The organism is Coleofasciculus sp. D1-CHI-01, assembly GCF_040218875.1.
Taxonomy (GTDB): Bacteria; Cyanobacteriota; Cyanobacteriia; order Cyanobacteriales; family Coleofasciculaceae; genus Coleofasciculus.
Genome location: NZ_JAVJQP010000134.1, coordinates 1 through 57,671 on the forward strand (window position 1 = coordinate 1; position 57,671 = coordinate 57,671).

The 57,671-nt window shown below is 46.3% G+C and carries 44 protein-coding genes and 1 pseudogene (1 of these 45 running past the window's edge); 18 read left to right on the forward strand and 27 right to left on the reverse strand.

The window, feature by feature from the left end; translation table 11 throughout:
* On the forward strand, window positions 1-261 hold a 261-nt coding region (locus tag RIB93_RS23825; RefSeq protein WP_446376310.1), incomplete at its 5' end, for a metallopeptidase TldD-related protein.
* Between the two features lie 162 nt (window positions 262-423).
* Here RIB93_RS23825 and pirA read toward each other — a convergent pair.
* From pirA to RIB93_RS23840, 3 genes are all read right to left on the reverse strand, one after another.
* Window positions 424-585 (reverse strand): arginine synthesis PII-interacting regulator PirA, encoded by a 162-nt coding sequence (gene pirA, locus RIB93_RS23830; RefSeq protein WP_006099655.1) that lies wholly within the window; start codon window positions 583-585, stop codon window positions 424-426.
* Between the two features lie 147 nt (window positions 586-732).
* The gene (locus RIB93_RS23835; RefSeq protein ID WP_446376312.1) at window positions 733-1,326 is read right to left on the reverse strand and encodes a cysteine hydrolase family protein; all 594 of its coding nucleotides are present in this window, start codon (window positions 1,324-1,326) and stop codon (window positions 733-735) included.
* 172 nt (window positions 1,327-1,498) lie between these two features.
* Window positions 1,499-2,299 carry a lipoyl protein ligase domain-containing protein gene (locus tag RIB93_RS23840; protein ID WP_446376314.1) on the reverse strand — a complete coding sequence of 267 codons (801 nt, stop codon included), beginning with the start codon at window positions 2,297-2,299 and terminating at the stop codon, window positions 1,499-1,501.
* A gap of 397 nt (window positions 2,300-2,696) precedes the next feature.
* Here RIB93_RS23840 and RIB93_RS23845 point away from each other — a divergent pair, with 397 nt between their 5' ends.
* From RIB93_RS23845 to RIB93_RS23885, 9 genes are all read left to right on the forward strand, one after another.
* Complete coding sequence (locus RIB93_RS23845) at window positions 2,697-3,896, forward strand: response regulator (RefSeq protein WP_446376316.1); 1,200 nt, start codon at window positions 2,697-2,699, stop codon at window positions 3,894-3,896.
* Between the two features lie 84 nt (window positions 3,897-3,980).
* The gene (locus tag RIB93_RS23850) at window positions 3,981-4,346 is read left to right on the forward strand and encodes a response regulator transcription factor (RefSeq protein WP_006099927.1); all 366 of its coding nucleotides are present in this window, start codon (window positions 3,981-3,983) and stop codon (window positions 4,344-4,346) included.
* 116 nt (window positions 4,347-4,462) lie between these two features.
* Window positions 4,463-4,828, forward strand: coding sequence for a response regulator transcription factor (locus RIB93_RS23855; RefSeq protein ID WP_006099921.1), 366 nt, complete (start codon window positions 4,463-4,465; stop codon window positions 4,826-4,828).
* A gap of 119 nt (window positions 4,829-4,947) precedes the next feature.
* Entirely contained in the window at window positions 4,948-5,523 is a 576-nt protein-coding gene (locus RIB93_RS23860) for a chemotaxis protein CheW (protein ID WP_446376317.1), read from the forward strand.
* Window positions 5,524-5,982: 459 nt separating this feature from the next.
* Entirely contained in the window at window positions 5,983-8,829 is a 2,847-nt protein-coding gene (locus RIB93_RS23865) for a methyl-accepting chemotaxis protein (protein WP_446376319.1), read from the forward strand.
* Window positions 8,830-9,093: 264 nt separating this feature from the next.
* Window positions 9,094-12,648 (forward strand): response regulator, encoded by a 3,555-nt coding sequence (locus RIB93_RS23870; RefSeq protein WP_446376321.1) that lies wholly within the window; start codon window positions 9,094-9,096, stop codon window positions 12,646-12,648.
* Between the two features lie 189 nt (window positions 12,649-12,837).
* On the forward strand, window positions 12,838-13,371 hold the full coding sequence (locus RIB93_RS23875) for a chemotaxis protein CheW (RefSeq protein WP_446376323.1): 534 nt from the start codon (window positions 12,838-12,840) through the stop codon (window positions 13,369-13,371).
* A gap of 436 nt (window positions 13,372-13,807) precedes the next feature.
* A complete protein-coding gene (locus tag RIB93_RS23880) occupies window positions 13,808-14,401 on the forward strand; it encodes a Uma2 family endonuclease (RefSeq protein ID WP_446376325.1) in 594 nt (197 codons plus the stop codon).
* A gap of 321 nt (window positions 14,402-14,722) precedes the next feature.
* Window positions 14,723-15,568 carry a dual specificity protein phosphatase family protein gene (locus RIB93_RS23885; protein ID WP_446376327.1) on the forward strand — a complete coding sequence of 282 codons (846 nt, stop codon included), beginning with the start codon at window positions 14,723-14,725 and terminating at the stop codon, window positions 15,566-15,568.
* 156 nt (window positions 15,569-15,724) lie between these two features.
* On the opposite strand, the gene RIB93_RS23890 is transcribed toward RIB93_RS23885, so the two are convergent.
* The 4 genes from RIB93_RS23890 to RIB93_RS23905 form a co-directional block, all read right to left on the reverse strand.
* Complete coding sequence (locus tag RIB93_RS23890; RefSeq protein WP_446376329.1) at window positions 15,725-16,300, reverse strand: Uma2 family endonuclease; 576 nt, start codon at window positions 16,298-16,300, stop codon at window positions 15,725-15,727.
* 75 nt (window positions 16,301-16,375) lie between these two features.
* Window positions 16,376-17,389 carry a leucine-rich repeat domain-containing protein gene (locus RIB93_RS23895; protein WP_446376331.1) on the reverse strand — a complete coding sequence of 338 codons (1,014 nt, stop codon included), beginning with the start codon at window positions 17,387-17,389 and terminating at the stop codon, window positions 16,376-16,378.
* 257 nt (window positions 17,390-17,646) lie between these two features.
* Window positions 17,647-17,994, reverse strand: a complete 348-nt coding sequence (locus RIB93_RS23900) for a type II toxin-antitoxin system PemK/MazF family toxin (protein ID WP_446376333.1) — start codon at window positions 17,992-17,994, stop codon at window positions 17,647-17,649.
* A complete protein-coding gene (locus RIB93_RS23905; RefSeq protein ID WP_446376335.1) occupies window positions 17,991-18,242 on the reverse strand; it encodes a hypothetical protein in 252 nt (83 codons plus the stop codon). Before RIB93_RS23905 ends, RIB93_RS23900 begins: the two co-directional genes overlap by 4 nt.
* Window positions 18,243-18,990: 748 nt before the next feature.
* On the opposite strand from RIB93_RS23905, the gene mutS reads away from it, so the two are divergent.
* On the forward strand, window positions 18,991-21,618 hold the full coding sequence (gene mutS / locus RIB93_RS23910) for a DNA mismatch repair protein MutS (RefSeq protein ID WP_446376395.1): 2,628 nt from the start codon (window positions 18,991-18,993) through the stop codon (window positions 21,616-21,618).
* Window positions 21,619-21,801: 183 nt separating this feature from the next.
* On the opposite strand, the gene RIB93_RS23915 is transcribed toward mutS, so the two are convergent.
* Both RIB93_RS23915 and RIB93_RS23920 read right to left on the reverse strand, forming a co-directional pair.
* Window positions 21,802-22,008, reverse strand: coding sequence for a hypothetical protein (locus RIB93_RS23915; protein ID WP_446376339.1), 207 nt, complete (start codon window positions 22,006-22,008; stop codon window positions 21,802-21,804).
* 55 nt (window positions 22,009-22,063) lie between these two features.
* Window positions 22,064-22,234, reverse strand: a complete 171-nt coding sequence (locus RIB93_RS23920) for a hypothetical protein (protein ID WP_446376341.1) — start codon at window positions 22,232-22,234, stop codon at window positions 22,064-22,066.
* Window positions 22,235-22,678: 444 nt separating this feature from the next.
* On the opposite strand from RIB93_RS23920, the gene RIB93_RS23925 reads away from it, so the two are divergent.
* Together RIB93_RS23925 and RIB93_RS23930 are read left to right on the forward strand one after the other, a co-directional pair.
* The gene (locus tag RIB93_RS23925; protein WP_446376343.1) at window positions 22,679-25,360 is read left to right on the forward strand and encodes a GTPase; all 2,682 of its coding nucleotides are present in this window, start codon (window positions 22,679-22,681) and stop codon (window positions 25,358-25,360) included.
* Between the two features lie 138 nt (window positions 25,361-25,498).
* Window positions 25,499-27,178: a GTPase gene (locus RIB93_RS23930; protein WP_446376345.1), complete on the forward strand. Its 1,680-nt coding sequence runs from the start codon at window positions 25,499-25,501 to the stop codon at window positions 27,176-27,178.
* Between the two features lie 396 nt (window positions 27,179-27,574).
* Here the strand turns inward: RIB93_RS23930 and RIB93_RS23935 are convergent.
* From RIB93_RS23935 to yidD, 6 genes and pseudogenes are all read right to left on the reverse strand, one after another.
* Window positions 27,575-27,700, reverse strand: a pseudogene (locus RIB93_RS23935) (Uma2 family endonuclease); the annotation flags it as partial.
* Window positions 27,701-27,852: 152 nt separating this feature from the next.
* The gene (locus RIB93_RS23940; RefSeq protein ID WP_446376347.1) at window positions 27,853-29,388 is read right to left on the reverse strand and encodes a site-2 protease family protein; all 1,536 of its coding nucleotides are present in this window, start codon (window positions 29,386-29,388) and stop codon (window positions 27,853-27,855) included.
* Between the two features lie 82 nt (window positions 29,389-29,470).
* The gene (gene murQ, locus RIB93_RS23945; RefSeq protein ID WP_006098392.1) at window positions 29,471-30,394 is read right to left on the reverse strand and encodes an N-acetylmuramic acid 6-phosphate etherase; all 924 of its coding nucleotides are present in this window, start codon (window positions 30,392-30,394) and stop codon (window positions 29,471-29,473) included.
* A 121-nt stretch (window positions 30,395-30,515) separates the two neighbouring features.
* Window positions 30,516-30,890: a DUF3110 domain-containing protein gene (locus RIB93_RS23950; RefSeq protein WP_446376349.1), complete on the reverse strand. Its 375-nt coding sequence runs from the start codon at window positions 30,888-30,890 to the stop codon at window positions 30,516-30,518.
* Between the two features lie 69 nt (window positions 30,891-30,959).
* Window positions 30,960-31,664 carry a M15 family metallopeptidase gene (locus tag RIB93_RS23955; RefSeq protein WP_446376351.1) on the reverse strand — a complete coding sequence of 235 codons (705 nt, stop codon included), beginning with the start codon at window positions 31,662-31,664 and terminating at the stop codon, window positions 30,960-30,962.
* A gap of 600 nt (window positions 31,665-32,264) precedes the next feature.
* Window positions 32,265-32,528 carry a membrane protein insertion efficiency factor YidD gene (gene yidD, locus RIB93_RS23960; protein ID WP_446376353.1) on the reverse strand — a complete coding sequence of 88 codons (264 nt, stop codon included), beginning with the start codon at window positions 32,526-32,528 and terminating at the stop codon, window positions 32,265-32,267.
* Between the two features lie 49 nt (window positions 32,529-32,577).
* On the opposite strand from yidD, the gene RIB93_RS23965 reads away from it, so the two are divergent.
* Entirely contained in the window at window positions 32,578-33,285 is a 708-nt protein-coding gene (locus tag RIB93_RS23965) for a diacylglycerol/polyprenol kinase family protein (protein WP_446376355.1), read from the forward strand.
* 310 nt (window positions 33,286-33,595) lie between these two features.
* Here RIB93_RS23965 and RIB93_RS23970 read toward each other — a convergent pair whose 3' ends face one another.
* Window positions 33,596-34,186, reverse strand: a complete 591-nt coding sequence (locus RIB93_RS23970) for a hypothetical protein (RefSeq protein WP_446376357.1) — start codon at window positions 34,184-34,186, stop codon at window positions 33,596-33,598.
* 722 nt (window positions 34,187-34,908) lie between these two features.
* On the opposite strand from RIB93_RS23970, the gene RIB93_RS23975 reads away from it, so the two are divergent.
* On the forward strand, window positions 34,909-36,588 hold the full coding sequence (locus RIB93_RS23975; protein WP_446376397.1) for a TM0106 family RecB-like putative nuclease: 1,680 nt from the start codon (window positions 34,909-34,911) through the stop codon (window positions 36,586-36,588).
* A gap of 624 nt (window positions 36,589-37,212) precedes the next feature.
* Here RIB93_RS23975 and RIB93_RS23980 read toward each other — a convergent pair.
* The 9 genes from RIB93_RS23980 to glmM form a co-directional block, all read right to left on the reverse strand.
* Window positions 37,213-37,851, reverse strand: a complete 639-nt coding sequence (locus RIB93_RS23980) for a ThiF family adenylyltransferase (protein WP_446376359.1) — start codon at window positions 37,849-37,851, stop codon at window positions 37,213-37,215.
* A 60-nt stretch (window positions 37,852-37,911) separates the two neighbouring features.
* Window positions 37,912-38,133, reverse strand: coding sequence for a hypothetical protein (locus RIB93_RS23985; protein WP_446376361.1), 222 nt, complete (start codon window positions 38,131-38,133; stop codon window positions 37,912-37,914).
* 184 nt (window positions 38,134-38,317) lie between these two features.
* A complete protein-coding gene (locus tag RIB93_RS23990) occupies window positions 38,318-39,289 on the reverse strand; it encodes a hypothetical protein (RefSeq protein WP_446376363.1) in 972 nt (323 codons plus the stop codon).
* 134 nt (window positions 39,290-39,423) lie between these two features.
* Complete coding sequence (gene hpsP, locus RIB93_RS23995; protein ID WP_446376399.1) at window positions 39,424-40,674, reverse strand: hormogonium polysaccharide biosynthesis glycosyltransferase HpsP; 1,251 nt, start codon at window positions 40,672-40,674, stop codon at window positions 39,424-39,426.
* A 192-nt stretch (window positions 40,675-40,866) separates the two neighbouring features.
* Window positions 40,867-42,036: a hormogonium polysaccharide biosynthesis glycosyltransferase HpsO gene (gene hpsO, locus RIB93_RS24000; RefSeq protein ID WP_446376365.1), complete on the reverse strand. Its 1,170-nt coding sequence runs from the start codon at window positions 42,034-42,036 to the stop codon at window positions 40,867-40,869.
* A gap of 243 nt (window positions 42,037-42,279) precedes the next feature.
* Entirely contained in the window at window positions 42,280-43,272 is a 993-nt protein-coding gene (gene hpsN / locus RIB93_RS24005) for a hormogonium polysaccharide biosynthesis glycosyltransferase HpsN (RefSeq protein ID WP_446376367.1), read from the reverse strand.
* Window positions 43,273-43,312: 40 nt separating this feature from the next.
* Window positions 43,313-43,489 carry a hypothetical protein gene (locus RIB93_RS24010; RefSeq protein WP_446376369.1) on the reverse strand — a complete coding sequence of 59 codons (177 nt, stop codon included), beginning with the start codon at window positions 43,487-43,489 and terminating at the stop codon, window positions 43,313-43,315.
* Window positions 43,467-45,155, reverse strand: coding sequence for a hormogonium polysaccharide biosynthesis protein HpsL (gene hpsL / locus RIB93_RS24015; protein ID WP_446376371.1), 1,689 nt, complete (start codon window positions 45,153-45,155; stop codon window positions 43,467-43,469). Before hpsL ends, RIB93_RS24010 begins: the two co-directional genes overlap by 23 nt.
* A 166-nt stretch (window positions 45,156-45,321) precedes the next feature.
* Entirely contained in the window at window positions 45,322-46,785 is a 1,464-nt protein-coding gene (glmM, locus tag RIB93_RS24020; RefSeq protein ID WP_446376401.1) for a phosphoglucosamine mutase, read from the reverse strand.
* A 298-nt stretch (window positions 46,786-47,083) separates the two neighbouring features.
* Between glmM and RIB93_RS24025 the strand changes: the two genes are divergently transcribed.
* From RIB93_RS24025 to RIB93_RS24035, 3 genes are read left to right on the forward strand one after another with little or no spacing between them, the layout of a single operon-like run.
* Window positions 47,084-51,313, forward strand: a complete 4,230-nt coding sequence (locus tag RIB93_RS24025) for a two-partner secretion domain-containing protein (protein WP_446376373.1) — start codon at window positions 47,084-47,086, stop codon at window positions 51,311-51,313.
* Entirely contained in the window at window positions 51,286-53,415 is a 2,130-nt protein-coding gene (locus tag RIB93_RS24030) for a ShlB/FhaC/HecB family hemolysin secretion/activation protein (protein ID WP_446376375.1), read from the forward strand. The genes RIB93_RS24025 and RIB93_RS24030 overlap by 28 nt, the downstream gene beginning before the upstream one ends.
* A complete protein-coding gene (locus RIB93_RS24035) occupies window positions 53,367-56,276 on the forward strand; it encodes a CHAT domain-containing protein (protein ID WP_446376377.1) in 2,910 nt (969 codons plus the stop codon). The genes RIB93_RS24030 and RIB93_RS24035 overlap by 49 nt, the downstream gene beginning before the upstream one ends.
* Here RIB93_RS24035 and RIB93_RS24040 read toward each other — a convergent pair.
* Both RIB93_RS24040 and RIB93_RS24045 read right to left on the reverse strand, forming a co-directional pair.
* Window positions 56,237-56,992, reverse strand: a complete 756-nt coding sequence (locus RIB93_RS24040; protein ID WP_446376379.1) for a DUF928 domain-containing protein — start codon at window positions 56,990-56,992, stop codon at window positions 56,237-56,239. The two genes, RIB93_RS24035 and RIB93_RS24040, sit on opposite strands and share 40 nt — an antisense overlap.
* A 110-nt stretch (window positions 56,993-57,102) precedes the next feature.
* Window positions 57,103-57,671 carry the final stretch of a TIR domain-containing protein gene (locus RIB93_RS24045; protein WP_446376381.1) on the reverse strand. The gene runs 2,563 nt beyond the window's last position, so only the last 569 of its 3,132 coding nucleotides appear in the window; its start codon lies off the right edge, out of view — the gene reads right to left on this strand; the stop codon is at window positions 57,103-57,105.

Genomic DNA, 57,671 nt, shown 5'->3' on the forward strand with positions numbered 1-57,671 from the left:
GGTAAGATTGCAGAACCTGTCAGCGATGTCACTCTCACCGGGAATGTGTTTCAAACCCTGAAAGATATTGACGCGATCGGTATGGGGGAGCAGAGGGAGCTGGGGGAGCAGAGGGAGCTGGGGGAGCAGAGGGAGCTGGGGGAGATGGGGGAGATGGGGGAGATGGGGGGGTTTAGCCACGTAGGGGCGGGTTTAGGGACTGTAGGGGCGGGTTTAGGGACTGTAGGGGCGGGTTTAGGGACTAAGGTCAGCTATTGTTGAAATAACCGAACAACAAAACCCGCCCTCCTCACCGATAACGGAAAAACGAAACCCGCCCAAGCGCCAACATTCAAAAAAGGGATTCTGGGAGGGTTGTTAAATTTTCCTGACATTCGGAGAATTTGATTGTCTCCTGTGTCAGGATTAATTGATATATGCCTCTTAACTGAGTTTTAAGTAGCTGGCTTCGGCTTCTAGCTGACGAACCAAAGCGTCATTGCCATTGGCTCTAGCGACTTCTATACGATGTTGCAAGTTCTTATGCAGGCTTTGGCGATGGGTAGCTGCGGCTTCTTTGGCTTGTTTTTGTAGTTGTTTGTTCATGGTGAACATTCCTTTGGCTTTACTTCTGGTATTGACTCTAATTTAAAAATACCACGAATAAAATAAAAAAAGATCACCTAAACGTAGTATTTGATACAGAAATTAGTAAAATTTTGATGTGGACAACCGCAAACAGAGGGCAGAAGGTCAACCTAACCGCTCAATTTGCCCAACCCACTCTCCCCACCGTTGTGGAAGTTCGTCGAGATTGGCTAACCCAAGCATAAAACCTTGGTAACGACGGAGTGCGATCGCGTGAGCTTCGGGATAATCCGCACAGCAATCAGAAATCACAGTTACCAAGAATCCCAACTGAGACGCGGAAGCGGCGGTTAACAGGACACAAACCGATGTCACCAATCCCGCCGTCAGGATGTATTTTTTTCCCTGGGAGCGCAGATAATCCAGCAACGGAGGATGATGGAACCCATCTTGAGTTTGCTTTTCCATAACCATTTCTCCAGATTGCGCCGCCGCCACACTTAACACATCGGCTCCTGGCGTTCCTCGCAGACATAGCGCACGTCCCCGCAACCGATATCGCGGTAACCAATCTGAACCATCAGGGTGAAAAACTTCCCGCAGATGCACCACTTCGAGTCCCTCTTGACGACAGAAGCGGAGTAAACGAGCAATATTGGACTGGAACTCTGGAAACGCTTGTTCGAGTTCTGGATTCCAGAAATCCTGTTGCACATCAATTAACAGTAAAGCAAATTGCTGCCAATCTCGATTAACCATTTTTGATTTCTTCCGCTTTATCTATCATGGCGTGTGTGTAGGGGCGGGTTTCACTATTATCGTTTTTTGCTTCACCCAGATGCGACTAAACCCGCCCTGACCGAGTGCAAAAATTAAATCATATCTTCCCTATATCTTCTCCCTTGTCTCCTCCGCTCCCAGACGTAGCATGCTACGTCTCTACATGCGCTAAAATTTGTTGCCACTCCTGATCCGATAACGGTTGTACAACAAACTCCACACCAAAACAATCGGCGGCGGCTTGGGTTAGTGCTTCGATCACCGTTTGCCTTAAATCATCCCCTCGCTGAGTTAGGGGTAATCTGACAGGAGATGATTCACCAAACACCTGAGTAAATAACTGAGCATCCGGCTCTAAGCGCATCGAACCATGTTGCAATATAGCGTCGCCGCGTCGCAACTGAGCGCTGCCAATCAGTTTATACCCCTCACTTGTAACCAAATCTGCACCCGTAGCCGTGGCAAAACAATTGGGATTGTGGCGATACTCTCGTCCCGCCTTACCATAGTGCAAATCGACGCCGAGCGATCGCCATCCCTTCAGCAAAAATTCACAAATCTGCTGATATGCCTCAATGCGCTTGTTACTGAGTCCTGAGGTCACCACCATATACGTTAAATCACCTTGGTGCAACACAGCGCGTCCTCCCGTGGGACGCCTGACTAAGGGAATCGGTTTTCCCTTCCAGGTCAGATTTTGCCAAGTCGGAGACCAACGACATTGATGGTACCCTAGGGAAATTGTGGCGGATTCCCAAGTGTAAAACCGCAGAACTGGAGAATTTTTAGCACCTGTATATCCAGACGTGCCATGGCACGTCTGGATATTGCCCCCCCGCTCCCCGGTACGTTTTTCCAGAAGCCATTGGTCAATTGCCATCTGAAGCTGTCCGGGGAGGCATAGGGGAGGGATTAAACGCCAAGGTGATTGGCTCGTCAGGATTGGTTTCATTGCTTCATCGAATTTTTAAAATCGTTGTCATACAGTAGACAAAACTTTACATTTTAATTTTGCCATTTTCATCTCCTTTTATCCTGTTTTAGCGAAACCGTAATACGTTTTAATACGACGTAATCTTAGAATTAATCCATTTATATTAGGTGTAAACCCATTAGATATTATTTAATTATAAAAGCAAATAAATTTATGTATTGCGAATAAATCAATGTATTACAAATTTCCTCTATTGCGAAAGGAAAAAAGTTTTTATAAAAGTCTAAGTCATTTACCCACAACAACCTATTTACAGTGCTATTAATTGAATAGAAAGAAATCAGGATGAATAGAAATGCTGAATAGGGTGTAGCCGAGCAGTCTTCCATTAATTTGTCAAAACTATGGTGTCGTCATGACCGTTAAATCAATCAAACCGAATGTATCTTTTAGCTTGTTTACGGCATCTAAACAGGTTCAATTTATTCAAACATTAAAACGGATTCGGTTTAGCGGTCATCTGATATTGACAAGTCCAGACGACCAAAAATGGGTGTTTTATCTATGCCAAGGTTCTCTGATGTATGCCACAGGCGGCACTCATCCGGTGAGACAGTGGCTGAGAAATGTAGCCGCTCACAGTCCTCAGTTAAGGTTAGATCGATTAACCATACAACGTGATTTAAGCGAATTCAATCAAGCGAATTGTCAAACTTGTTGGCAATATTACCTGTTGAGTTTATGGGTAAAGCAACAGAAGATCACGCCTGAACAGACGAAGAACCTGATTCAATCAGTGATTACGGAAGTTTTGTTTGATATCGCCCATGCCAAGCAAACCACCTACCAAATCAAACAAGATAACACGTTATCCACCCAACTTCCGGTCATTGATGTAGAAAACGCGATCGCACAGGCAAATCAGCGATGGCAGGCTTGGCATCATGATGTAGTGGCGGACTATTCTCCCAACCTGGCTCCGGTGATTAGACAACCCAAAGCCTTGGAAGCCCGGACGTCAGAGGCAGTTTACCAACTCCTGAGTAAACTTTTAGACGGGAAACATACGTTGCGGGATGTGGCAGTGCAGATGAAGCGGGATGTCTTGCAAGTGACTCGTTCTCTGTTGCCTTATATTCGCTGGGGATTAGTGGAGTTGATTTCTATCCCTGATTTACCGAGTCCCGTCAAGCAAGAGAGTCCAGAAAATCCATCCACTACCACACAATCCACCCAGCCACTGATTGCTTGTGTGGATGATAGTCCCTTGGTTTGCCACACCATGGAAAAACTACTCACCGCCAGTGGTTATCGATCGCTGGTTATCGACGATGGCTTGCGTGCGATCGCGCTTTTGATTGCTCGTAAACCTGATGTAATCTTTCTCGATTTAGTGATGCCGAATACCAATGGCTATGAGATTTGCGCCAAATTACGCAAATTGCAAGCATTCCAAACAACGCCGATTGTGATTTTGACTGGAAAAGATGGCATTGTCGATCGCGTTCGAGCAAAATTAGTGGGCGCATCAGATTTCTTGAATAAACCCATTGATGCAGGGACTGTACTTAATGTGATTAGCCAGCATCTTAAGCAGGGTGTTGTTGGTCATTAGTCAGTGGTTTTAGGTGAAAATCACTGACTAACAACGAAAATTCAATCAAAACCATCCATTCTTATTCTACGCGAGGTAAATATCATGGGAACTGTTCTAGTTGTCGAAGATTCTGCCACCGATATGCAAATTATCATTAATTGTCTCCAGCAAGGAGGTATTAATGTATTGACGGCTGACAGTGGTGAAGCCGCCCTAGAAAAATTGAATACCCACAAACCAGATGTAATTGTCCTGGATGTTGTCCTTCCAGGATGCAGTGGGTTTGAAGTTTGTCGTGATCTCAAAGCTGCCGCGAATACCAGCAAGATTCCCATTGTAATCTGCTCAACTAAAAGCGGTGAGATGGATAAATTCTGGGGCATGAAACAAGGAGCTGATGCCTATCTGGCGAAACCCGTTGATCAAGAGGAATTGCTCCGTACCGTTAAACAATTAACGCTGCGATAGGCGTAATGTCCATTCAGTCTAGATTAGTTATCACTGGATTGAGTTGCCAAGACAAGCCTTGATCCGTAAATAATCTAGACTAACCCTTCCATTTATTTTTTCATGAGGTTAAGACTATGGGGACTGCTTTAGTTGTTGAAGATTGCTTGACAGATTTACAAATCATTACTCAATGCTTACAGCAAGAAGGAATCAAAGTTCTCACTGCTGATAGTGGTGAAGATGCGTTGATGAAATTGAGCAGCCAAAAACCAGATGTAATTGTTCTGGATGTTGTGTTACCGGGTCGGAGTGGATTTGAGGTTTGCCGAGACATTAAAGATGCCGCTAATACCAAAAGCATCCCTGTGGTTATTTGCTCGACCAAACATGGCGAAATGGATAAATTTTGGGGAATGAAGCAAGGTGCTGATGCCTACATTGGTAAACCGATTGATCAAGCCGAACTTTTACGCACAGTGAAACAGCTAATCAGAAGCTAATCAACGAGAGAAAGTAGAAGGATCTCATCTAAGTTTAGCCAAGGTCGTACAAGTATCTTTCTCCTTTGGCAAAATAGGTCAACAAGATACTCACACTGCCTAAGTTGTAGAGAATGTCAATGTCCAACGTCTTACTCAGCTCAAATAGTTCATTACCAACTATCCCAATCTCAGAACAATTATCGAGTCTGGCTACCCAGGCAAATGAACAGTTTTTACGCTTTCATTTGTTACCGGATACCACGGCTTTATTACCCATTCATCAACTCACTGAAGTATTGACGATTCCTAGAGGTCAAATTGTCCCAATTTTTCAAATGCCAGCTTGGGTAATGGGGGCTTACAATTGGCGGGGTGAAGTCTTATGGATGGTTGATTTAGGTCATTTAGTCGGACTTACGCCGTGGTATCAACAAGCCGCTAGTGGTTCAGCTTATACGGCGATTGTGCTGCAAGCCAAAACCAAATCGTCAACTTCAACCCAAGCCAACAGCGAAATGCTAGGACTCGTGGTGAACCGAGTTGAAGATATTGAATGGTGTCATGTTGATTGGATTCAATCTCCTCCCTCCGCTAGTGTTACCCCGGAACTGGTGCCATTCTTGCGCGGGTACTGGTTGAAAAATAATGGTGAAATGCTCGTGATTATTGATGGAAATGCGATTATTGCATCGATGCCAAAGCAATCTGTTTAAGGGGTAAGGAAACAGGTATCAGGCAATAGGTAATGTCAATGAATCTTCGCTTATCCCATTTTGTAGAGATGTACCATTTTAGTCTGTAGGGGCGGGTTTCACTATTCCCTTAGCTTTTTCACCCCGATGCAACTAAACCCGCCCTGATCAAGTGTTTTGTTTTCAAGGTTTTCGATCTAACTCATCAAGTGCGAATCAGGGTGTTCTACCTTTCCATGATTAATTCATTGTTGTTTCCGTTTACTGAACTTACAAAACCGATCAATGAATAGAACTGCCTAGTAATTAGTTGCAGTTAGATTTCCCAAAAAAGGCTTATAAGATTCCATATCCCAGCATCGTATAACACCTACCAATGGAAACAGGCAAGGTGGCAAACCGTAGGACATGGACTCGAGTAAGTCCAGTTTTGAGCAATTGGCAAACTCCTCCGTATTTTGTATTAAAAAGGTTCGATTCATGACTAGACTTTCTCCCAAACCTGATACCAATGGTCGCGGTTCTTACTCGCAGAATCTACCCCCTGAGACCCAACCCTATTCCAGTGACTATCCCCCATCGATGCCCTATCGAACGTCTGGGACTGCTGATCAATCTCTACCTAAATTGCCCGCACTTGAGGCGATGGGAAAAACGCCAGAACAGCGTTCCAACCGTCGCGGGTTGCTGTCTAGTCTGCGAAGTAAAGCGATTGGTTTAGCGCTAGCGATTGGAACATTACCCGTGTTAGCGGTGGGGGCGACTGCCTACTTCACAGCCAGTGGCGGGATGTATGACCAAGTGGTGAGTAACGAACAAACAAACACGATTGACTTGGAAGACAAGTTAGAGGCGTTCATGGCAGAACGTTACAGTGACATTCAAGCCATGGCAGAACTTCCGGTGTTTAGTAATGCTGAAATTGCCAAGATTACACCCAAGGAAGAAAAGGAACGTCTGCTCAATTCCTATGAGAAACTGTACGACAGTTACGACAGTATTGGTGTGTTTGACCTCCAGGGTAACGTTCTTGCCCAATCAGACTCTGGAGAAATTCTCGAAAATCACTCTGACCGAGACTATTTTCAAGAAGTATTGAGAACGGATCAGATCTACATCACGGAACCACGGCTCTCTGAAACGACTAACAGGTACGCTGTGTATATAACCGCACCGATTAAGGATTCAGTCACAGGTAAAACCATTGGCATTGTCCGCACCCGTGAGCCGATGGAACGAGTGAATGTAATTTTCGGTGTAACCAAAGACCGACAACAAGAATTTCACCTGATTGATTCGTCAGGTAAGGTGGTGGCTGCAGACGATCCTAATGATGTGGGTCAAACATTTGAGGAAAAGTTTCCCAAGACGTATAGTCAAGTTCAACAAAACCAGGAAGAAATCTTGACCATTGTTGAAACCCGAACTGGACGGGAAGACGTTATTACTTACTCCCCGACAGAAGAGCTAGCTGAACTGTATAACCTCAACTGGGCGTTGATTATTGTCCGTCCCACTGAGGTGGCGTTTGCACCGCAACGGAATATGCTCTGGACTCTGGGATTAGGGACAGGGGGTGCCGCCTTAATGGTGGGTGCAGTCGCGACGTTCGTGGCTGGGAACGCTACCCGACCGATTGTGGATGCAGCCAGTGCGGTGTCAAAAATTGGTCAAGGTGACTTGGATGCTCGCTTACAGGTGAAAGGAGATGACGAACTCGCCACTCTTGGTGCAAACATCAACGATATGGCGGGTCAGTTAGAGGTATTTATCCAAGAACAAGAACTCGCCGCCGAACAAGCCCGCTTACTGGCAGATATTACCGGTGCTCGCACCTTGAAATCCCAGGAAATCCGGGATCTATTCCAGAAAGCCGTTGAGGAAACTCGTAAAATCCTCAACGCTGAACGGGTGATGATTTTCCAGTTTAATCCTGATGGCAGCAGCTATGTGGCGGCTGAATCTGTGGCAATGGGTTGGCCCCGTAGCCTGAATGACAAGATGGAAGAACTTACCCTATCTAAGGAACGGCGCGAAACCTATAAAGATGGTCGTGTTGTTGCCACTAATCATGTTTTTGAAGCGGATCTGCCACAAGAAGAACAAAAATTAATGGCACGTCTGGGTGTTAAAGCGAACTTAGAAGTGCCAATTCTCCATGAAGGTCAACCATTCGCTTTGATCATGGCGCACCAATGTTCGGTTCCCCGTGAATGGCAAACGGCAGAAGTCAACTTCTTCAAACAGTTAGGGGGTCAGATTGGACTGGTAATCGACCGAGTTATGTTGCTAGAAAGCACAGACAAACTGGCGAAAGAACAACGGGAGTTGAAAGAAGGCTTACAACAACGCGCTTTAGAACTCCTGAAGGAAGTAGACCCAATTAGTAAAGGAGACCTAACCATTCGGGCGCGAGTAACCGCTGATGAAATCGGTACAATTGCTGACTCGTACAACGCCACAGTTGGAAACTTACGCAAGATTGTGGAACAGGTGCAAGACGCCGCCACTCAGGTGGCGACAACCACAAGTAGCAACGAAGTCGCTGTTCAATCCCTATCCGAGGAAGCCTTGCGCCAAGCCGAGCAAATTTCCAACGCCCTCAACCGCGCCCAAGACATGGCAGAAACAGTACGCTTGGTTGCCTCCCATGCGGAACACGCAGAAATAGCTGTGCGTGAAGCGTCTCAGACTGTGGCAGAAGGTGACGACAACATGAACCGGACGGTTGAAGGGATTCTAGCGATTCGTGAAACTGTAGCAGAAACGGCGAAAAAAGTCAAACACTTGGGTGAATCGTCACAAAAGATTTCCACGGTTGTTAACCTGATTAGCACCTTTGCCGCCCAAACCAACCTACTAGCGCTAAACGCCTCCATTGAGGCAGCTCGCGCTGGCGAAGAAGGACGAGGATTTGCGGTGGTTGCGGACGAAGTACGTGCCTTAGCGCGGCAATCAGCAGAAGCGACAGCGGAAATTGAAAAACTGGTGGCGGCGATTCAAGGGGAAACGAATGAAGTGGTGGCGGCGATGGAAGCTGGTACAGAACAGGTGGTTACGGGGACAAAATTAGTGGATGAAACTCGTGCTTCTCTGAACAAAATTGCCACAGCTTCTAACCAGATTAACCAATTGGTTGAAGCGATTGCCGAAGCCACGGTTGTCCAATCTAAAGCCTCTGAAGATGTGACCCAAACGATGACGGATGTGGCGCAAATTGCTGCCCGAACCTCAGAAGAAGCCGGTTTTGTTTCGGCTTCCTTTGAACAACTGCGGAAAGTGGCTCAAGCCCTACAATCTGACGTGGGTCAGTTTAAGTTGAAGTAGTCATTGGTCATTTGTTGATTCATTTGATTAACCGCCTTGGTTTCAGAGAGTAGGGGCGATCGGCTTGTATAAATCAACAACTCCAGAAACAGGGCGGGTTTAGTCACATCAAGGTGCAATCGAAAAGATAGTAGTAAAACCCGCCCCTACAGAGGATCGGATCGCCCTTTATTCAACTTAAGGCTGGTGGGCAGTACCCACCCTACAGTAGACAAATGACAAATGACAAATGACAAAAAACCAATGACAAAGGACGAATAACAAATGGCACTCAACCCCGATATTCGCGATCAAGCCTATCAATTCTTTATTGAAGAAGCACCGGAACTTCTACAAAATATTGAAGCGGGTTTGCTTAACGTGCGTCAGGATCGGAGCACGGCAAATGTCCATGGCATTATGCGAGCCGCTCATTCATTAAAAGGAGGTGCGGCGAGTGTAGAATTGGAGGCAATTAAGACTATTGCTCATCGCCTAGAAAATATTTTCAAGGCACTCTACAACAAAACTGTTGAAATTGATACAGACTTAGAGAGTCAATTGCTGCAAGCTTATGACTGTTTGCGTCTGCCATTGATGGAGCAAATTGCCACAAATCAGTTTGATCAAGAGCAAGCCTTAGCGATTGCTGAACCGATTTTTGAACAGATTGAAGCTAGGTTAGGTGATGCGTTAACTCAGGCAGATAATTTTATCCCCAGTTCATCAGAATTAGGGGTAGATATGGCATTATCCATCTTTGAAGTGGATGTAGAACAAGGTTTGGAATTACTGTCTCAAGTTGTGGCAGATCCAGAGCATCATCCGGTAGCCGGAGAACTACGGGCGCAAGCGGATGTATTTTCGGGGTTTGCCGAACTTTTAAATCTACCTGGATTTGGCGCGATCGCACAGATGGCAATTACGGCGCTAAATGCCCACCCAGACAAGGCGTTAGAGATTACTCAAGTTGCCCTGGCTGATTTTGATGCAGGCAGACTGGCAGTGTTAAATGGCGATCGCAGCCAAGGTGGTACACCATCGCCTGAGTTAATGGCGTTAGCGGGTGTGGCTGATGAGACCCCTGATAGAGAAGCCGGGGAAGCTGGGGAAGCTGGGGAAGCCGGGGAAGCTGGGGAAGCTGGGGAAGCTGGGGAAGCTGGGGAAGCTGGGGAAGCTGGGGAAGCCGGGGGAGCCGGGGAAGCTGGGGAAGCTGGGGAAGCCGGGGGAGCCGGGGAAGCCGGGGGAGAAGAATTTAAATTTATAGCTTATCCAAGCAGTATTGAGACCCCTCCCCTCAAAGGAGAGGGGAGTCAGACTATCTCTTCTCCCTCTTCTCCCTCTTCTCCCTCTTCTCCCCCTTCCCTTGCAGGGAAGGGGGCTGGGGGGTTAGGTTTTCCAGCATCCGAGGAGTCGCTGTCTCCTTCGTCTTTGGATACTGATGCTGAACCGCTTTTAGCCGATTTAGAAGAGGGGGTTCCCTCGTTGGAGGATGTTTTTGGGGAAGTAGAAGCCGACACCAGCCAGGAAGCAGAAGCAGAAACAGAAACAGAAACAGAACCGGAAGAGGAATTAACAGCAGCGTCGGCATCAAGTCTAAGTATACCTGCACCAGAAACCATAGAAGACGCGATCGCATCCATCGGGCAAGTGTATGAGGAATTGCCAGAAGTTGAGGATCTGCCTGCACCTGTGGCGAGTGATGACGCAACTCCCGCCGTTACCTCTAATAGTCTGGTTCCCTCAAAACGGGGTTCGAGTGAACTCTCTGCCACTCATCCCTCTGCCCAACCCACATCCGAGAACCAAGAACATCAATCAGTATCACCGAAACGTTCTAAATCTAAACAGGAACCAGCGACGCCTCACCTATCAGTGCGGGTTGACTCGGAACGACTAGAACGCATGAATAACCTGGTGGGTGAGTTAGCAATTAACCGGAATGGGTTATCCCTGCAACACCAGCAACTACAACGATCTGTGCGAGAGTTATTAGAGCGATTTAGCCGAGTGCAAAGCATGGTGGGTAATTTGCGGGAACTCTCAGACAAGATGCTGATTTCACCGGAACGCTATAATCCCCAGATCAATATCGCCCTGCTGAATCAACTGACGGAATTTGTCAGCCGCACCGAAGAGTTTGATTCCCTGGAATTGGATAACTATAGTATCCTCAACTCCCGACTGCAACAACTGATTGAAGATATGGTGCAGGTGGAAGAATCGGTGGATGATGTTGCCCTATTTGCCAAGCAATCGGATCAAACATTGGAACAGCAACGGCAAATGCTGACCAGTTTACGGGATGAGTTGATGTGGGCGCGGATGTTGCCCTTGGGTGAGGTTCTCAACCGTTATCCGCGTGTGATCCGAGATTTGTCTACTCGGTATGAAAAATCGGTTAATTTGAAACTGAATGGGACGAATGTTCTGGTAGATAAAGCGGCGTTAGAAAAACTCTATGATCCGCTAATGCATTTACTTCGCAATGCTTTTGATCATGGAATTGAATCACCAGAGGTGAGGCGTCAGCAGGGGAAATCGGAAGTTGGACAAATTGAGATTCGCGCCTATCACCAAGGCAGTCAAACCGTTATAGAGGTCAAAGATGATGGTCAAGGATTGAATACTAAACGGATTGGTCAACAGGCGGTTGACATGGGATTTGTGTCACCGGAACAACTGACGACACTGACGCCGAATCGATTATTTGAATTCCTGTTTGAACCTGGATTTTCCACGGCGGAACAAGTGAGTGAACTGTCGGGGCGAGGGGTAGGATTGGATGTGGTGCGATCGCAGATGCGTTCCTTAAAAGGGACGATTTCGGTTAATTCATCGCCTGGAGTGGGGACAACGTTTACCTTACGTCTACCTTTGACCCTCACCATTGGTAAATTACTCGTCTGTTTCGTTGGTTCCACGGCGTTGGCGTTACCCTCAGACAGCGTAGAAGAAATTGTCATTCCCAAAGGCAATCAAGTCAAAACCACCGGAGAACAGCGATTTTTACGCTGGCGCGGTCAAATTGTCCCCACCTATCGGTTAACGGATTTATTGGACTATGCTTGTCCCTTACCCGAAACCTGTCCCAGTCAGGCGTTGGTTTCCGTTCCCTCACCAACCAATTGGGCGTTACCGATGCTGGTTTTGCGTCAAGATCAATATGTTCTCGCCCTAGAAATTGATCGCCTAGTCACAGAACAGGAGTTAGTGATTAAACCCTTTGGTAGTGCGATCGCGCCCCCTAGTTTTACTTACGGTTGTACTATTTTAGGGGACGGCAGTTTAATCCCCGTGATTGACGGCGCTGTGTTAATGGATCAGCTTTTGGGTCAAAGTAGTCAGTCGATCTCAATTACATCCAGTAACCGCACTCTTGTGAGCATGAGCGAGTCTTGTACTGCTCACACAAATGATAAAGCGCAAACCGCGAAAGCCCCCACTGTATTAGTCGTAGATGACGCCGTAGCATTACGGCGAACCCTCGCCCTCACTTTAGAACGATCCGGATGTCGGGTATTGCAAGCCAGAGATGGACGAGAAGCGCTGGAACAATTGCGGCAAACTTCAGCGATTGATTTAGTCGTTTGTGACATTGAAATGCCCAACATGAACGGGTTTGAATTTCTCGGTCAACGTCGCCAAGATCCCCAAATCTCAAAGGTTCCCGTGGTGATGTTAACCTCCCGCAGTAACGATAAACATCGCTGGTTAGCACGGCATTTAGGCGCAAATGCCTACTTTACCAAACCTTACTTGGAACAAGAATTTTTAGGTGCGATCGAACAAATCTTGACCCAAGATAAGTCAAAACAGCCGCAATTACAACCCTCTTGATCAGGTGAGAGTTATCAGTTATCAGTGAGCAGTTATCAGAAGCAGGGGGAGCAAGGGGAGCAGGGGTAGATAGGGGAGATGAGGAAGCCAATTTCTCGGTGTAATCAGTGTAACTAACTTCTCACTTTCCCACCCCACTCTCTCCAATAAATCTGTGAAATCAGTGTTTTGACAAAGGACAAATGACAAATGGCAACATTAGTTACTCAATTTCAACCCAACGATACTGATTTATCCCAATCTAGACAGGTTATTCCATCTTTAAAATTTATTGTCTTCAGCATGGGAAATCTGCATCTAGCCTTACGCATTGAGTCAGTTTATAAAGTCGTGGATCACACGCCAATCTACAGTAGTGGGCTGAATCATGTCGGCGTTGCTCATTTAGGCGATCGCGAAGTGACTGTTGTAGACTTGTATTGGCGATTTTTCAAGCAAAGCCCGATTCAGGAATCCAGCACTGGTGGGTATTTAATTGTCGTTAGAAACACGACAGGGGACTTATATGGAATTCCGGTAACGGACACACCAATTTTAATGGAAATACCTTTATCAGCCATTCGTTTACTACCCGAATCCTATCGACGAGCCGATACCCTAGAAGTTGCCAGTCATGTAGCGGTTATTCCCCAAGATAAAGAATCGATTACTGTATTTTTACTGGATGTTGATTTATTGATGCCAATCTTCCAGGAAATTGGCACATTAACGAATAAAGTATAAAACAATTTTGATCTTGTCTTTGGGGAAAAACCGTAGGGGCGCACAGACGTGCGCCCTTTGCCAATGGGCGTCCTTACCGCCTGTATAGCGCTATGCGCTAGGCTTTCTTTCAATAGGCAACACCTCGGACTTCGGCGTGAGGCTTCGACGGTGAGCGCGGCAATTGAGCCTGTCGAAATTCAGGGTCAAAGCGATTTCTTTATTCTTTTGTCCTAGCGTGTGTGCGTAGTGCTAAGCTGTCATGCATTTAAATTGGGTATTAGTAGCGAGCAAGATGCTCGCACTACAAGGCTTTCGCCATTATTGATATTAAGGTTTAAATGCCGAACAGCTTATATCTCATCCATTTAAGAAACGCGATAATCATCCAGTCGAGTATGGTGTTTTGCCCAAAAAATCACCGATAATAAAATTAATTCAGCTCGTTTACACAGCGATGGACACTCTAACTCTGAACGTACCCCCCACTGTCGGTCTAACCGACGAGCAATTTTACCAACTTTGTGTCGCGAATGAACAATGGTGCTTAGAACTAACCGCTGATGGAGAACTAATCATTATGCCCCCAACAGGTGGAGAAAGTGGTATTAGGAATGCCGATTTAACCACAAATTTGACGCTATGGAATCGTCAAACCAGACTGGGAAAAGTGTTTGACTCATCCACTGAGTTTCGATTACCCAATAATGCCAAACGTTGTCCCGATGTATCCTGGGTAATTCTTCAACGATGGGAAGCCTTATCTCCTGAACAACGGCGACGTTTTCCTCCCTTATGTCCAGACTTTGTGATTGAACTTCGTTCTGAAAGTGATTCGCTTAAAGACTTACGTGCCAAAATGTTAGAGTACCGAGATAATGGCGCTCGCTTAGGTTGGCTGATTGACCCCCAAACTCCTCTAGTTGAAATTTACCGACCGACTGTTGATGTAGAACAAATCAATTTCTCGATTGACGAACCACCTACACTGTCAGGTGAAGATGTGTTACCTGGCTTTGTCCTCGATTTAACGGTCATCCTGAACCCTTAAAGTTCACTTATTGGTGAGGGAGGGCGGGTTTTGTTGAACATTTATTGGTGCATATTTGAATTAAGTCCCTAAACCCGCCCCTACCATCAGGGTTTTGTTTATGGGTTACAGCTCTTTGCGCTGTAATAAAGTACAAAATCCTGGTAGTGCGAGCATCTTGCTCGCTGCTAATACCCAATTTAAATGCATGACAGCTTAAGCTTACCTTAAGACCAAACCAAATCTAGCTTAACTACCCCTTTGTAATCCAGTCCGCGTAGGCGGGCTTGGTTGGTGTAGCTGCGACTTCCTCCTCGCCAGAGCAATTTATCAATTAAAACTATGGTGCATAATTCCAATCTTTCCCTGGTGCAAATTCAAGACATTTATCCTTCCTTACATTCCCACATCACGCTTTATATGTTGGAGAATTTTGGGGCAACAGTTAAACTATTGAGTTCCCATCCGCCTCAAGACATAATTGTACAAATCTGGACAAATGCTTTAACCAAATTCAATAGTGAAGGGAATTGGCATGGTATCAATTTAACCCATACTCCCGAAGAATCCCAGCAAATCTCTGTCTTTCAAGGGTCATTTATGCCAACTGCTCCAGGAGATTTTCAATTCACCTATCGATTCCGCCTGAAAAATGATGAAAATATATGGCAATGGGCAGGACAATTTCAGGAAAATGGTTACCTTAAAGTAGAACTACCGTCTCCAGATAGACAATGGACACAAGGACCCAATTTTGTTGAAGTTTTCCCGAATGTCTATGTCGGTAATTTTATCGCCGCGTCCCAAGCAGCATCTTTAGGTATCGATGCTGTGCTGAATTTGGGCGAGGAATTGACCTTAATGTTTCCCGAATCCTCTCCTATTGCTTATAGAAAAATGGGGACTTTAGATGGCGCATCGAATCCGATTGCCGATGAATTGTTGTTAGCCGCTGTTCAATGGATTGATGAACAAGTGCAGCAAGGCAAAAAGAAGATATTACTCAATTGTCGCGCTGGAATTGGTCGCAGTGGTTCCGTAGGTGTTGCCTATTGTTTCTCCAAAAATTCCCAGTGGAGTTATAAACAAACTTTAGACTACATTTGGAGTAAAAAACCCAATATTTATCCCCACTCTCAATTGCAAGACAGCTTAGAACGCCTCTTTCCTCGCTCAACGTCAAGGTAAGCGAAAAAACCTGCCCTGACCCCAACCGCTAATTTGTATAATTCAGTTGGTGTGGGTTTTAGGTGAGTTGGTCGAGTTGCGTTAGTTCTCTTCGATGTAATTTGTTTAGGGTTAAGGTTCCCTGACTACGAACGGTGCGATCTCCTGAATTTACCTTCACCAAATAGAGCTTAAATTCAGAATGAATCCGGGTAAAACCGATTCTCCTGAGAGAGTAACCGGAGCCTCTAAAATCTGAATAGCTTGCTGAGGACGATAAATTTCTACTCGTCTCATTCCCGGTGCAATTAACCAACCCAAACGAGCGCCATTCTCGATATATTCTTTCATTTTATCCTGGGTGGCTTTTAAGGTATCCGAAGGAGACATCAATTCGACAACGAAATCAGGACAAATGGGTGGAAACTTGGTGCGTTGTTCGGGAGATAGAGCTTCCCAGCGTTCTTGTATCACCCAAGCCAAATCTGGAGAACGATTAGCACCATTGGGGAGTTTAAAACAGGTGGAGGAGTCAAAGCCAACCCCTAATAGAGTTTGGCGATTCCATATCGCTAAATCAGCACCAAACTCAAAATTTTGATTTCCGGTTTCTCCGCCAGTTGGGGGCATAATAATTAATTCTCCTTGGGCATTGCGTTCAAATTTAAGATCTGGATTCGCCCGACACAACTGATAAAATTGGTCGTCGGTAAGCTGAATGATTGGGTTAAAGTCTATCGTATAAGCGGTCATTTTGGGTTTACCTATTTAACTTCAATTAATGTTTGGTGCGTCACCTGTTCGTGTTATCGGTCAGAATGTTATCGGTCAGAACTCGCAAACATCTGGGGGACTGACTGGACAAGTTTGCTGTGGTATGGGATTGTCTCCGAGGTAAAGCCTCCTCAGATTGGTAAGTCCAGATAGAGGACTGACATCTTTTATTTGATTGTTGCTGAGGATAAGCACAGTCAGATTGGTAAGTCCAGATAGAATACTGACATCTGTTATTTGGTTAGAGATGAGGTTAAGCCCAGTCAGGTTGGTAAGTCCAGATAGAGGACTGACATCTGTTATCTGGTTATTTCTGAGGTTAAGCACAGTCAGATTGGTAAGTCCAGATAGACTGACATCTGTTATTTGGTTATTGCTGAGGTTAAGCACAGTCAGATTGGTAAGTCCAGATAGAGGACTGACATCTGTTATTTGGTTGTTGTTGAGAACAAGCCTAGTTAGATTGGTAAGTTCAGATAGAGAACTGACATCTGTTATTTGGTTATTTCTGAGATAAAGCTCTGTCAGATTGGTAAGTCCAGATAGACTGACTTCTGTTATTTGGTTGTTGTCGAGGGAAAACCAAGTCAGATTGGTAAGTCCAGATAGAGGACTGATATCTTTTATTTGGTTATTGCCGAGGTCAAACCCAGTCAGGTTGATAAGTCCAGATAGAGGACTGATATCTTTTATTTGGTTACTGCTGAGGTCAAGCCCAGTCAGGTTGGTAAGTCCAGATAAAGGACTGATATCTATTATTTTGTTGTCGCTGAGGTAAAGCAAAGTTAGATTGGTAAGTCCAGATAGAGGACTGATATCTGTTATTTGATTAACTTTGAGGTCAAGCTCAGTGCGACTTGATAGGTTTTCATTAGCTTGTTGACAGTCACTCGTGTCGGCTATTTCTAACAACACTTCTACTGTTTTCCTTGCCTCAGCTGACAAACGGGTTTTGTTCAGACACCACTCTTGAAAAGAACTCCCCAAGCTAGGGTTAGCTGCTTGAGCCACCTCCCATCCTAATATCCACGTACTAATCGTTAGCACCATGACAGCCGTTTTATCCATTTCCTTTCTATCCTTCAAAGATATAGCTATCCTATTTGAGTGCTGACAGGTGAGAATCTTAAAACCCAGGTATAGCAAGAATCACAGGTTAAAAAATTGCCACAACTGTTTAATACTAATCCTACCCCGATGATGGTGAAGTGCGATCGCACAATTTTCTGGTATGCTTTTCACTATGGGAGAATGTGTCTACCTATAGCCTATCTATGAAGCCTTTCAGACCAAGACAGTAGACAGCGCAATCACAGATAAGGTAGTTATAAGCCTAAGCAATAGCGAGTCGTTGCTTCAACCCTTGCCATAACTTCTTCAGACAGTAAACCCGCAGGTTGTTTAGGAAAGCGTTTGGAATCCAGGGAGCGAATTTGGAAACATAAGAACACCGTTTCCATGGGCAAACCACTGTCGGCTGTAGAAACCCGCACGTTCGTTGGGTAATCGCGCTGGATATTTTCTCCTTTCGTTCCGACAATAACCGTTACCACTAGCGGTAAACGATTAATGGCATCAATTGAAAGGACAAGCACAGGACGTTTTCCGGCTTGTTCTCTCCCTTGAACTGGGTTGAGATTCACAAAATAAATTTCGCCGCGTTGAATGCTCACAATTCAGTCAAGCCATCCATTTCAGTTACGGCAAATTCCTGATCAATTGCCTTTAGTTCGCCCTGAATTCCTGGGTCATTTGCCATGATTACCAATTGTTGTTCAAGGGTTTGCTCATGGCTGTCACGATGGTTAAGGGTGCGAGATAGTCTCAAATTGTGAATAATTCGTTCCATTAACCACAGTTGCTCTTCATCCGATAAGCAACTGACCATTTTTTCAATCTGGTGTAGGCTGGGAGGGTTCATGATCTAAGATTCTACGGATTGAGTGGCTCTAAGGTCTAGCTTATCCTATAACCTGAACGGAGAGGGTTCAGGCGATCGCACAATTTTCTGGTATACTTCTCACTATGGGAAAATGTGTCTGCCTATAACCTCTTGATTCAGGATTTCAGATTCAGAGCGTTAAAGCAAAGAGGCGATCGCCTAATTTGCCTGTTGATTTTATTTCCTCTGAATTTGACAATTTAATCCAAATATGAGTTAACCCGTAGGGGCGGGTTTTACCGTTATCTTTGGCGAGACACCCTTCAATTCAATAAACCCGCCCCGCACCCAACCGTTATCTTGTATTCCCTCTGGATTGGACAATTAAACCCAAATACCGACAAAACCAATTAACTCGTAGGGGCGGGTTTTACCGTTATCTTTGGCGAGAAACCCTTCAACTCAATAAACCCGCCCCGCACCCAACCGTTAACGGGTAAAATCCAGGTGGTGTGGGTTTGAGGTGAGTGGGTCGAGTGATGTTAGTTCTCTTCGCCCGAACTGGTTATAGGCTAAAGCCTCGACTACGAACGACGGACAGCCCACTCTCCGGTAATCCCCAGAAACCTTTCATGCCAATCCTGCCCAGATTGCGGTAAAGTCATGAGTGTTGCTGGCAGATCAAAGACGGTTCATGAGCGGATATTCCCACGCATCTACTCCCGAATCCAACGGTGCTACCGACGTTCGCGCGACTGAGAGGGCGAAGCAGGTGGCGGCGGAAAATATGAATCATCAGACGGTAGACCGCCAACAGTTAACGCCGATGATGCAGCATTTTGCTGAACTGAAGGATCAATATCCGAATGCGGTATTACTGTACCGAGTCGGTGATTTCTATGAAACCTTCTTCCAAGATGCGCGGCGCGTGGCTGAAGAATTGGAATTAGTTCTCACCAGTAAGGAGGCGGGGAAGGGTGTGGGACGAGTTCCGATGACGGGTGTCCCTAATCACTCCATTGAACGCCACGCGACTCAGTTAGTGGAAAAAGGTTATGCGATTGTTATTTGTGATCAGGTAGAAGACGCCTCCATCGCCGCTAAAGAAGGGCGTCAGGTGAAACGGGAAATCACGCGGATTCTTACTCCCGGTACGTTAACCGAAGCGGGGATGCTAAATGCCAAACGCAATAACTTCCTGGCGGCGGTGGTAATAGCCGGGAATCATTGGGGATTAGCCTATGCGGATATTTCCACAGGGGAATTTTTCACCACCCAAGCGACGGATTTAGAGTTACTGGTACAGGAACTGTTGCGCTTGCACCCCTCAGAAGTCCTGATTCCTACCAACGCCCCGGATTTGGGGAGTATGTTGCGTCCAGGGGAACGTTCAGAGTCATTACCGGATTGGTTCCCTAGTTCCTTTTGTTATAGCCTGCGTCCGCAAACCCCCTTCCGTTCCTCCGAAGCTAGACAACGACTCTTGGAACGATTTAAAGTGCGATCGCTAGAAGGGATGGGCTGTGAACATCTGCCCCTGGGAGTTAGGGCGGCGGGGGGATTATTGGAATATTTAGAAGAAACTCAAAAGGAAAATTATGTCGCTCTGCAACATTTACGCACCTATACCTTAGCCGATTATCTGATTTTAGATCACCAAAGCCGCCGTAATTTAGAAATTACGGCAACGGTGCGGGATAATACGTTTCATGGTTCCCTACTTTGGGCATTGGATCAAACCAGTACCGCTATGGGCGGACGGGCATTACGCCGTTGGTTATTGCAACCTTTGCTTGATGTGAAAGGAATTCGGGCGCGACAGGATACGATTCAGGAGTTGACGGAAAATACCGGACTGCGGGAAGATTTGCGCCAGTTATTACGGGGAATTTATGATTTAGAACGGTTAACCGGACGGGCTAGTTCCGGAACCGCAAATGCACGGGATTTGGTGGCGTTAGCGGATTCGCTGTTAAAATTACCCGACTTGGCAGAACTGGCGGCGTATGGAGGTTCTCCCTATCTGAAAGCATTGCAAACGTTTCCTCCTGAATTAGAACAGTTAGGACAAAGCATTCGCGCCCATTTAGTGGAATCGCCGCCATTGCAGATCAAGGAAGGCAATTTAATTCGTCCTGGGGTGAATGACCAACTGGATGAAATGCGTCGCATGGCGGAAGCCGATCAGCAGTGGATTGCTAACTTAGAAGTCAGCGAACGCGATCGCACGGGTATTGGCAACCTAAAAGTAGGATACAACAGAACCTTCGGCTATTACATCAGTATTGCTCGCTCTAAAGCCGACCAAGTTCCCGACGAGTACATCCGCAAGCAAACCCTAACCAACGAAGAACGCTACATTACTCCCGACTTAAAAGAACGCGAAACCCGGATTCTCACTGCACGGGAGGACTTAAACCGCTTGGAATATGAGATTTTTGTCGGATTACGCACCCAAGTGGGGAATTATGCCCAGTTAATTCGCCACCTCTCCCGCGCTGTGGCGGCGATTGATGTTTTGTCGGGTTTAGCGGAGGTGGCTGTACGCCAAGGCTATTGCCGTCCCACAATAGTAGAGGGGCGAGAGATTACGATTATCGATGGACGCCATCCCGTGGTAGAAAAGTCTCTCCCGGTGGGGTTCTTTGTCCCCAATTCGGCGTATTTGGGATGGGAGGAGTCAACCTCATCATCTGCGGAAAAGACAAAGACACAGAATCATCAACGTCCCGATTTAATTATCCTCACTGGACCCAATGCCAGTGGTAAAAGTTGCTACTTACGCCAAGTGGGATTAATCCAAATTATGGCGCAGACGGGGAGTTTTGTGCCAGCGACATCGGCGACATTGGGAATCTGCGATCGCATTTTTACTCGAGTTGGCGCAGTTGATGATTTAGCCACGGGTCAATCCACGTTTATGGTGGAGATGAATGAAACGGCAAATATCTTGAATCATGCCACAAGTAAGTCCCTGGTTTTATTAGATGAAATTGGCAGAGGAACCGCCACGTTTGATGGGTTATCCATTGCTTGGGCGGTGGCAGAATATCTGTCTCTGGAAATTCAAGCACGGACTATTTTTGCTACGCATTACCATGAGTTGAACGAATTGGCGTCTATTTTAGAGAATGTTGCCAATTATCAGGTTACGGTGAAAGAATTGCCGGATGAAATTATCTTTTTACACCAAGTTCAACCGGGCGGCGCGGATAAGTCTTATGGGATTGAAGCGGGGCGTCTGGCGGGTTTACCCCCGGCGGTGATTCAACGGGCAAAGCAGGTGATGGGGCAAATTGAAAAGCACAGTAAAATTGCCATGGGATTGCGGAAAGGTATTGGCAAGAAAGCCAAAGATACTGAAACGATTACGCCAGACACATCGGTACAGCAGTTAGATATTTTTGCCGAGTGATAACCTGATACCAAGTAGCAAGAGGGGGCGATTGAAATCACTGCTACACTTGCCTTGCGTCCGCCTGCGCGGACTAGGTTATAACGGGGGTAGCTAACCCGGATTTGGTATTATAGCAACTGCCAGTATCCTCTGTAGGGGCGGGTTTAGGGACAATCGTAGGGGCGGGTTTAGGGAATCAATTCAGATATCCACCGATAACGGAACAACAAAACCCGCCCTCCTCACCAATAACGGAACAACAAAACCCGCCCATTCCCCCACCGAACGGCAATCGATTAATCCCAAACTGGACAACCAAACCCACCTTATTCTCAACCGCGATCGCACCAAAAAAATGTCGAAATTGGGGCAGGGCGGGTTTTGTCGAAAGGTGATTGGTGACTCCATTAATTTTGTCCCTAAACCCGCCCCTACATTGGGTTTTATGTCCCAATATCATATTTTAATATTGACCTGAAACCCGATCAAAAAACACCAGATTCCCAACCGCGATCGCACCGGCTTGTAGTAAGGGCTTTAGCCCTAGATTCTGGGCTTGTATTGACATCGGATATCGCGGCAGAACATCGAATGTAGGGGCGGGTTTAGGAGTAAAATTAACCCAGAAACCCATAACATTTCTACAAAACCCGCCCTTCCCCATCCTGTAACTTCCCGACATCTTTGGGATGCGATCGCGGTAAAAAATCGGGTGGGTATTGTTGTCAGTTTTGAGGTGAATCAAATTTAGGTTGGGATTCGACAAAAATCAGTCAACATTAGCCGTGTAGGGGCGACCCGCCTGCATTAATCAAAAACACCAATCTATTCAATTGGATCGGGTCGCCCTTTACTCAATTTGGTGGGTTACGGTGGAAACCCGCCCTTCCCTATCCTGTAACTGGAAAATTGGGTAGGTGTTGGTGTCAGTTTTGAGGTGAATCAAATTTAGGTTGGGATTAGGGCGGGTTTTGTTGTTTGGTTTGAGGTGGGTTTCCTGATTTTGTCCCTAAACCCGCCCCTACATACATATTATAGGCATTTTCACGTTTAACCCTCTCCCTCATGTTCCCCCTGGGTGTTTGTAGTCAAAGCATCCGGGAAAGCGATCGCTTTCGCTGGGAACTGTATAGGAGAACCTATTCTGCTTTCCTTTATCATGGTATCCCTAACCCCCAGCATTTACCCCCAGGTAACCCTACCCAACACCACTCCCATGGCTAGTGAACCCCTCGACTACCCGTTCCTCTTACTCACTCATCTCGTTTGTGCCGATCGCCAAATTCATCGGGAAGAGTCGAAACTCTTGCATGAGTTGGCAGATCAAACTCAGGTGGGAGAACAGACAATCCAGGAAATGGAGAAAATTCTCGCCCAAGAGAAAACCCTTCTCCCTGTCGAGAACATCGCCCAGCAAATCCCCCCCGAACAGCAACCCGAAGCGATGCAGCAACTCCTGGCGATCGCTTATGTCGATGGACTCTTTTCCCCCTTAGAACGGCAAATGATTACACAGGTGGCGCAAATTTGGCACTGGGATGCGACAGAGGTGGAACAGATGATCACTCAAGCCCAAACCCTGCAAGCCAACCGGGAAAAAGATAGGGAGTCTCACACCGAGAAACTCTCACTCAGCGCGATTTTACTCATGGGTGCAGAGTCTATCTTATCCCGAACTTTAATCGCTAAACTTGCCACCTTCGCCCCCGAAACTCTGGGACGCCGCATTGTTCAATTGCAACGGCAAATCCTTTTAGCCGGACCCGACTACGAAGAAGCGGTGCAACGCAATAGCATTATCGCCAGGGAAGATTATCGCTTCACTGAAACCGCACTTCTGGATACTGAATCCACGTTAATCGGCTTAAATCAAACCCTAAAACTCACCCTAGAAAACCTCCAGAAAACCATTGATCAGCAGCCGACAAACCCAACCACGCAAGAACTGATCAATCAATTCAACCAAACCCAACAAACCCTAGCCGCCGAGATTGGAGAAGAACTGGACATTGTACGCGAATCCCTCTGGGCAAAACAACGCGCCTTGCACCATTTTAGTCTGGCGGTTATGGGAAAAACCAAAGTCGGGAAAAGTACCCTCCATGCGATTATTATTGGGGAAGGCTGGGAAGCCATTGGTAGTGGAGGACAGCGCACGACTCGCTTTAATCGAGTGTATGATTGGAAAAATATTCGCATTATCGATACCCCCGGAATTGGCGCACCAGGGGGGAAAAGTGAAGAGGAAATTGTCGAAAGTGTGATTGAAGAATCGGATCTGATTTGCTATGTCGTCACCAATGACAGCATCCAAGAAACCGAGTTTCAATTCTTGCAGCAGTTAAAAGCCAAGGCAAAACCCTTAATTATTCTACTCAACTTGAAATATAATCTGCGTGATCCGCGTCGCTTAGACTATTTCCTCAAAAATCCCGATAAACTCTTTACCCTAGAAGGAAGTAGTGGAATTGCTGGACATATCGATCGCATCCGTCGTTATGCCCAAAACCATTATGCCAACGACTATTTTGATATTATTCCCGTCATGCTGCTGGCGGCGCAAATGGCAAGCGAACCCGAACACCAAGCTAATCAAGAGAAACTACTCAAAGCTAGCCGCATTCAGGACTTTTTAGACTCCATCCGCGAATCCCTAGTTAAGCATGGTGCGATTCGGCGATCGCAAACGCTTCTGGGTTCGACTGTAGGTACGGTTGAACGCCCCTACCACTGGATGATTCAGAAACGTCAAAGCTATCAACAATTGAGTGCGACTCTCACCCGTCAACGGGAAACCTTGCAGGCGCAAATCAAAACAGCGGGTAAGGATCATCTGGAATTCCTCCAGTATCAAATTGGCAGCATTTTTCAAGATATTTTCAATAGTTTACCCGATTTTGCTGAATCCAATTGGAACTTCAGTCAGGAAAGTTTAAGACAAAATTGGGACTATAAACTGCAAGCGTTGCAAATTGATGATCGCCTGCAACATGCCTATCAAACAACGGTGCAAAACTTTAATCGAGATGTCGAAATTGCCTTGTCTGAACTGGGAACAGATTTACAATTAATCGCTCAGTTGGGGAGGGATGATTTTCAATTTTTTCCGACTCCGGCTGCGTTATATAGTGATAATGCGGCAGAAATTGGCGGGAGTTTATTGAGACTCTCCCAAACCCTAGTCACTCATTTTAGTCCCTCGGTGAACAAGACGGTGATGATGGGGGCAGTGGTGCTGAATAGCATTTTAGGTATTTTTACAACCCGCGAACAAAAACGCCATTTTGCCGTTCAACGGTTGTCTAAGTTGTTAACGCCACAAATCCGAGCCAGTCAACGAAAAATTGAGGAACAAGCGGCTAATAATTTTCGCGATTATTACCACTATGCAGCCGGGAGTATTATGCGATATATTGAAGGACTGATTCAAGAGTTTGATCTAATTTCCAAACAGTTTAACCCTTCGACTTCGCTCAGGGTTAACACCGAGCGAAGCCGAGGTGTTAATCAGCCTCAGCAACAACTCAGTAATACAATTAATCGGCTTAATAGGGCGTATAGTAAGCGGATTGTCGATTGGTGTCAAGGAAACTATGAACCCTTGACTGAAGCCGGAATTGACAAAACAGTTACCCAAGTGAAACGGGAGTTTGGCAAGCAGATTGATATTCAAACCAAATTTCAAGTCCGTTCTCATCTAGACAGCCAGGAGATTAATCGGATTTTGCAAGAAGATGTGTCGATGCATCGGCTTCAGTAGAGGAGGGAGATGAGGGAGATGAGGGAGATGGGGGAGATGGGGGAGATGGGGAAGTCAACATAAGACGAATGACGAATGACATAAGACAAATAACAAATGACATAAGACGAATGACAAATGACATAAGACAAAGGACAAATGACGAATCAATTTAAATCAGCGGTTGTCGCGTCTAAGTTAACGACAGCTTGTATCAAATTTGACAAATACCTGGCGAAAATAAATCGAACGCCTCTAACTGAAATTCGTCAAAAACTACGACAGGAACTTAATACCTATCGCCATCAAGGAATGCTGAGTGTTGTCGTAGTTGGACAATATGGCGCAGGAAAATCTACCCTGATTTCTGCGTTGACAGGGCGACGAGATATTGCCATTCATTCCGATATGACAACGGATCAGATCACCCGTTATAATTGGCAAGGAATTGAGGTCATTGATACCCCTGGACTCTTTACAGAACGGCAGGATCATGATGAAATAACCTATAGCGCGATCGCGAAGGCGGATTTGTTGATTTTCTGTCTCACCTCGATGCTGTTTGACGCGATAACGGTGGAAAATTTTAAGCAGTTAGCCTACCATAAGGGCTATCGCTGGAAAATGATGCTGGTGATTAATAAAATGTCCGAGGAAGCGGGTGATGACAGTGAAAAAATGGCAAACTACCGCCGCAGTTTAGGTGAGGCTTTACATCCCTATAATCTGGATGAGTTTCCCCTATGTTTTATCGATGCCAAAGACTACTGTGAAGGAATCGATTCTGGGGATAAATTTCTCAGAGACGTGAGTCGTTTTTCCACATTCATTCAGACATTGGATACCTTGGTCGAACAGCGAGGGTATTTGACTCGCTTTGATACCCCGATTCGCATTGCTTTAAGCTGTGTAGATGACGCGCAGTTGCATATCAGTCGTACCACCGCACAAGATGCTGTATTTTTAGAGATACTCACCCGCCTAACTCGCAGTCTACACCAAGAAGGCGATCGCCTGCGAACTAAAATTCAGGGGATAATTCTGCGCCTATCTGCTACGATTACTCAAGAAGGCGATATCCTGCAAGTAGCCTTGGGTAGTCAACTGAACTTTGAACAATTGACTCAGCGGACTGAACTGAATATCCAAAACCATTATGAACAAGCTTGCGAAAAAATAACCAATACCCTAAACCAGACGATGATATCCCTACACCAAACTATCTCGACAATCCTAAAAGGAAATTTGGTGCAAATTTTACTGGAATCGTGGGAACAGGCTAAACAGGATAATGACAATTCAGGTAATTCTAAAAAGGCACAACGCATCCATCGTCAATTGCATTGGTTGAAAAGCTTTAGGGATACCGTTAAGGCAATGTCAGAAAACTATCCTCAAAATTTAGCCGAGTTTCAAGTTAAACCTTGGCAGTCGGTAGAAGCGATGACTCCAATTATCCATATTTCCCACTTCTTAAGTTCGGCAACGAGCATTTTCTCAGAGAAACCTGAACCGGATACTGGGGAATACCCAGGGCATAGAGAAAAACAAATGAACGATATTATCCGTTATATTACCAGTCAATTTCAGGCAATTGCTAAACATCTAGAGAATCAAATTAACGCTCAACTCTGGACTGTAGAACAACAAACCTATCGAAAACTGGAGCAACAGATTGGGGTCAAACGGCAGCAGGAACTAGACGCGATCGCGGGTTATAACAAAGACGTAAAACAATTAGCTGAAATTCGTCGTGACTTTGAGCGAATTTTGCAGTATATTAGCAAGGCGACAGTCGATTCCTCGACTTCCTCAGGAACCTTCCTCAGGAACGGGTGAGGGGTGATTTGGTTCTTACTTTTCACGGGATTTGGAAAACCTCTCTCCAAACCTCTCTCCTGCGAGGAGAGAGGCTTTGAATTCTCCCCCTTTTGAAGGGGGACGGAAGGGGGATCATAAGGGCGACGGGAGGGGGATCTAAAAGGGGGGAACGAGGGGGCTAGGGGGTTAGGTCTGATCTAGATTTTTCTAGATGGCGTGAAAAATCAGGATTTGGTTAGGTGGGAAATCAAGAAGGTTATCATGGAGTTAAATACATTTTCTATTTATGCAAAAAACTCAGACAAGGGTCAACAGGTAAAAAGCCAAGTTGAGAAACAAGGATTTGAATATTCTGAGACTTTTCCTGACTTTATGATTACAGTAGGAGGAGACGGGACTTATTTAGAAGCGGAACGAATGAAACAGAGTTGGCATTGGCTTTTGGATAGCACACCCATTAATAAACTCCCATGCTGGAGAAGACTCAATATTGGGTTGAGACAGAAACTCAGTTAGTGGGGTAGTGATGACTGAACTCATAAAACACCCTCCGTTACAGGAAACCTCAAAACTTGGTCGGGGCGGGTTTAGTTAAGTTAGGGGTTTGTGCCGAAACGTTATGGGTAAAACCCGCCCCTACAGATTGGCTTCTCAGACGCTTCAAAAGCGCGTCTCTACAATCCCCGCACCTCTTAACTACCAATACCCAAACGCACCGCTAACGCTGGCGTGAAAGGAATCAATGTTGCCACCATTAAAAATAGCGCCACTAAGCCTAAAATAGCTCTCGTATCATCCGGTTCGGTAATTTCATTGAGACTCGGACGCTCCAAAGAACGCTGCAAAAACAAAATGATAATTGCCCAATACAAAATCAATGGATTCGAGGGATTTGCTAATGCCACAATTCCCAAGATGACCAATGTCGCAATCGTCGTGCGGCGAGCCGTTTTGCGTCCATAGATAGCCTGAACAACCCGCCCCCCATCTAACTGTCCGGCTGGCATTAAATTCAACGCACTAATCACTAACCCCAGCCAACCCATAATAGTTAAGGGATGAACATCAACAAGGGGTGCTTGCAGAGAATTCCCCAAAATAATCCGGGCTAACCCACCAACCAAAACCGAACCTTGGAAAAATTGAGCCGGAACCTGAAAGGTACTGCCTTGATGAGACAAAACCAAGCCCAACAGCAGTAGGAAAACAGACGCAATCCCACCCGCCGCCGGTCCAGCTAAGGCAATGTCAAACAAGGCTTTACGGTTAGGAACCAATGATTCAAAGCGGGTAATCGCCCCAAAGGAACCAATTTGTAAACTGGGAATAAAAAATGGGAAACTCAAGCGAACCTGATGACGCCGTGCTGCCCACAAATGACCGAGTTCGTGTACTGCCAAAACTGTGCAAATCCCCAAACCTAAGGGCAAGGTTTCCTTCACCCGTTCAGGTGCAGTAAACAAATCAAAATTGAGCAAAAATCCAGCCGCTTCTAAGCTAGTCACAATGGTAGCCACCAGCAACACCCCCGCCAAAATTTTCTGGGGAATCGTTAGCGGTTGCGGATCATTGCTACTGGGTAGAACAATCACCACAGGTTTTCCTTCGGGATCTTCAACTAAAAAGAGTCGGTAGCGGTCATCCAACCGTTGTTCTAAACTGGCAGATAAACGGGAATGCACCGCCTCAGGCTCACCGCCACGCAGATTCCCCTTAAATATCACCCCTTCCTGGTAGGGAATGGTTTCTGTGGCAAAGAATGTATCGATACCAAAAATTCCCTGGATAGTCTTCAGATCTTCTGGCGAAATGGGTATAACTTCAGTCCCTGCCGGACTACTACTCTCTGGTGATGGGGCGGTTGCTGAGGTGTCTTCTTGCGGTGATGCATTTTGACTGTCGTTGGGATCAGATTTCTCATGGAGTAACTGGTTGGCACGCTTCTGCAAGACGGCATCTTGACCTTCTTCCCGCAACCGTTTGCCGAGGAAAATATAGATCCCGGTTGAAACCACCAATAAAAACAAGATACCAACAATATTCAGATAAATTCCGGCAGCCAATAGGACAAAAAATATCAGCCAGGGAACCGTCAACACGAGGGACTGCAACCAGGCGAGGATGCCGAGTCTGCCGTAAGTTCTGGCACGCCTATATCCCCAACCGATGACACCAAGGGCGACAAGGAGAAGTAAAACTGTTGCAGTCGTCTCTGATCCGTTGAACATGTTTAATGAAACTTGTAGCAGCAAAAGCCAATAGTTCTACTGTAGCTGAGTAGGGAAGCTGCGGAAAGTCGCTGTTGATGAATCACTCACCACTGTTCTGGTAACTGAGTAAGGCTTGTCTGAGATTTCCTTGCTGTTGACTCAACAGGCGATCGCAGACTGGGGCATCTTCTCCTGTCCAGTGCATCAGCAGTGCCAGTTTCACCCGGCGTCCGCTGCGTTCGAGTAAAAATCCGGCTTCGTCTCGACTCAGGTCAGTCAGGTCTTGTAGAATTCTTAAGGCACGGTCATGGAGTTTTTTATTGGTGACGGCGACATCAACCATGCGATTACCGTAAACTTTGCCGAGTTGCACCATCACACCCGTAGACAGGATATTTAATGCCATTTTGGTCACAGTTCCGGCTTTTAAGCGTGTCGAACCCGCGAGAATTTCTGGACCGACGAGTAAGCGAATATCTAAATCCACCTCATAACTGACTTGTTCAGCAGGGACACAGGCAAGCAAAATTGTCGTAGCGCCGCGTTGTCGTGCCGCTTGCAACGCCCCGCGTACATAGGGTGTTGTCCCACCTGCGGTAATGCCAACCACGACATCCAATTCCGTCACCTGACGGTGCGCGATCGCTTCGATGCCATCTTCTTCACGATCTTCCAAGTTTTCTGAACTTCGGATTAACGCCCCGGCGCCGCCAGCGATAACGCCTTGTACCAGTTCGGGATGTGTACAAAAGGTGGGAGGACATTCAGCCGCATCCAGTACCCCTAAGCGTCCGCTAGTCCCTGCACCGACATAAAAGAGACGCCCTCCTTGTTTCAGGGCTTTTGCCGTGCGCTCAATGGCTTGTGCTAGTTGAGTTCTAACGGCAGCGATCGCCCGAATCGTTTCCTCATCCTCGCGATTAAACAAATCCACTAACTCTAGCGAGGTGAGCTGGTCGAGATTTTGACTTTGAGGGTTTACCTGTTCCGTTAGCAGATAACCTCGTTCCTCCAACTTTTTCATCTGATTTATTGTAAGTGTATTTCCGAACTACATTAAGTTCTGTAAATATTCCTCAAACCCTTAAGTAATGACAAATGACAAATGACGATCCCCACCGTTAACTTGAAATTTTCTCACCCACTTACAAAAGTCCCTCTAGCTGACGGCGAATTCGATCCAGATCAGACATCTCTGGTTCTTGAGTTGGCGTCCCATCAGGTTGCCAGTCTGTTTTTTCCACATTTGTTTCCGGCGGTAATGCCAACATCCCGGTTTCAACGAGTTGGCACTCATAGCCGGCACTTTGGCAGAATTCTTCAATTTCCTCAACCTCCAGCGCTTCCACAGAAGGATTGGGGAAATCCTGGGCTTCCAGCATCCCGCCAAAACGGATGGCGTCATCCTCTGACTCAAACATCAACACCACATTGCGATCGCCGATTTGCAAGGTGTGAATCCCCTCGTTTTCGCTACGAGCATTGAATAAGAGAACATAGACTTGTTTCGGTGCAACCATAACCTATTCAGATGGGAGTGATCGACAGACAAAAAAATCGTCTTTACCCAGAATATCGGTTTAATTCCCTTAATCACCAGCTACTCGACCATAACGAGCGATAAACCTCTGGCTGGGGTGCTGTTGATGGCACAACCACGCCCACATCTGATCGCCGCAGCAGAAGTGCCACCACTCCCCTGGATGACGCTGAAATCCTGCCTTTTGCATGATATCCCGTAACAATTGCCGATGGGCATGATAGGGGAGGTGCAATTCTTGGGCGTAATAATCGGGATCAGAACGGGGTGAGAGTTCGTCAATCTCCGATCCCATGTCAATCGTCTCATCCTTCTCATTAACAAGCGTAATATCCACGGCTGCACCCGTACTATGAGGTGGTGGGGTTAAGGGATCAGGACTCGGTAATGCCCAAATTTTATATACTTGCTGCCATATTTTCTGGCGTTCAGTTTCCGATAGAGTCGCTGGGTTGATGTTTTGCGATCGCACCACTTCAGCGAAGGTATGATTAACCATAAATTCCTGAACCGCGACAGGACGATAGGCATCAAAAATCAGGATACGCCAACCCGGACATCGCTGTTGCAGGTCATGTTGAGCTGTGATTAATGCCTCTAACACTGTCTGGCGCAAATGGTAGGGAGACGTCTTCCCATAAGGAGCGCCCAGTTTTTCATAAGCATGAAGGGATTCCACCGCGAACCGCTCCAAGGGTATGGGAACGAGGGGTTCTCCACAGTCTCGAATCGGAATCTGGTAATAGGGTTTCATTGTTTTTGTCCGTGATCATTAGTCCTTTGTTTTTTAGACTAATGACTCAAGACCGGTACAAGAAATCCCCTGACCGTCAGAACAAGCGCTCAGGGGCTAAAGAATACAGTGTTTCCTCTTAGAACATATCCAACTCAAAGAGCGAAATAATCCGTATATTTCCGGAAATTTGCTGGATAGTTCGTTTGTATTACCGTAGAAACACGGAGAGTATTGTATCTTTTTATAAAGAAATATTAAATTAATTGAAGATGACGGACTTTCACGGTAAGACCTGCAAGAAAAAAGGACTTACGTTTAGACACGGAGATACTGCTTAGATAACTCAATGACGTAAGTCCTTGATAAGTCGTATGTGCTTAACTACTATTGTGTATTTCTACTTACGTAATTTCCTCAGCAATAGTAATGATTCTTAATACGCAATTTAGCGGATTTATCTTTCTTGGCGAAATCTGTAAAACTCACCTCTACAACTGGGCGGGCGCGAGTAGAGACGTTGCATGCAACGTCTCTACAATGGTGCCGAAAGTCCTAATCGATGTGTCTACTGCTATAAGTTATCAGTGTGTGCCAAAACGTTATCTGTAAAACCCACCCCTACAAATCGGCTCCCCCAGCTCCCCCAGAGCCCGTCTCATCCTTAGGAGTTGCGTCCGGAATCGGATCATAACCCCCCGGATGAAATGGATGACAGCGTAAGATGCGCCGCAGTGCGAGGTAACTTCCACGCCAGGAACCAAAGCGTTCAATGGCTTGTAGGGCATAGGTTGAACAGGTTGGATGAAATCGACAGGTTGGCGGAAAGATAGGGGAAATTAAAGTTCTGTAGGCTCGAATCAGCCAAATTAATAAAATTTTCATCCTGTAATAGAGTGTTATAGGCACTCCTCTGTTATTCTGTGTTTAACTCTTGTTTGACTCAATACCTTTGTTAGAATCAATTCCGGTGCTATGGCTCCACATTAGTATTGTGGCACTGGGGCTAGGTGTGATTGTGCTATCCGCTGAGACACTCCATCGCCGGACTTCTACGAATTCAGAATTAGCCCGCAAAGTTGTTCATATCGGTACTGGCAATGTGATTTTGGTGGCTTGGTGGTTACAAATTCCCGCCTGGGTTGGTATAGCCGCATCCCTAATCGCTAGCGCGATCGCACTTTTGTCGTATTATGTGCCATTTCTGCCCGGTATCAACAGTGTGGGACGTAGAAGTTTTGGTACATTTTTCTATGCAGTGAGTATGGGCATCCTCATCGCCTGGTTTTGGTCGCCCCATCAATTCCACTATGCCGCTATTGGCATTTTAGTCATGACCTGGGGAGATGGACTAGCGGGATTAATTGGTCAGCGATTTGGGCAGCATAAGTACCAAATCTGGGGGATGACAAAAAGCTGGGAAGGTTCTTTGACGATGACTCTCATCAGCTATGGGGTCAGTTGGTTAATTCTAGTTGGGGTTCAGGGTAATGTTTGGCAAACGTGGTTACTCCCTATTGCTGTGGCGTTAGGGGCTACAGGTTTAGAAATGTTCTCAAAGTGGGGCATGGATAATCTTACCGTACCTGTAGCCAGTGCTGCTTTGGCATTTTACCTTCATCAACTGTTTCCCTTAGTCTGAGTTTTGATTATGTAGGGCTTGCTGCATGAATGTAGATGATATACCAAACAAGGGTTTCCAGCCATTTTTTGACCCAACAAATCCAAGGTTTTGGTGCCTAGACGGTCAAAAACCTTGCAATGCAAGCCTAAAAGCAGCATCTCCCTCATCTCTCTCATCTCTCCCATCTCCCCCAGCTCCCCCAGCTTCCCCAGCTTCCCCAGCTTCCCCAGCTTCACCTGCTTCCCCAGCTCCCCCAGCTCCCCCAGCTTCCCCTGCTTCCTACCCCCACCACCAGACTCCCTGAAGCAACCCCTATGTAGGGGCGGGTTTAAGTCAGTGACATTCGCTTAAAAATAGTCCTGATTGCGGCAATAGCGATACAAGCGATACCCCCTATTTCTAATATCCAGTTCATCCTTAATCCGACCACTTGCCAACCTATCAAGGCATCAATATGATGAAAGGATGAGGCGCGAATGACAATAAAACAAGAAAGGAACATTAAACCTAAAAGCGCTAACCGATAGGTTTGCCGTTCAGCATAGATAGCGCGTCCAATTACCGAAACTAAAACTAACGCCGCCATCACAATTCCTAGAATAAATTGCGTCTGAACCATCCGACGCTGCTGATACCAACCCTGAGATAGGGCTAATTCCTTGCCTACTACAGTCACCAAAGACTGTAGATCTAATTGCTTATTAATACCCAGCAATAATAAAAGAATGGCGAAGAATCCCCATAGCCAACGAATTTGACTCACTCGCTGTAGAGGGAAGACGAGCCGATGAGGTAAGGCACTGATCAGGCACAATAACGCTGTGATAAAATACGCCACGACTGTAAACCAGCCCATAAACGTAGGATCACCGATTCCGGGTTGCCAGTGACCATTAATAATAACTGCGAAAAGTTGCATCCTGTGTAGAAAAAAGTTTTAAGTTTTGACGACAGTTGGAAAAGGTTGAGAACGAATAGCACCGATGTCAGCGAAGTTCGTAGTTGCGCTGTCTTCGCCATCAGCGTTGGTATAGCGCTACGCACCAGGGAATAGGCAATAGGCTTTCTTGCAATAGTGAAGACAAAAGCTTATCTTACAAGGGATTGAGCGATTTGAATTTTTCTGGATATGTCCTAACCTTAGTGTGTAGTGCTATATCACTGACTACAAACCTTTCACTACAGTTGTTTGGGGTAAGATTTGATTGGGTCATCCAGTTTTTTGGATTTATCGTTCCATCTTAACTTAAGATGAATGTCACTGACTTAAGGATGGTGGGCAATGCCCACCCTACGATAGATAAAGGGTTTTGGCGCTCCCCAAATGCTTAAGGAGCGTTCTATTCAACCTAAGATGGGCTGCTCAAGTATTTCTGCCGCGCTGCACTAGCGACTCCGTACCTACGTCGCCCCGCTATCCCTCCCCGTGATGGCGCGTGGAGGACAGGGATTCCCGCGATTCATGTTGAGTTTTAATTGTGTAGGGGCGGGTTGATGAACTTTCGCACAAGCTATTAATGATAACGTTTATTCAAAACCCGCCCTAGCCGAGTTTTAAGTTATGAGTTTTGAATTATGAATTTAAAGTCCTTGTTCCCTGTGCTACGAAAAATGACGGAGCGTGCTTGGCGCTTCGCGAATATGAGCAATCACCCATCCTCCATCACAAATTCCCAATCCCCAATCCCTAATGAAGCTATACTGCTGACGGATGAATTGCTCCTCTATTACAAACGCTGTCGGCGTCGAGCGTTTCTCGATTATTCGGGTGATCCGAGTCAAAAAGATCCGCCCCAAGATTTTCTGCTGAAACTGCGCCAAGATAGTTCGGCGCATCGGCGAGCTATCCTCAAAAGCGCAGAATACGAGGAAAGCTATGGTTCTGCGGGAGAAAGTCCACTCCTATCCTTATTACCGACTGGAGCCAACCTGACACCGATACAAACCCCTAACTATCGGCGAGATGATTGGCAAGCGGGAGCGCAGGCGACATGGGAGTTGATGCAGCAAGGCGTCGATTGTATCGCTAAGGGACTTTTGCTCAGGCAAACGGTTGAGGGAGTCACGCTGCTGGGTTCTCCTGATTTATTGCTCAAACAGCCAGGACACTCGATTTTCGGGGATTGGATGTATGTTCCAGTCTCGATTAAATTCGGCAGGCGGGCTAAGGCAGATTATCAAATCATCGCCGCGTTTCATGCCCATCTTTTGGCTGAAATACAGGGAAGTTTACCCAGTCAGGCTTGGTTAATTTTACGGCGTCGAAATGCCTACTCGGTGACTCTGGATAAATGGCTACCCTTGATGCAGGCGGAGTTGGCAGACTGTATTCAAACTCTGCAACAACCTCAAGCGCCGGAAGTCTTTATCTCACGGCAAAAATGTGGGCTTTGCCATTGGCATAGTAGCTGTTATGCGATCGCGCAGTCTCAAAAGCATATTTCGTTGATACCCGGTGTTACGCCAAAGCGCTACCAGAGTTTACAGGAGTTAGGGATAACGACGGTAGAATCCCTTGCCCAAGCTGAGATTAGCACCTTGGCTTATGAGTTTGGCAGCGAAGTGGGATTAAATTTAGTGCAACAGGCTCAATCGATTCAGCACAATCGGGTGATTCTGCGTCAGAGAGTTGAGCCAGCTAGGGAGACTCCACCATTCGACAGGTTGACGGAATCGGAGAACAATGCAAATGGTGCTGGAGTTAATTCTTACTCAGAGTTTCAGCCTTCCATGAGATATACGGATCGATTACCTCAAGCCTCTGTCGAACTCTTCTTTGATATCGAGGCTCAACCCGACTTAAACCTGGACTATTTACTGGGTATCTTGGTAATTGATCGCTCCACCAATACCGAGACATTTCACCCCTTCTTGGCAGAACATCCCGACGATGAAGCCCTCATCTGGCAGCAATTTTTAGAGTTAGTGTGGCTCTACCCCGATGCTCCCATCTTTCATTTTTCTGATTATGAAGTCGAAACCGTCAAGCGCTTAGCTAAACTTTACAAAACCCCTTTCACCCAGCTACAGCCCTTACTGTCGCGCTTTGTCGATGTTCATCAGCACGTTATGAGTACCGTAACCTTACCCGTGGAAAGCTATTCGCTCAAACATTTAGCGCGGTGGTTAGGCTTTGAGTGGCGCGATGCGGCGGTAACGGGTTCTCAATGCGTCTGTCTCTATGAACAGTGGCTGACAACAGGCGATCGCACGGTACTGGAGATTATTCAACGCTACAATGAAGATGATTGCCGTGCTACTTATCACTTGAAGGACTGGTTATGCGGATTTTTGCAGGCAAATGCTCCCACCTCTGCCTGAAGAATACGAAGTTATGCAAAGATTTCTGAAAAAAACCGAACTGGTTATTAATATTACAATTTTCTCTAATCAATCAATGTTAGCGTAGATAACATTGAGGGTTTCGCAGTCGTTGAATCAGATGGAAGCCCTCTAGGAACTTTTAAGAGGTGATCGCTATGCTTCCTATCTTCCTGATTCTTTTGCTCAGCGCCATCGCAAGTCTTTGGCTGTCTTTACGCGCCTCTCACGAAGTTTCCCGGGTTTTAGCTATAGGTAGTGCTATATTTTGCTTAATTTTTGGGTTTGCTATGGCACCATGGGCTATTCAGGTTTTGATTGTTCTGTCGCTTCTGGGGATCGAACGGTTATATCCCTTCCGGAAAACAGCCGCTGAATTGGTTACTCTTTCTCCGACCAAAAGACGATGATTTGTTTGTTTAGGTCTACTCCAGACTATCATGCATTCAGCCAGGGAGTCTACTCCCCCAATCTATAACAGAAAAAATTTAATAAATAGAATGCCCCAGCTTTAACGCTGGGGTATTTTGACTGTTTCGGCTTTGCGGGCTGACCCATCAAAATAATCTTCGGTGACCTTGGCGATAAAATCTATTTTTCCGCAAGTCCCTTATTCACCAACCCCTACGGATTCAAAGGTTTAACGGCTAAATCGGCTAACGTAATCGTGAAATTTTGTTGCTTTTCAGTAGCGACAAAGGTAATAATCACCTCACCAGCAACCGCCACCGTCAGCATAACTAAATTTCGCGCCAAGGGATAATCACAAATATCATCATTGACAGGTGAGGGAACGCGATAATTATCGTTCCAAATGATTTCCGCATAGTCACTCGCTAATCCCAGATGCAAACAGGGAATCTGCACTTGTTGACAATAGTCTTTCACCGCTTGACGGGCGACACTATTGTCAAAGGTATCGATCACTAACTGACTATCCCGAAGTAATTGAGAACAGTTGTCCGCCGTTAGTTCTTTGGCACGCCCATCGACAGTGATACCTAATGCACGATAGAGCGTATTTGTCAATATCTTAGTTTTATAGGCACCAATATCAGATTTGTAATAGGGTTGAGTGGAAAGATTGCGTTCTTCGATGCGATCGCGATCGATTACCCGTAACCTGCCAAACCCAGAACGCGCCAGGTTTTCGGTCAGATTTGCCCCCAGCGCCCCAGCCCCGCATACGGTTACCGGAAACTCCTGCAACCGTGTCATCAGGGCGGGTGTTCGATAGAGGTTTTCGTGAAAGAAAATAGACATTATCAATACAATTGGGCAATCACCGCATTCGCGACATAGCCAATGGCTAGTTTAAAACAACTAACCGTTCTCAATGACTTTAACAAAGCCATGTCGCACCCCATAGATTAATCGAGTCACCGCATCCTCATGATCGGAGGTAAAGGCATTATCCATCGGTGTGATCAGCAATTCATACCAGTCAGAGTGACTGATTTGACCCTTTTTCATGCTTTGAGCAAAGAGTTGACTAAAGTCAAATGAGTTACTGATTTTTCTCTGGTGCGCTTTTTTTGTCAGCATCTTATGTCTCTGGGCTTAATAGAGATTGTGGTAGACGATAACTAGATTGTAATCAAGATTGAGAGAAAGTTTCTTGAAAAGTTCGTAAAGAAATCTTTGTTGAACCCTTATGAAAATTAATACAGTATTTTCCCCCATCTGCTATCTTTGAGAGCAACTTGGTATTACTTCTAAGGCGGCGGTACTAGAGGCGGGCTTCGATCACACCAACGAGGGATTGTAAATCAAAGTCGCGATCGCAACCACTCAGACAGATTCCCGAACTCATCACGGTTAAATCTCCCTTAGCGATCGCAGAGGTATGACGTTCCCGATCACGAGTCATCCATTCCACTTGCCAAAACTCGCCGCGATCGCGAAAAGTCCGCAATCTCCCACCTCCCATCTGTAACGCATCCCGCAACTGTTGTTCATCGGTTCCCCCAGCTCCCCCAGCTCCCCCAGCTCCCCCAGCTCTCCCAGCTCCCCCAGCTCTCCCAGCTCCCCCAGCTCTCCCAGCTCCCCCAGCTCTCCCAGCTCCCCCAGCTCCCCCTGCTTCTCTCGCTTGACGCCGATGATGTTCTCGCTGCTGATAAGCAGGTGTTTGTTGCAATACCAACTCATAAACTGTCAGCATTTCCGGTGTCATTCCTGCAAACCGCACCTGATCGGGTAGAGTAACGTGTTCTAACTGTTCTCGTAACTGTTCAGTCGGCTGAGGTTCAGCGCGTCTGTCAATTTCATCAAACCAAAACGCCGTACCATCAAAACGGGCGATAATCGGTTCAAATGCAGCGCCTTCGCTAACTAAATGTACAGGTACAGGTTTAACCCTACCTAAACGTTGCTGCATATCCGACTCATTGATGGGATAGGCTAACCACGTTAATGAACGCAACGGATAAGCCAAGCGCAAACGCAGGGGTTTTAGTAATTTCAGATACTCCGCTAATTGAGGTAAACTCGCCTCTTCTACTACCTTAGCTGTCTTCTCATTCACCGGACGAAAAATAGCCCATCCTTCAAAATCACTCGGTTGAGGAGTAAACGTATAAATCAAATTAGCCACTGACGTGCGAACCTTTCCCCCTTGAACACAGGGAGCCAAAAACTCAGTATCTTGAAGTTGGGTTTCTTGGGCGGCTATTTCGTTGAGGAGGTTATCAATATCTGCCATTGTCAGTTATCAGTTATCAGTTATCAGTTGTCAGTTGTCAGTTATCGGGAGATGGGGAAGATTGTGTAGGGGCGGGTTTCACTACTATCTTTTTGGTTATACCCAGATGTAACTAAACCCGCCCCGACTGTACATCAATTATCAATTATGTTTTGATATGCCTCAATCATAGTTTGCGCGATCGCATCCCAACTATAATGCTCTAGTGCATAGTCTCTAGCATTGACCCCACGCCGCTTTTGTTCCCCAGCATCCCTTAGTGCTTCCCGTAACGTTTGCGTCAACGACGCCACATCACACCCACAAACCCATCCCGCCTCCGCCCCCTTCACCTCTTGGCAAATATGCACCTGATCTGAAATTACCACAGGAGTTCCCGCCACCATCGCTTCGGCGACAGCAATCCCAAAGTTTTCATAATAAGACGGTAAAACAAATAAATCTGCCTTGTGAAGCAACGCCGCTTTTACTTCCCCCTCAACGAACCCTGTAATTGTCGTCTGAGACGATAGCGACGACGCCTGAATCTGTTGTTGAATTTGACGTTCATACTCTGGATCTTGGGGATTCGCGCCCGCTAAGATAAACTGAAACCCTAACTCTTCAGCTAAAAGCGTTTCTAAAGCCGGAATCAGTAAATCCAATCCCTTCTTTGGGTCAATTCGAGACATAAATAATAGGATGGGGGATTGGGTAGAGACATTCTCTAGAACATCTGTAGGGGCGGGTTTAGGGACTTTTATTTCGCTATTGATGATATCGTTTGTGCAAAACCCGCCCTGACGTAGAGACGTTGCATTCAACATCCCTACATCCTCCGGAGGCGTAACCCCCAAAGGAATCACAATATCTGGCGCATTCGTACCAAACCGTTGGGAAATCTTCGCCTCTTGTTCACTGGTAAAATGAATCCCCGCCGCCCCAGCTAAATTAGCACATTCCCACAATCCCACATACACTTGTTTTAATCGCCGCTTCTTCTGTAAATCCGCCGGATCAAGCGTACCCAATGGACGCAAAATATAGGGTAAATTTCGTTTTCGAGCGACTGTCGCAGCAGCCGTACTCACAGGCGAAAATAAGGCGTGAATATGCGCCAGATCAAACTCCCCTGCATGTTGCCACAACCAACGTAATAAATCTAGGGAAAACTTATAACGCCGGAACGGAGAACACCGGAAATATCGCACCTGATAACCATCCTGCGACACAGGTTTATCTAAAGGAACATCCAGTGGCGCTTGACCAAAATCCCCATTACTATCCGTCGTCAATATCGTAACATCTACACCTTGATTCGCTAGCGCTTTAGAAAGCCCCAGCACCATTTGACTAGGACCCCCATAAACCAGCGAAACTGAAGGGACAATTTGTAAAATTCGCATTTTTGTCAGTTGTCTTATGTCATTTGTCATTTATTAGACTCGCCAACCAATAAGGTCGCTACGTCATATCATCGCCAATTATTTCCAAATCCTAAAAAAGCAAGTCCCAATCCTATAACCCCCTCTGCGTCCTCTGCGTAAACCTCTGCGCTCCTCTGCGTTTAAAAAATATAATTTTTATACCCCGTCTCATCATTCAATAAGTCTTTGATAAAAATCCAACAACTTCCGCGCCAAAGCCTTATTCGTATACTGGCTCATCGCCCGTTCATACCCCAACTCAGCCAACTGCTGCGCCAACTCCGGCTGTTCCATCAGCGATACCAACTTGCCACGTAACGCTTCTACATTTCCCTCCGGAAACACCAAACCCGCATCACCAATCACATTCGGAATTTCTCCCGAATCCGACCCAATCACTGACACTTTCGATGCCATCGCCTCAATTAAAACATGACCAAACTGTTCCTTCCAACCCGCCGCCGTTAACGTTTTAAACTTGTACGTCGTCTCAGAGGGTAGAACCAAAACATTCATCAAATTAATATAATTTGGCACTTCATCATGAGGAACACTCTCCACCCAAATCATCCGGTCTTTAATTCCCCATTCCACTGCCTTTTCCATTAACACGGTTTGCAGAGAACCGCGTCCTAACAGTAACCACTTCCAGCGATGTTCCTTTATACCCGCCAAGGCTTCCCCTAGCGTTAATAACCCTTTCTCCTCAACAAATCGCCCCACGAATCCGACGACAAACTCATCATCTTGAAGTCCTAACTTACTTTGTAACTCTGGCTGGGCTTGGGGACGAAATCGACTTTCATCGACACCCAATTGAGGCATAACGGTATAAGCCCCTTGATAACCATGCTGCTGGAGGACTTCAACCGCATCCTGATTTCCTGCAACGAGTCCGTGAGTATTCTGAAGGTTATAGTCGTGCAATATCGATAAAGGAAACTTCACTTGATAGGGTAAATTCCACCAGGTAAAGAATACATTTTTTGCCTTTAGCCCTAAAAGTTGATTCAAGGTAATGAGTTGGGCATATCCTAAAGCTTTTGCCCCTTGTTCAACTTGAATAATATGGGGTTTAAAGTCTCGCAATAAGGCAAGGATATCCGTGCCAAATGTGAGCAATCCCTGGTTGTTTTGGCTAAAGTTGGAGATAGGGACAACTCGAAATGAACCCTCTTGACGGGGTTGAGTTTCAATAATTTTATTTTGCACGCCCCCTGGACGCCAGCGACGGGGTACGACTACGGTGACTTCAATGTCAGGTTCTAACTTAGCAAGTTCCCGTAGCTTTTCGCAGTTGAGATCAACAATATAGGTATGACTAGCAACTAGAATTTTCATTTTTTTAGAGGGAATAGGGAATAAAGGAGATAAGGGAGATGGGAGAGATGGGAACAGTAGGGGTTTGGTCTCCAAACCCCATTTCTTATGTAGGGGGAGATGGGGGAGATAAGGAATTAACTCAACAGTGAGTCAGGGCGGGTTTTGTACCAAGGTTACTATCAATCACTACAAGAGAATCCCTAAACCCGCCCCTACAAACCGGGCTCCCTCCAGGGTTGCGAAGGGTCAAAACGTCCCCAATCAACCCTCAACTTTTTCATCCAACTCGGTATAAATTTGCCCTTGATCCCAACTGGATTTGATTTGAGTTTTCAGGGCGTCCATAAATCCGATAGTGTAGAACCCTGCACGAGTGACAATTTTAATTGGGGAACCACTCTTGTTACAGGGGGGATTTCCGAGAACGTGACAATCAAAAAGCTTGGCAAATAAGCGTAGCTGCTGACTGGGGGTAAGGTTTTTCAGCGCCATCAGGAAATGATTGTGGTAAAACGTGACTTGGTATTTTAGCGATCGCGTACTAATATCGTGACAACCACCCGTCTCTTCGCCTAAATGCACCAAAGAGGCATCGGGATCATACCAAATCTGATACCCCGTTTGCCGCAATCGCAGACAAAAATCCGACTCTTCCCGCACCGCACTCCCGCGAAATCGTTCATCAAACCATATCCCATGCTTAGTAAAAATCTCCCGACGGTAGGACATATTACAGCCTCTAGCGGAAATCACCCACTGCGGTTTAATCGTATGCACTAAGTCAATGTGATACCAGGCAATTCCGGGGTCCATCGCTTGAGGAGGTAAATCCTCGATTTCATAGTCTCCTTGATGTTTTTTCTGAGAATCGGCTAGCTTCATTCGGTCAAATACGCGCCCCGCAACCGCCCCAACCTCTTGACGTTCATAGTTACGGGCGTGGGCGTCTAAGTACCCAGCAGGCATTTTCACATCATCATCAATAAACACAAGAATTTCACCCGTCGCCCGTCGCACGGCATAATTTCGCGCCCCCGGTAGACTCGCCCAGTTCACCCGAAACCATTTAATTTTCTGGTCATTCGCCAGTTGTTGTAAATAAGTTTCGATTTCAGGTTTGTGCTTTCGAGTTTGATCAACCACTAAAATCTCAACATCGGCATACTCTTGCTTGAGTACATCTTCTAAGGTATCTCGCAAGGGTTCTTCGCGTTGGTAAGTGGGAATAATGACTGAAATTAAAGGCTCATTCACGGCTGTTTTTTTGAAAGGGTAATTGTTGATTGTTGATTGTTCATTGGTAATCCTCTTCCCCTGCTTCCCCTGCTTCCCCTGCTCCCCCTGCTCCCCCTGCTTCCCCTGCTTCCCCTGCTTCCCCTGCTCCCCCTGCTCCCCCTGCTCCCCCTGCTTCCCCTGCTTCCCCTGCTTCCCCTGCTTCCCCTGATACACTAGGAGGCTGATGGGGTAGCAATTCGTGGTTTAGAACCCTTTTTTTTACCGTTCTTTTGTACGTCAGGTTCATCCTCTTGTTGGATAAGTTTCTGTTTTCTCAGTTCCTGTCGGTCTATTGCTGGTAAAGCTAGGATTACCCCAGCAAAGAACCAGTAGTAGACTGCTACGGGGTCTGTATCCAAAGGATACCAATAGGTGTTATAACTGATAATCAAAACAAAAACCCAATAACTAGAGCCAAAACTACGTAAATTTTTGTCACGAACTGACTGTTTGGCTTTAAATGTAGTAAATGTCAAGTGCGTCACAAACGCCAAAAACCCTAGGGTACCGATCGTACCCATTTCAAAGATAAGTTTTGGATAATAGGTTTCAACCAGTGAAATATCCCCAAAGGTGCGAGTAGAATTCGTGGCTCGTCCTAAACCGTTTCCGAGCCATCCCTTGGTGTTATAAGTCGCCCATTCAAATTGCTCTTGAATAAACGCTTGTGGTGGTGAAGCCTCAGCACGCCCCTTAAAACTGTCAATCCGTTCCTGAACCAGTTCTGGGTTTGTGGCTAAGCCAATTCCTAGCAGCAAGGCGAGTCCCACGCCAATTGGAATAAACCGCTTTAAATTCGCGATCTGACCTGTCAGGATCAACAAAAGTATCGTAATAGCCGGAACCAAAGCTAGGGCAATTCGCTGACCGCAAATGACCGCATTGACAAAAACCAGTGCCATTCCCACCAAACCTCCAATTCGCCACAAGAAAGACGAATCGCTAAAGGCGGCGGCAAAGGTTAACGCACTATTGCCTATCAGAAACCAACCCCAGTGCCAAGGAGACACAAAGGTTCCTGGCAAGCGAATCATATTTTGTGATGGACTGTAAAGCAACGCCCCACCAATATAACAGCGAGCCTCTAAACTCGCTTTAAATAACTCAACGCCGGAGAGATGATCCGTACCTTGACAGATACCCTGCTTAAGCATCATGTACTGCCACAGCCCTAGGAGACAGCAAATAACTGCCAAACCTAGATGTAAGCGGCTACAAAATAGCAACTCCTTTTTACTTTTGAGCAAATGTTGAGCGCAAAAAATCAAGGGAGCATATCCCAGGAAAATTTTCAAGCCCAAAATCCCCTGAAGAAAGGGTTGTCCTGACTCTTTGCCTGTCAACTCTAAACCGTTGACAAAGAATAATGTTAACAGAGATAACACCAAGCAAATACTCAGTGTTGGCATCAGGCTTTGGGGAACAAAGAAGGGTTTCTTTTCGCGTCGGCACTGTTGATATAAGCCAATTAGGGCAGGAATATATAATCCATCTTTGGCTAATTGGAGTAGGGCACTACCTCCAAGCATATAAACAACCGTGCCGCTAAAGGGCATATAAATGAGAAATAGCCATAGTGCCTTGCGGGGATATTTGTAGGACAGACCAAAACAAGGTATGATTGCTCCGGCGATCACACCCATCTTCGGTTCAGCAACCACACTCGCGATCGCGCCTAGGAATATCCCCGGCAATAGCGTCATGAACAGCCATTGAATCAGTTCTTGGCGCTGCTTTTGCGCTTTACGCTTTTGGGCTAACTGCTCCTTTAAACTCAGGAGAGGGGCTTCAGACTGCTTTGATTGTTTTTTTCCTTTTTTTGAAGTTTTCGATTTTTTTGATTTTGATTTCGATTTCACCATGGCAAAGCTGTCAGGCTGCCCGTTTCTTTCGATTGTGGCACATCCACCAGTGAAGGTGTAGGGGAGATGGGGAAGATGGGAGTTGTAGGGGTTTGGTCTCCAAACCCCATTTCTTATGTAGGGGGAGATTAGGGAGATGAGGGAGATGGGGAAGATGGGGTGCCTTCTAACTTAAATGTTTTTCCACAACAGAAACCAGTTTGGCTGTCCAGTGAGTTGCCATTTGCGCTTCAATGGCTTCTACCATCACTCGGATGACGGGTTCGGTTCCCGATGCCCGGACTAACACTCGCCCTTGATCTGCCATCAGGGTTTGAGCTTGGGAAATGGCATCCATCAGAGGTTGACAGTCTTGCCAATGTAAACGGCGATCGCGGTTTTCAACACGTACATTGTGCAACAGTTGGGGATAGGTCTGGAAGCTTTGATCTACTAAGGTTTTCAATGAAACCCCCGACTGACGTACCAATGAGGCTAAATGCAAAGCCGTTAACATACCATCCCCAGTCAAGCCGTAATGGTAACAAAGAATATGTCCCGACTGTTCACCACCAAGCATAGCACCACTGCGATCCATTGCCGCTTGCACATATTGATCACCGACAGACGTTCGCACCAGTTTACCGCCAGTGGCTTTCCATGCCCGTTCAAAGCCCAAGTTTGCCATAACCGTGGCAACAATTAAATCATCGGGGAGTTGATTCGCTTGTCGTAATGTTTGTCCCCAGAAATAGAGAATATAATCACCATCAATGATTCGACCTTCACGATCAACTGCCATGACCCGATCCGCGTCACCATCAAAGGCAAACCCCATATCAGCCGACTGTTCTCGTACCGCGTTCTGGAGGGAGGTTAAATGAGTTGAGCCACAATTAACATTAATGCGATCGCCATCAGGTTGATTATGCAAACAGATAACTGTTGCTCCCAACTCAGAAAAGACTTGTTCAGCTAACCTCACCGAAGCCCCCCAAGCTAAATCGAGGACGATTTTCATCCCCTGTAAATGGGTTACAGAGTGCAGGGGACGCCGTAAGGAGTCCAGATAACGTCCCACTAATTCGGGTCGGTGATAATGCTGACCTTGGGTATGAGCAACTACAGCCTTATCCACTATACCTCGGATACCTGCCTCAATCTGTTGCTGCAATTCCCCTGGCAGTTTTGTCCCTTGAGCGCTAAAAAACTTAATCCCATTGTCTTCTGGGGGATTATGACTGGCTGAAATCATCACCCCACCCATCGCTTCTGAGAAACGGGTAAGATAAGCAACTCCAGGCGTTGGACATAACCCGATATTCCAAACCTCCAATCCCGCTAAGTTTAAGCCTTTACTCAGCGCCGATGCCAACATATCGCTGGAGTTTCGCGAGTCCTGTCCAACAATCACTGGACCCAATGCTGAGGCTTGCGAATGCAAGACCTGACCTGCCCAAAACCCAATTTGTAGCGCTAATTCAGCCGTAAGCAGTTCTCCTACTCGTCCCCGAATGCCATCCGTACCAAACAAGGGAGTCTTTGGCAGGGTTAACGATAAATCCGTTAGCGTTCCATGAGTTGCAGATTTGTATAGATGTCTGGGGGTAAACCGATGGATGTCCTGACGGCGGACAGGAGATGTAACCATAACTTGAATTTCCTCACACAACACAATACTGTGGAGGATAACACTTTCTTCTCGGGTTGTTACCCCATCGGGGTTAGGGGTTTGGGAACCAAACCTCTGGGGTTTGGGAACCAAACCCCTACTTACGTTAATTTGATAGATTAGTGGGAGCGCACAGATATGCGCCCGATTTAACCATACAATCAAAATTTATCCCCATCCCAATGACCGAGCAATGACCCAGCGCTGCCTTTCTCCGAAATTGTGGGGCTTCCGGCGTTTTCGGCTACACCATAAAATCAATCTTAGGGAGACTACCGTGAATAAGATCTGGAGTAATCAGACCAAAAGAGTCGGTTTTCAGCTAGCTAGAGGAGTAGTCGGAGTTTTTTCTCTAGGAATAGCTTGTTTGAGTCTTCCGGCTTTCGCCCAGATTGTTCCGGATTCGACGTTGGGTAATGAAAGTTCTCAAGTGACTCCGAATGTAAATGTTGGTGGAAGTCTGGGCGATCGCATTGATGGGGGGGCTGTACGGGGAAGCAGTTTATTCCACAGCTTTTCTGAGTTCAATGTGAATAACGGACAGCGGGTTTATTTTGCTGATCCAGCCGGGATAGAGAATATTTTTAGCCGCGTCACGGGGTCTAATATTTCTAATATCTTGGGGACATTGGGGGTAGAGGGGGCGGCGAATTTATTTCTCCTCAATCCCAATGGTATTCTCTTTGGGCAAAATGCTCGGTTAGATATTCAGGGTTCGTTTGTGGCGAGTACAGGCGATCGCTTTGTCTTTCCCGATGGGATGGAGTTTGGGGCGAGTCATCCCCAAGCGCCGCCGCTGCTGACGATGAGTGTTCCGGTGGGGGTGCAGTATGGCGCACAATCGGGGGCGATTACTAATGCAGGGAAATTAGAAGTCGGTTCTGGGCAAACCTTAGCGTTACAGGGTAGTGATGTCACTAGCACAGGTTCCCTCAGCGCACCTGGGGGTACAGTGATGATGTTAGGCGATCGCATTGGCTTATTCGACAATGCCCAAATTAATGTTTCCTCCCAGACGGGGGGCGGTACGGTATTGATTGGCGGAGGATTGCAGGGGAATGGTACTGTTCCCAATGCGGCTAGAACTTTTGTTGATGCGGGTGTTCAGATTGAGGCGGATGCGCTAGTGACAGGTGATGGGGGTAGTGTCATCATCTGGGCGGATGAGGTGACGGGGTTTTATGGCAATATTAGCGCCCGTGGGGGAATTGAGGCAGGGAATGGTGGGTTTGTCGAAGTATCAGGAAAGGAAAACCTGATTTTTCGAGGCAATGTTGATACGAGTGCGAGTCAGGGAAATCCTGGAACGTTACTGCTTGATCCGGAGAATATCACGATAGTGAATGGTAATGGATCAGCAGATGATAGTCAATTAGACGATCATCAAATTTTGCAAGGAGATGGGAGTGCTTCATCCTTCACAATTTCTCAAACTAAACTAGAAGAGTTATCAGGCGATACTAATGTTATCTTGCAGGCAACGAACGATATTACTGTTGACAGCTTGGCTAACAATGCTTTAGCTTTTAAGACTGGGACAGGAAGTATTACCTTTACAGCAGATGCAGATGAGAATGGGGTGGGTTCTTTCTTGATGCAGGAGCAAGATACCATCTACACCAACGGACGAGACATTGCAATTTCAGGAGCAAGTTTGACACTGGGTAATATCAAGACGTTCTCTGTTTCTGTTCAAGATAATCAATCCATGCGAGAAGTAGTAGTAGATGTCGATTCAGGAGGACCGATTCCCGCAACTGGAACTGAGGGTACAGCTACTTTTTCCTTTACCGTCTCAGAGGATTTAAGTGCATCGACGATAAGTGACCTGAATGTAAGGTTTTCGGCAGCACATACCTGGGACGCTGACCTTGATGTTTCCCTCAAATCACCAGGGGGAACACCATTAAACTTATTTTCGGAAGTTGGGGATAGTGGCGACAATTTCCAGGACACTCTACTAGATGATGAGGCAACAACGAGGATTAAAGACGGCACAGCTCCTTTTATAGGTTCATTCAAACCCCAGCAAAGTTTGGCAATTTTCAATAACGAGAATCCCAATGGTAAATGGACTTTGACAGTCACTGACAATTTTGAATTAGATGACGGCAGATTATTGAAAGCGAATGAGCCTGCACCTTGGGGAAGAGCAACTGGGACACAACTGATATTTCAGCTAAATACGAATACTAATAATGAACGTGTTATTACTCCTGTTGCTGGAAAGAGTGGCTCAATAACACTTGAGGCTACAAATGGCAATATTAGCGCTAGCGACCTTAATACTAGCAATAATTTTGGTGGAGATGGGGGAGCAATTTCTCTAACTGCTAACGGCGGTGACATCACCGCCGATTCTATTAACTCTTCCTCTGAATCTTTTAATGGGAATTCGGGAAACGGGGGCGCAATTAACCTTAAAGCCGGTGACAACCTCAATGCTAATTCTATTAGCTCTTCCTCTGAATCTTTTTCTGGAAATTTTGGGAACGGGGGCGCAATTAACCTTGAAGCCGGTGACAACCTCGATGCCGATCATATTAGCTCTTCCTCTTTTTCTTTTGAAGGAAATTCGGGGAACGGGGGCGAAATTAACCTTGAAGCTGGTGGCAACCTCGATACCGATTCTATTAGCTCTTCCTCTGAATCTTTTTCTTTTGAAGGAAATTCGGGGAACGGGGGCGAAATTAACCTTGAAGCTGGTGGCAACCTCGATACCGATTCTATTAACTCTTCCTCTTTGTCTTTTGAGGGGAATTCGGGAAATGGGGGAAACATTCACCTTGAAGCCAGGACAGTCATTCTTGAAAATAGCTCTATTGACGCTTTAAGCAGTAATGGAAAAGGGGGAGATGTCATAATCATAACTACTGAAGATGACCTGGAAATACCAAAAATTAGATTAGTCAATACATCCATAGATGTTACTGCACAATTCTCAAACAATTCTTCGCCGTCTACACAGAAAAAAGGAGGGCAAAACCAACAAACTATTATGGGAAGAACTGGAAACGTAACAATAGATGCAGGTAACAGGGGTTCCGTTGAACTTATTACAGACAGTGAACACCAAGCTATGATTTTAACTGAAGCCCGAACTAATTCAGAAAATCAAAAGACAGGGGGTGACATAGCAGTTATGGGTGGTTCTGTTACTATCGACGGTTATCAACTAAGTGCTAGGGTTCAAGAAAACATTACAGGAAATGGCGGTGATATTAATATCACTGCCCCCAATTCAGTTACCTTAACCAGCAATGGACAGATATCCGCAGAAACCAGTGGCTTTGGAGATGCTGGCAGCGTCAAAATCACCACCCCAACCTTGAATATCAACGGTAGAGATGGTAGAGCCAGAGTTTCCACAACCACCACATCAACACAAGAAAATGCTGGCAAAGGTGGCGATATTACTGTCAGTGCTAACACTCTCAACCTTTCTGGTGAAAATAGTGGTTTGTTTGCCGAAACTGAGGGAACTGGTACTGCTGGAAATCTGACGCTAAATCCCTATAACGGCAACGACTTACAAGTGATTTTTGCACAAGAGGCTCAAATCTCTGCTTCAACCTCTGGGAGTGGAACGGGTGGCAACGTCACAGTCTCTGCCCCGAACTCAGTTACCTTAACAAGTGATGGGAATGATCAGGGAGGGTTGTCAGCCTCCGCTTCTAACCAAGCAACAGGAGATGGGGGTAGTATCAACATCAACGCCCGGAGACTGGAAATGAATGGGGCAATTATTCGGTCAGAAGCCCAAAAAAGCCAAGCTGGAGATATCACTCTAAACTTGGACGATATATTATTGCTACGCCACAACAGCCTAATTTCTACCACCGCCGGGACAACTCAAGCCCCAGGAAATGGCGGCAATATCACTATTAACGCTGCCTTTGTCATTGCCGTACCGTGGGAAAATAGCGATATTATTGCTAATGCCTTTACGGGCAACGGTGGAGAGATTAACATTACTGCTAATCGGGTCTTGGGTCTCCAGCAGCAGAACGGACAAACCTTCGACACCTTACGGCAAAATCGCACTAGCGACATTAGCGTTAGCTCCCAATTTGGTATCCAGGGAACTGTTACCATTCAATCCCTCAACGTTGACCCCAGTCAAGGACTTGGTGAACTACCTATAGATGTGGTTGATCCCAGCAATCAAATTGCTACAGGCTGTGGAGCAACAGGTGGAACAACCGCCAACCGTCAAAGTGAATTTGTGGTTACGGGACGCGGTGGACTTCCGCCTAAACCAGATGATCTGCAAACCCCTGGAACTCTTTCGCCAGAGTGGGTGACTCGTGATTTGGGCAATGTCAACCGCACCGACATTCCCAATCAGCCTCTTGCTGCTGATTCCACTGACGCCCTAGTCGAAGCTCAAGGTATGTTTATCAATGCCAAGGGTGAACTAATTCTCACCGCTCAATCATCTCAAACCAACCCGAGTCAGTCCGGACTGTCTACTAAGTTTTGTTCACCAGTCAGCGATCGCCGTTAGCGAATGCTTGCTACAACTGCTGTTCTTATTATTCCACCGTTACAGTGCTACAACTCGATCGACTAGACCCTGTTTTTTTCTCTTCCCCATCAGATTCAACTCCCGCTAAATCTCCCTTAAAAATAGAGACATTGACTGAATTATTAGGGGTTTTGGCGTACCTCTACAAGTCCTGCTGGTTTAGTTTAATCCTAGTCGGCTTCACTTTGACTCCCAAGCCACTCCACGCTCAGGAATTTGAAGCAAGTAAAAATAAAGAGAATGCCACTTTACCCCAGCCAAAAGACACCACCCTCATGGAAAAAGAAGGGGAGAGTAGGATAGCAAGGCAAATCACTCCAACAGTTTACCCGTATGCTGATCAGGAAAAGGAGTGGAGCATAAACCTAGGCAAGGATGCAGCAGAACTGATAACTCCGATATCCATTACTCAAGTACCACGGGAGCAGCAACCGCCATCCTTAGAACCTCTACCGGAACCGCAACCTTTACCCACACTACCCCCCGATGAGCAACTCCTCTCACCCCCCACTCAAGACATACCACCCCCAGACTCTACCCCAGAGGAAGCTCCCACTACACTTATCGTTGAGCGCTTTCAGTTTGAAGGCAATACCGTCTTCAGTGATGCAGAATTGGCAGAAACCCTCAACGATTATATCGGTCGGCGGATGTCCTTTGCCCAACTTCTCCAAGCCCGCTCAGAACTCACCCAACTCTATGTTGAGCAGGGCTACACTACCTCTGGAGCTATCATTCCTGAACAAAAAATCTCTAACCCAGACTCAGCTATTGTCACCATCAAGCTAGTCGAAGGGAGTTTGGAGCGCATTAACATCACCGGAACCCGACGGTTAAAACCCAGTTATATCAGCAGTAGGCTGGCACTCGCCCAGACTCAACCCCTAAATGTGAATAGCTTACTGGAGAAATTGCAACTGCTGCAACTTGACCCAGTAATTGACACCTTATCCGCTGATTTGCAGGCAGGTACGCGCCCCGGTACCAATATCCTGCAAGTTGAAGTCACAGAAGCTGACAGCTTTGACTCTAACCTGATCTCAGATAATTTGCGATCGCCTGTTGTCGGTAGTATCCGTCGTCGAATTGCTGTCAACGAAGCCAACCTACTGGGTTTTGGCGATGCCCTCAGCTTGGGTTATACGAACACCGATGGTAGTAATGGTGGAGACTTAAGGTATACGCTTCCGGTTAGTGCTAAGGACAGTAAACTAACCTTTGCCTTGGGGATCACTGATAGTAACGTGATCGAGCCTCCCTTCGATGACCTGGATATTTCCTCCAAATACCGCTACTACGAACTGTCATTCCGCCATCCCGTTATCCGAAATCCCACTCAAGAATTTGCCCTGGGACTCACCTTCTCCCACCAACGCAGCCAGACGTTCCTGGGTCTTGACAATATTGGTCCTTTTCCCCTCATTGGTCCTTTTCCCCTCGCCCCTGGTGCGGATCAAGAGGGGCGCACCCGTGTCTCAGCACTGCGGTTTATTCAAGAGTGGACGCAACGCAGCAGCCAGGAAGTTCTCGCCTTTCGATCGCAGTTTAGCCTGGGATTGGATGTTTTGGATGCCACAATTAACGATAATGGTGAACCGGACAGTCGCTTTTTTGCTTGGCGAGGACAAGGACAATGGGCGCGTCTACTCGCACGGGATACACTGCTGCTGCTGAGAACTGATATGCAACTTGCCGACAGTCGGCTCCTGGGATTAGAACAGTTTGGCATCGGTGGACAACAAACGGTGCGAGGTTATCGACAAGACTATTTACTCAAAGATAATGGAATTTTGGCATCAGCAGAAGTGCGTCTGCCCATTCTCCGCGTTTCCGAAGTTCAAGGATTGCTGCAAGTCGTACCATTTATCGATGTAGGTACAGCCTGGAACAACGGTGACGCACCAGAAGTTCCCGGTATTCCCGATACATTGGTGAGTACGGGATTGGGTGTGCTGTGGCAGATGGGAGATAATTTCACCGCTCGTTTAGATTTTGGTATTCCGTTGGTTTCAATTGAAGACAGAGGTGACACATGGCAAGAAAACGGCGTTTATTTCTCGATTATTTACACACCTTTTTAAAGGTTTGGATAATAAGGTGGAGAGGGTTGAGTCGGACTGGCAAATTATTTAAGGGTTCAGTTAAGTATCTTTTCATCGTCAGCTTATCGGCATGGTTTTGTATCGTCGGATTACCCGCGATCGCGACAGGCTTAATGCCCCACAGTAGCACAACCCAAACCCCCCCAACTCCCTCATCCCAATTCAACCCAGAAATTCCTCTCTTTTTAAGCCGTTCTCAGGGGAATCAAACCCCAGCCAGTCTGGAACAACAAGCAAAAATCCTCTACGACTCTGAACGATATGCTGAAGCCTCTCAGTTATTAGAACAAGCGCTCCAAGCTGATCAGCATAAAGGAGATACCATCGGGAAAGCCGTCGTTCTCAGCAATCTTGCCCTCAGTTATCAACAGCTTGGAATGTGGGAGGGGGCAAATCAAGCGATCGCCCAAGCCTTTACATTGCTTAAAGAAAGTCCCAAAGAGACGCCAGAGCGATCGGTAATTTGGGCGCAAGCCTTAGATGTACAAGGAAATCTCCAACTCGCTGAGGGAAAAGCTGCCCAAGCTGTTGATTCCTGGGAACAGGCAACCCACCTCTACACTCAGTTACAGAAATATAACCGCGCTACTCGTAGTCAGATTAATCAGGCACAGGCATTACAAGCATTGGGATTGTACCGTCAGGCACGTTTACTTTTAGAAGATTTACAAAACACCCTCAATTCTCAACAACCCAACGCCCCTTCTCTTGCCCAAGCCGAGAACCTGCGAAGTTTGGGTGAGGCTCTACGGGGGATTGGCAGATTAACCTGTACTGCGGAGTCCAAATCAGACTGTGTTGGTGCAAAAGAAGTATTGCAGGAAAGTCTACAACTTGCCCAAACACTGCAATCACCAGCAGCGATTGCCTCAGCTCATTTGAGTTTGGGTAATGTGGCGTGGGCGCAGAGTCAGGTACTTCGTGAACAGAGCCAAGATGATCCAGTAAAGTGTCAAGAAATTGCGCTGGAAATAAAGGAAGCTTTAGACTTTTATCAAAAGGCGATCGCTGCACCCATCCCAGCTATTCAAACCCAAGCCCAACTCAACTATTTGCGCTTACTGGTAGAACTCCAACAATGGCAGAAAGCCCAAACGTTTTACCCTCAGATCCAGCAACAGATTGCCAATTTACCACCAGGACGCTCAAAAATTTACGCCCAAGTCAATCTGGCGATTAGTTTAGGTAAACTGAGGAAAATAAATCAAGAAAATGGAACAGTCACGACTCCGAATGCCCAGGAAATTAACCAAATTCTGGTTACGGCTCGTCAAGAAGCTGAACATCTCCAAGATGTGCGATCGCAAGCTCTTGTTTTAGAGGAACAGGGACAACTTTATCAGCATACTCAGCAATTATCCACCGCGCAAAACTTAACCCGACAGGCACTAAATTTATCCCAATCCATTAACGCCTCAGAGATTTCCTATCAAGTCGCATGGCAACTGGGACGTATCTTTAGAGAACAGGGCAAAACTGAGGAGGCGATCGCGGCTTATACTCAAGCCTACGAAGCCCTAAAATCTGTACGAGGTGACTTAGTTGCCACCAATCCCGACATACGGTTTTCCTTCCGGGAACGTGTCAAACCCGTCTATCGTGAACTCGTGGATTTGCTGCTACAATCTGCGGCGATGGAAACAGCATCAACCCGAGAAAAACCGGAATTATTTAAGCAAAACCCGGACAAATCAACAGATTCCCAGCAAGAAAAACTCAAACAAGCCCGTGAAGTTTTAGATGCTTTGCAGGTAGCAGAATTACAAAACTATTTCCACCAAGCTTGTGAAGATGCCAAATTAGAACTGGATAACGTGGTGAAGCGAGAAGATCAAAAAGCTGCCGTCATTTACCCAATTATCCTTGAGGATCGCCTAGAAATTATTCTCAAACTGCCAGAGCAAGAAAAATTGTACCAATATACTCCCGTAAGAGAATCTCGGAACAAGATTGAAGAAACGTTAGATGAATTCCAGGATAACTTGCACGATGAGTATAAATTCAGAGCCGTCAGGGAGAGTGGAAAAAAAGTATATGACTGGTTAATTAAACCCTTTGGCGATCGCCTAGAATCCAGTGAAATTAAAACCCTCATCTTCATCCTCGATGAATCGCTGCGAACGATTCCCATGTCCGCACTTTATGATGGTGAGAAATTCTTAGTCGAGAATTATTCAGTTGTACTGGTTTTAGGATTAGAAGTACGTGATCCGACTCCCCTAAACCATGCCAAGATGAAGGTATTGGCAGCCGGTTTAACCGATCCACCCACAGGATTTGAACAGTATGCTAAACTACCTAAAGTTAACCCTGAACTGGATAAAATTAAGAAAACTGGAGTATCGGTTCGCTTCATTCGAGATCAGGAATTTACTCAAACGAACTTCAACCAAACCTTAAATCAGGAGAATTTCCAAGTTGTACATCTCGCCACACACGGTCAATTTGGTGCTGATCCAAACGATACCTATATCTTGACAGCAGATAGTCAGATCAAACTCAATCAACTCAATGAGATGTTCAGCACTCTCCGAGGCACCAGGGCGGTTGATTTGCTGGTGCTAAGTGCCTGTCGCACAGCAACCGGGAATGATCGCGCCGTCTTGGGGATTGCAGGTACAGCAGTACGAGCGGGTGCCAGGAGTGCGATCGCGGGATTGTGGAGTCTAGCCGATAAGCCTAGTCCCACGTTTACGGAAACACTTTATCAACATTTAGGTCAACCTGGTATCACTCGAGCTGAAGCACTTCGCCAAGCACAGCTAGCATTGTTAAATAGCCAAAATTACTTCCATCCCCGCTATTGGGCACCGTATGTTCTAGTCGGCAGTTGGTTATAATCACAGCCGTTGTCTTCTTGTCTCCTTGTCCCAGAGGCTTCAGGTTCCAACTCAACAATTGGAGTCTGAGCCAACTCCTTAAGCTCAAACTGTTCTAGAAGTTGCCTCCATTGATCTAAATAATTGTTGGGAGACTCAGCAAGTTGTTCTACACGATCAAACCATAAGTTTGGGTTAGAATCCCCTCTTACCCGTTTAATCCAGCCTGCAACACTTGGATTTGCCGTGTTATCGTTTGAATCACAAATAATCCGCAAAATCCAAAAATATTCCTTGTCAGGCTCCAATTCGGTTTCAGTAGGAGGTAGGGCAAGCTTGACAATTCCTGGGTTTTCGGGTAAGGAAACAACTATTTTTTGCTGTTTTAATACCGAGTTTTCCTGTTCATCAAGCAACTCAAATTCGGCAGTGGTAACACCATAATTCTGACCCTCTTGAGTCCGGGAACTATAGGGTAGGTAAAAGAGGAAGGTGGGATGGGTTTGAGTTGTGAGAACTGGTTCACGGCTATCAACTAAAGCCATTAAAGGTCGTTCCCGATCGGCGGCAAAACATTCTCCACGGACTCCACCGGATTTGGTGCTACCCGGAGGTTTGTCAAACCCTTGGGCTTGAGCGTCTTGGGAAATGAATGTCAACACTATCACACTCGACAATAAGGCAACGAGCGTACCTGTAAGTAGTTTGTGAGAGAACGGCAACCGTGTAAAAGTCATGATTGGGTTTATCTTAATCCACAATAAAGATCATGGCAGTTGCAGAAGCAAATTGGGTCAGCTAAAACGCATTTAAACCTTAATGTAAATAATGACGAAATCCTTGTTTATTAAGGGTGTCGCAACCGATACGTAAAGTATCCGACACCGACACCAGTGATCACGAGAGCGATCGCAGGAGGAACCAAGGGAATCCAGCCACTACGGTACGCCAGCATCCCATAACCAGTGACAGAAAGCAGGATAAGCGCTGTAATGGAAGCCGTTACTAGGTGAGATGCCTGATTTAAGCGCCAAACAATGACACCACCAACCAAAGACCAACCTAAGATCCAGAGACTTGTGCCCCAACTTGTCCACCACCAAATCAGGGGACGATCCTCCAATACCGTACTGATAAGTTGACTGGTCATCTGACCTTGTAGAATAACTCCTGGCATTTCACCGTATGGAGTGTTACGGATGTCAGCTTCGGTCAGAGTATTCGCAGTATAGCCAATCAACACAATGCGATCGCGAATGGTTTCAGCCGGAATTCGGTTTTCCAGGATATCTTTGAGGCTGACAACCTCTGCAAAGTTGCGGGCATCGCCATTGGGAGCGCGAAAGTTAATCAATGTCTGGTATCCCACAAGCTGGTCTGTATTTTGATAGCCACTCCCTTTTCCAGCTAATCGCC

Bases quoted from the DNA above. Each gene is read 5' to 3' on its own strand.
- mutS (WP_446376395.1), top strand. From the start codon at position 18,991: ATGAATCATCAGACGGTAGACCGCCAACAGTTAACGCCGATGATGCAG.
- hpsL (WP_446376371.1), bottom strand. From the start codon at position 45,155: ATGGTGAAATCGAAATCAAAATCAAAAAAATCGAAAACTTCAAAAAAA.
- RIB93_RS24035 (WP_446376377.1), top strand. From the start codon at position 53,367: ATGGCAAGAAAACGGCGTTTATTTCTCGATTATTTACACACCTTTTTA.
- hpsP (WP_446376399.1), bottom strand. From the start codon at position 40,674: ATGCGAATTTTACAAATTGTCCCTTCAGTTTCGCTGGTTTATGGGGGT.
- RIB93_RS23915 (WP_446376339.1), bottom strand. From the start codon at position 22,008: ATGGAGTCACCAATCACCTTTCGACAAAACCCGCCCTGCCCCAATTTC.
- RIB93_RS23950 (WP_446376349.1), bottom strand. From the start codon at position 30,890: ATGGTTGCACCGAAACAAGTCTATGTTCTCTTATTCAATGCTCGTAGC.
- glmM (WP_446376401.1), bottom strand. From the start codon at position 46,785: ATGGTTACATCTCCTGTCCGCCGTCAGGACATCCATCGGTTTACCCCC.
- RIB93_RS23860 (WP_446376317.1), top strand. From the start codon at position 4,948: ATGTCCAACGTCTTACTCAGCTCAAATAGTTCATTACCAACTATCCCA.
- RIB93_RS23885 (WP_446376327.1), top strand. From the start codon at position 14,723: ATGGTGCATAATTCCAATCTTTCCCTGGTGCAAATTCAAGACATTTAT.
- RIB93_RS23920 (WP_446376341.1), bottom strand. From the start codon at position 22,234: ATGGGTTTCTGGGTTAATTTTACTCCTAAACCCGCCCCTACATTCGAT.
- RIB93_RS23930 (WP_446376345.1), top strand. From the start codon at position 25,499: ATGACGAATCAATTTAAATCAGCGGTTGTCGCGTCTAAGTTAACGACA.
- RIB93_RS23905 (WP_446376335.1), bottom strand. From the start codon at position 18,242: ATGAACCCTCCCAGCCTACACCAGATTGAAAAAATGGTCAGTTGCTTA.
- RIB93_RS23870 (WP_446376321.1), top strand. From the start codon at position 9,094: ATGGCACTCAACCCCGATATTCGCGATCAAGCCTATCAATTCTTTATT.
- RIB93_RS23845 (WP_446376316.1), top strand. From the start codon at position 2,697: ATGACCGTTAAATCAATCAAACCGAATGTATCTTTTAGCTTGTTTACG.
- yidD (WP_446376353.1), bottom strand. From the start codon at position 32,528: ATGAAAATTTTATTAATTTGGCTGATTCGAGCCTACAGAACTTTAATT.
- RIB93_RS23850 (WP_006099927.1), top strand. From the start codon at position 3,981: ATGGGAACTGTTCTAGTTGTCGAAGATTCTGCCACCGATATGCAAATT.
- RIB93_RS23890 (WP_446376329.1), bottom strand. From the start codon at position 16,300: ATGACCGCTTATACGATAGACTTTAACCCAATCATTCAGCTTACCGAC.
- murQ (WP_006098392.1), bottom strand. From the start codon at position 30,394: ATGAAAAAGTTGGAGGAACGAGGTTATCTGCTAACGGAACAGGTAAAC.
- RIB93_RS23975 (WP_446376397.1), top strand. From the start codon at position 34,909: ATGAGCAATCACCCATCCTCCATCACAAATTCCCAATCCCCAATCCCT.
- RIB93_RS23895 (WP_446376331.1), bottom strand. From the start codon at position 17,389: ATGGATAAAACGGCTGTCATGGTGCTAACGATTAGTACGTGGATATTA.
- RIB93_RS24040 (WP_446376379.1), bottom strand. From the start codon at position 56,992: ATGACTTTTACACGGTTGCCGTTCTCTCACAAACTACTTACAGGTACG.
- RIB93_RS23955 (WP_446376351.1), bottom strand. From the start codon at position 31,664: ATGAAACCCTATTACCAGATTCCGATTCGAGACTGTGGAGAACCCCTC.
- RIB93_RS23940 (WP_446376347.1), bottom strand. From the start codon at position 29,388: ATGTTCAACGGATCAGAGACGACTGCAACAGTTTTACTTCTCCTTGTC.
- RIB93_RS23840 (WP_446376314.1), bottom strand. From the start codon at position 2,299: ATGAAACCAATCCTGACGAGCCAATCACCTTGGCGTTTAATCCCTCCC.
- RIB93_RS23980 (WP_446376359.1), bottom strand. From the start codon at position 37,851: ATGTCTATTTTCTTTCACGAAAACCTCTATCGAACACCCGCCCTGATG.
- RIB93_RS23835 (WP_446376312.1), bottom strand. From the start codon at position 1,326: ATGGTTAATCGAGATTGGCAGCAATTTGCTTTACTGTTAATTGATGTG.
- RIB93_RS23970 (WP_446376357.1), bottom strand. From the start codon at position 34,186: ATGCAACTTTTCGCAGTTATTATTAATGGTCACTGGCAACCCGGAATC.
- RIB93_RS23875 (WP_446376323.1), top strand. From the start codon at position 12,838: ATGGCAACATTAGTTACTCAATTTCAACCCAACGATACTGATTTATCC.
- RIB93_RS23985 (WP_446376361.1), bottom strand. From the start codon at position 38,133: ATGCTGACAAAAAAAGCGCACCAGAGAAAAATCAGTAACTCATTTGAC.
- RIB93_RS23865 (WP_446376319.1), top strand. From the start codon at position 5,983: ATGACTAGACTTTCTCCCAAACCTGATACCAATGGTCGCGGTTCTTAC.
- hpsO (WP_446376365.1), bottom strand. From the start codon at position 42,036: ATGAAAATTCTAGTTGCTAGTCATACCTATATTGTTGATCTCAACTGC.
- RIB93_RS23880 (WP_446376325.1), top strand. From the start codon at position 13,808: ATGGACACTCTAACTCTGAACGTACCCCCCACTGTCGGTCTAACCGAC.
- pirA (WP_006099655.1), bottom strand. From the start codon at position 585: ATGAACAAACAACTACAAAAACAAGCCAAAGAAGCCGCAGCTACCCAT.
- RIB93_RS23855 (WP_006099921.1), top strand. From the start codon at position 4,463: ATGGGGACTGCTTTAGTTGTTGAAGATTGCTTGACAGATTTACAAATC.
- RIB93_RS23990 (WP_446376363.1), bottom strand. From the start codon at position 39,289: ATGGCAGATATTGATAACCTCCTCAACGAAATAGCCGCCCAAGAAACC.